Source organism: Pseudomonas sp. SJZ078 (genome assembly GCF_007828255.1).
In the GTDB taxonomy this organism is placed as follows: domain Bacteria; phylum Pseudomonadota; class Gammaproteobacteria; order Pseudomonadales; family Pseudomonadaceae; genus Aquipseudomonas.
Map to the genome: position 1 here is coordinate 56,828 of NZ_VIUG01000018.1, position 57,516 is coordinate 114,343.

50 protein-coding genes (2 of these 50 only partly in view) are annotated in these 57,516 nt (G+C 62.4%); 15 read left to right on the plus strand and 35 right to left on the minus strand.

What is annotated here, in order from left to right; genetic code table 11:
• Positions 1-88: the 3' portion of an EAL domain-containing protein gene (locus FBY02_RS16875; RefSeq protein ID WP_144929410.1), read on the plus strand. It extends 2,486 nt beyond the left edge of the window; the window shows 88 of its 2,574 coding nt (coding positions 2,487-2,574); its start codon lies off the left edge, out of view; it ends in the stop codon at positions 86-88.
• A 143-nt stretch (positions 89-231) separates the two neighbouring features.
• Here the strand turns inward: FBY02_RS16875 and FBY02_RS16880 are convergent, their stop codons facing one another.
• Both FBY02_RS16880 and FBY02_RS16885 read right to left on the minus strand, forming a co-directional pair.
• Positions 232-1,278 (minus strand): class I SAM-dependent methyltransferase, encoded by a 1,047-nt coding sequence (locus tag FBY02_RS16880; RefSeq protein ID WP_144929411.1) that lies wholly within the window; start codon positions 1,276-1,278, stop codon positions 232-234.
• Positions 1,279-1,746: 468 nt separating this feature from the next.
• Positions 1,747-2,754: an NAD(P)-dependent oxidoreductase gene (locus FBY02_RS16885; RefSeq protein WP_144929412.1), complete on the minus strand. Its 1,008-nt coding sequence runs from the start codon at positions 2,752-2,754 to the stop codon at positions 1,747-1,749.
• A 111-nt stretch (positions 2,755-2,865) separates the two neighbouring features.
• On the opposite strand from FBY02_RS16885, the gene FBY02_RS16890 reads away from it, so the two are divergent.
• Positions 2,866-3,477 (plus strand): TetR/AcrR family transcriptional regulator, encoded by a 612-nt coding sequence (locus FBY02_RS16890; RefSeq protein WP_178111948.1) that lies wholly within the window; start codon positions 2,866-2,868, stop codon positions 3,475-3,477.
• A 7-nt stretch (positions 3,478-3,484) separates the two neighbouring features.
• Here the strand turns inward: FBY02_RS16890 and FBY02_RS16895 are convergent, their stop codons facing one another.
• The gene (locus tag FBY02_RS16895; RefSeq protein ID WP_144929413.1) at positions 3,485-3,973 is read right to left on the minus strand and encodes a MarR family winged helix-turn-helix transcriptional regulator; all 489 of its coding nucleotides are present in this window, start codon (positions 3,971-3,973) and stop codon (positions 3,485-3,487) included.
• A gap of 44 nt (positions 3,974-4,017) precedes the next feature.
• Here FBY02_RS16895 and FBY02_RS16900 point away from each other — a divergent pair, with 44 nt between their 5' ends.
• On the plus strand, positions 4,018-5,553 hold the full coding sequence (locus FBY02_RS16900; RefSeq protein ID WP_144929414.1) for an FAD-dependent oxidoreductase: 1,536 nt from the start codon (positions 4,018-4,020) through the stop codon (positions 5,551-5,553).
• Here FBY02_RS16900 and FBY02_RS16905 read toward each other — a convergent pair.
• The 19 genes from FBY02_RS16905 to FBY02_RS16995 form a co-directional block, all read right to left on the minus strand.
• Complete coding sequence (locus tag FBY02_RS16905) at positions 5,550-6,785, minus strand: hypothetical protein (protein ID WP_144929415.1); 1,236 nt, start codon at positions 6,783-6,785, stop codon at positions 5,550-5,552. The genes FBY02_RS16900 and FBY02_RS16905 overlap by 4 nt on opposite strands.
• Positions 6,782-8,311 (minus strand): acyl-CoA dehydrogenase family protein, encoded by a 1,530-nt coding sequence (locus FBY02_RS16910; RefSeq protein WP_144929416.1) that lies wholly within the window; start codon positions 8,309-8,311, stop codon positions 6,782-6,784. The genes FBY02_RS16905 and FBY02_RS16910 overlap by 4 nt, the downstream gene beginning before the upstream one ends.
• A complete protein-coding gene (locus FBY02_RS16915) occupies positions 8,308-9,294 on the minus strand; it encodes an NAD-dependent epimerase/dehydratase family protein (protein WP_144929417.1) in 987 nt (328 codons plus the stop codon). The genes FBY02_RS16910 and FBY02_RS16915 overlap by 4 nt, the downstream gene beginning before the upstream one ends.
• On the minus strand, positions 9,291-10,508 hold the full coding sequence (locus FBY02_RS16920) for a beta-ketoacyl synthase (RefSeq protein WP_144929418.1): 1,218 nt from the start codon (positions 10,506-10,508) through the stop codon (positions 9,291-9,293). The genes FBY02_RS16915 and FBY02_RS16920 overlap by 4 nt, the downstream gene beginning before the upstream one ends.
• A complete protein-coding gene (locus tag FBY02_RS16925; RefSeq protein WP_055134400.1) occupies positions 10,505-10,762 on the minus strand; it encodes an acyl carrier protein in 258 nt (85 codons plus the stop codon). Before FBY02_RS16925 ends, FBY02_RS16920 begins: the two co-directional genes overlap by 4 nt.
• 16 nt (positions 10,763-10,778) lie before the next feature.
• Positions 10,779-11,558, minus strand: a complete 780-nt coding sequence (locus tag FBY02_RS16930; protein WP_144929419.1) for an outer membrane lipoprotein-sorting protein — start codon at positions 11,556-11,558, stop codon at positions 10,779-10,781.
• Positions 11,555-13,915 carry an ABC transporter permease gene (locus FBY02_RS16935; protein ID WP_144929420.1) on the minus strand — a complete coding sequence of 787 codons (2,361 nt, stop codon included), beginning with the start codon at positions 13,913-13,915 and terminating at the stop codon, positions 11,555-11,557. The genes FBY02_RS16930 and FBY02_RS16935 overlap by 4 nt, the downstream gene beginning before the upstream one ends.
• Positions 13,912-14,598, minus strand: coding sequence for an ABC transporter ATP-binding protein (locus FBY02_RS16940; RefSeq protein ID WP_144929421.1), 687 nt, complete (start codon positions 14,596-14,598; stop codon positions 13,912-13,914). The genes FBY02_RS16935 and FBY02_RS16940 overlap by 4 nt, the downstream gene beginning before the upstream one ends.
• An 18-nt stretch (positions 14,599-14,616) precedes the next feature.
• Positions 14,617-15,747 carry a hypothetical protein gene (locus FBY02_RS16945; RefSeq protein ID WP_144929422.1) on the minus strand — a complete coding sequence of 377 codons (1,131 nt, stop codon included), beginning with the start codon at positions 15,745-15,747 and terminating at the stop codon, positions 14,617-14,619.
• On the minus strand, positions 15,744-16,196 hold the full coding sequence (locus FBY02_RS16950; protein WP_144929423.1) for an SRPBCC family protein: 453 nt from the start codon (positions 16,194-16,196) through the stop codon (positions 15,744-15,746). Before FBY02_RS16950 ends, FBY02_RS16945 begins: the two co-directional genes overlap by 4 nt.
• Positions 16,197-16,210: 14 nt before the next feature.
• A complete protein-coding gene (locus tag FBY02_RS16955; RefSeq protein ID WP_218570569.1) occupies positions 16,211-18,823 on the minus strand; it encodes an aminotransferase class III-fold pyridoxal phosphate-dependent enzyme in 2,613 nt (870 codons plus the stop codon).
• Positions 18,820-19,848, minus strand: coding sequence for a fatty acid desaturase (locus FBY02_RS16960; protein ID WP_144929424.1), 1,029 nt, complete (start codon positions 19,846-19,848; stop codon positions 18,820-18,822). Before FBY02_RS16960 ends, FBY02_RS16955 begins: the two co-directional genes overlap by 4 nt.
• Entirely contained in the window at positions 19,845-20,867 is a 1,023-nt protein-coding gene (locus FBY02_RS16965; RefSeq protein ID WP_144929425.1) for a hypothetical protein, read from the minus strand. Before FBY02_RS16965 ends, FBY02_RS16960 begins: the two co-directional genes overlap by 4 nt.
• A 13-nt stretch (positions 20,868-20,880) precedes the next feature.
• Positions 20,881-21,147 (minus strand): acyl carrier protein, encoded by a 267-nt coding sequence (locus FBY02_RS16970; protein ID WP_055129336.1) that lies wholly within the window; start codon positions 21,145-21,147, stop codon positions 20,881-20,883.
• A 43-nt stretch (positions 21,148-21,190) separates the two neighbouring features.
• A complete protein-coding gene (locus FBY02_RS16975) occupies positions 21,191-22,879 on the minus strand; it encodes an AMP-binding protein (protein WP_144929426.1) in 1,689 nt (562 codons plus the stop codon).
• A gap of 229 nt (positions 22,880-23,108) precedes the next feature.
• Entirely contained in the window at positions 23,109-24,563 is a 1,455-nt protein-coding gene (locus tag FBY02_RS16980; protein ID WP_144929427.1) for an amidase, read from the minus strand.
• A 16-nt stretch (positions 24,564-24,579) separates the two neighbouring features.
• Positions 24,580-25,830, minus strand: a complete 1,251-nt coding sequence (locus tag FBY02_RS16985; RefSeq protein ID WP_144929428.1) for an MFS transporter — start codon at positions 25,828-25,830, stop codon at positions 24,580-24,582.
• An 11-nt stretch (positions 25,831-25,841) separates the two neighbouring features.
• Positions 25,842-26,774: a transporter gene (locus tag FBY02_RS16990; protein ID WP_144929429.1), complete on the minus strand. Its 933-nt coding sequence runs from the start codon at positions 26,772-26,774 to the stop codon at positions 25,842-25,844.
• A 71-nt stretch (positions 26,775-26,845) separates the two neighbouring features.
• A complete protein-coding gene (locus tag FBY02_RS16995) occupies positions 26,846-27,838 on the minus strand; it encodes a helix-turn-helix domain-containing protein (RefSeq protein ID WP_144929430.1) in 993 nt (330 codons plus the stop codon).
• A 178-nt stretch (positions 27,839-28,016) separates the two neighbouring features.
• On the opposite strand from FBY02_RS16995, the gene FBY02_RS17000 reads away from it, so the two are divergent.
• Complete coding sequence (locus FBY02_RS17000; protein ID WP_371921426.1) at positions 28,017-29,024, plus strand: GlxA family transcriptional regulator; 1,008 nt, start codon at positions 28,017-28,019, stop codon at positions 29,022-29,024.
• A gap of 46 nt (positions 29,025-29,070) precedes the next feature.
• The gene (locus tag FBY02_RS17005; RefSeq protein WP_144929431.1) at positions 29,071-29,976 is read left to right on the plus strand and encodes a hypothetical protein; all 906 of its coding nucleotides are present in this window, start codon (positions 29,071-29,073) and stop codon (positions 29,974-29,976) included.
• A 12-nt stretch (positions 29,977-29,988) separates the two neighbouring features.
• Here FBY02_RS17005 and FBY02_RS17010 read toward each other — a convergent pair whose 3' ends face one another.
• On the minus strand, positions 29,989-30,927 hold the full coding sequence (locus FBY02_RS17010) for a LysR family transcriptional regulator (protein WP_144929432.1): 939 nt from the start codon (positions 30,925-30,927) through the stop codon (positions 29,989-29,991).
• Between the two features lie 354 nt (positions 30,928-31,281).
• Here FBY02_RS17010 and FBY02_RS17015 point away from each other — a divergent pair, with 354 nt between their 5' ends.
• The 3 genes from FBY02_RS17015 to FBY02_RS17025 all read left to right on the plus strand — a co-directional run bounded on the left by FBY02_RS17015 (position 31,282) and on the right by FBY02_RS17025 (position 33,913).
• The gene (locus FBY02_RS17015) at positions 31,282-31,932 is read left to right on the plus strand and encodes a response regulator transcription factor (protein WP_144929433.1); all 651 of its coding nucleotides are present in this window, start codon (positions 31,282-31,284) and stop codon (positions 31,930-31,932) included.
• Positions 31,933-32,032: 100 nt separating this feature from the next.
• Entirely contained in the window at positions 32,033-32,410 is a 378-nt protein-coding gene (locus FBY02_RS17020) for a response regulator transcription factor (RefSeq protein ID WP_144929434.1), read from the plus strand.
• Positions 32,411-32,710: 300 nt separating this feature from the next.
• Positions 32,711-33,913, plus strand: a complete 1,203-nt coding sequence (locus tag FBY02_RS17025; RefSeq protein ID WP_144929435.1) for an NAD(P)/FAD-dependent oxidoreductase — start codon at positions 32,711-32,713, stop codon at positions 33,911-33,913.
• 177 nt (positions 33,914-34,090) lie between these two features.
• On the opposite strand, the gene FBY02_RS17030 is transcribed toward FBY02_RS17025, so the two are convergent.
• Entirely contained in the window at positions 34,091-34,549 is a 459-nt protein-coding gene (locus FBY02_RS17030; protein WP_144929436.1) for a metallophosphoesterase family protein, read from the minus strand.
• Between the two features lie 106 nt (positions 34,550-34,655).
• Here FBY02_RS17030 and FBY02_RS17035 point away from each other — a divergent pair, with 106 nt between their 5' ends.
• The 3 genes from FBY02_RS17035 (at position 34,656) to FBY02_RS17050 (ending at position 40,397) form a co-directional block, all read left to right on the plus strand.
• On the plus strand, positions 34,656-36,224 hold the full coding sequence (locus tag FBY02_RS17035) for a sensor domain-containing diguanylate cyclase (RefSeq protein ID WP_144929437.1): 1,569 nt from the start codon (positions 34,656-34,658) through the stop codon (positions 36,222-36,224).
• Between the two features lie 120 nt (positions 36,225-36,344).
• Positions 36,345-38,345, plus strand: a complete 2,001-nt coding sequence (locus FBY02_RS17040) for a U32 family peptidase (RefSeq protein ID WP_144929438.1) — start codon at positions 36,345-36,347, stop codon at positions 38,343-38,345.
• A gap of 312 nt (positions 38,346-38,657) precedes the next feature.
• Entirely contained in the window at positions 38,658-40,397 is a 1,740-nt protein-coding gene (locus FBY02_RS17050) for a dipeptidase (protein ID WP_144929440.1), read from the plus strand.
• 105 nt (positions 40,398-40,502) lie between these two features.
• Here FBY02_RS17050 and FBY02_RS17055 read toward each other — a convergent pair whose 3' ends face one another.
• Positions 40,503-40,715 (minus strand): DUF3079 domain-containing protein, encoded by a 213-nt coding sequence (locus tag FBY02_RS17055; RefSeq protein WP_144929441.1) that lies wholly within the window; start codon positions 40,713-40,715, stop codon positions 40,503-40,505.
• A 188-nt stretch (positions 40,716-40,903) separates the two neighbouring features.
• On the opposite strand from FBY02_RS17055, the gene FBY02_RS17060 reads away from it, so the two are divergent.
• Genes FBY02_RS17060 through FBY02_RS17075 form a run of 4 tightly spaced genes read left to right on the plus strand, consistent with a single transcriptional unit; the run spans position 40,904 to position 44,019 of the window.
• Positions 40,904-41,434, plus strand: coding sequence for an iron transporter (locus FBY02_RS17060; RefSeq protein ID WP_144929442.1), 531 nt, complete (start codon positions 40,904-40,906; stop codon positions 41,432-41,434).
• Positions 41,435-41,436: 2 nt separating this feature from the next.
• The gene (locus tag FBY02_RS17065; protein ID WP_144929443.1) at positions 41,437-41,793 is read left to right on the plus strand and encodes a cupredoxin domain-containing protein; all 357 of its coding nucleotides are present in this window, start codon (positions 41,437-41,439) and stop codon (positions 41,791-41,793) included.
• A 22-nt stretch (positions 41,794-41,815) separates the two neighbouring features.
• Positions 41,816-42,670, plus strand: coding sequence for an FTR1 family protein (locus FBY02_RS17070; protein WP_144929444.1), 855 nt, complete (start codon positions 41,816-41,818; stop codon positions 42,668-42,670).
• Entirely contained in the window at positions 42,658-44,019 is a 1,362-nt protein-coding gene (locus FBY02_RS17075; protein ID WP_144929445.1) for a 4Fe-4S binding protein, read from the plus strand. Before FBY02_RS17070 ends, FBY02_RS17075 begins: the two co-directional genes overlap by 13 nt.
• A gap of 151 nt (positions 44,020-44,170) precedes the next feature.
• Here the strand turns inward: FBY02_RS17075 and FBY02_RS17080 are convergent, their stop codons facing one another.
• From FBY02_RS17080 to FBY02_RS17125, 10 genes are all read right to left on the minus strand, one after another.
• Entirely contained in the window at positions 44,171-45,790 is a 1,620-nt protein-coding gene (locus tag FBY02_RS17080; protein WP_144929446.1) for a methyl-accepting chemotaxis protein, read from the minus strand.
• A gap of 110 nt (positions 45,791-45,900) precedes the next feature.
• Entirely contained in the window at positions 45,901-46,596 is a 696-nt protein-coding gene (locus FBY02_RS17085) for an anaerobic ribonucleoside-triphosphate reductase activating protein (protein WP_256662517.1), read from the minus strand.
• Positions 46,593-46,754, minus strand: coding sequence for an anaerobic ribonucleoside-triphosphate reductase (gene nrdD, locus FBY02_RS17090; protein ID WP_144929447.1), 162 nt, complete (start codon positions 46,752-46,754; stop codon positions 46,593-46,595). Before nrdD ends, FBY02_RS17085 begins: the two co-directional genes overlap by 4 nt.
• A 29-nt stretch (positions 46,755-46,783) precedes the next feature.
• Positions 46,784-48,799 (minus strand): ribonucleoside triphosphate reductase, encoded by a 2,016-nt coding sequence (locus tag FBY02_RS17095; RefSeq protein WP_144929448.1) that lies wholly within the window; start codon positions 48,797-48,799, stop codon positions 46,784-46,786.
• A gap of 265 nt (positions 48,800-49,064) precedes the next feature.
• Complete coding sequence (gene moaA, locus FBY02_RS17100) at positions 49,065-50,057, minus strand: GTP 3',8-cyclase MoaA (RefSeq protein WP_144929449.1); 993 nt, start codon at positions 50,055-50,057, stop codon at positions 49,065-49,067.
• A gap of 25 nt (positions 50,058-50,082) precedes the next feature.
• The gene (locus FBY02_RS17105) at positions 50,083-51,027 is read right to left on the minus strand and encodes a peptidylprolyl isomerase (protein ID WP_144929450.1); all 945 of its coding nucleotides are present in this window, start codon (positions 51,025-51,027) and stop codon (positions 50,083-50,085) included.
• 10 nt (positions 51,028-51,037) lie between these two features.
• Positions 51,038-51,718, minus strand: coding sequence for a respiratory nitrate reductase subunit gamma (gene narI, locus FBY02_RS17110; protein ID WP_144929451.1), 681 nt, complete (start codon positions 51,716-51,718; stop codon positions 51,038-51,040).
• Entirely contained in the window at positions 51,711-52,466 is a 756-nt protein-coding gene (gene narJ, locus FBY02_RS17115; protein WP_144929452.1) for a nitrate reductase molybdenum cofactor assembly chaperone, read from the minus strand. Before narJ ends, narI begins: the two co-directional genes overlap by 8 nt.
• A gap of 2 nt (positions 52,467-52,468) precedes the next feature.
• A complete protein-coding gene (narH, locus tag FBY02_RS17120) occupies positions 52,469-54,007 on the minus strand; it encodes a nitrate reductase subunit beta (protein ID WP_144929453.1) in 1,539 nt (512 codons plus the stop codon).
• A 10-nt stretch (positions 54,008-54,017) separates the two neighbouring features.
• Positions 54,018-57,516, minus strand: partial view of a nitrate reductase subunit alpha gene (locus FBY02_RS17125; protein ID WP_144929454.1) — the 3' portion only. 269 nt of this gene lie beyond the right edge of the window; only the last 3,499 of its 3,768 coding nucleotides appear in the window; the start codon falls outside the window, past its right edge; it ends in the stop codon at positions 54,018-54,020.

The window sequence follows — 57,516 nt, forward strand, 5'->3', positions numbered from 1 at the left end:
CTGCGACCATGTCCAGGGCCCTTACTTCGGCTCGGCACTGGCCCGCTCGGAAATGGCCTCGTTCTTCACCACGCCCCGGTGGCTATAAGTAGCTCCAGACAGCCCCGGTGGAAGCGAGCCTGCTCGCGATAGCGCCTGGGCAGTCGAAATCAATGCGGCCTGACCCGATGCCATCGCGAGCAAGCTTTGCTCCCACGGTCTCTCCCCCGTACACGGCCCGTCCCGACACAACTACTTGCGGGCCTCCAGGATCAGGTTGAAGGGTGTTTCCGCTGCCCGGCGCAAGTGTCCGAAACCCGCCTCGGCAAATACCTCCCGCAACCTCGCCTCCCCGGCCTGCGCACCCAGGCCCAGGCCCACTTCCTGAGACAGCGAGTTCGGTGTACAGATGAACGTGGAAGCGGCATAGAACAGTCGTCCGACGGGGGTTATGTTCTCGTCCAGCGTGTCTTTGGCATAGGGCTCGACAAGCAGCACCGTACCGTCTGTCTTCAGCGACTGATAGGCGTGCCGTGCTGCACCGACCGGGTCCCCCATGTCGTGCAGGCAATCGAAATAGCAGATCAGATCGTAATCATCTCCCGGGAAGCTCTTCGCGGTACTTTGGACAAAGCTGACCCGGTCCTCGACGCCGCCCTCTTCGGCACGCTGCGTCGCCGTGGCAATGGAGGGCGCGTGATAATCGAACCCCACAAAGCGCGAGGCAGGAAAGGCCTTGGCCATGACGATAGTCGAAGCGCCATGCCCACAGCCGATGTCTGCCACCTTCGCACCGGCGGTGAGCTTATCGACGACCCCTTCCAGCGCCGGCAACCATTGCGACACCAGATAGGATTTGTACCCAGGCCGGAAAAAGCGTTCGGTACCGTGAAACATGCAGGGATGGTGGTCTCCCCAGGGCAGCCCTCCATCTCCGCGCATGGCCGCCACCAGCTTGTCCTTGTCGTGAAACATGGACGCGATCACCATGACACCGCCCGCCACATACACCGGTGAATCCTCGATGGCCAGCGCCAACGCCTGTTCTTCAGGCAAGACGAACTGGCCCTCGTGGTGCTCCATGTACCCGGATGCCGCATGGGCGCTGAGCCATTCCTGGATCAGCCGTGGATTGCAGCCCGTTCTGGACGCAAGTTCTTCAGAGGTGATCGGCCGGCTATCCGCCATGGCTTTATACAACCCGAGCTCATCGCCAAGGATCATATTGGCGAGCATTGCCGAGGCGCCCATGTCGGACACCAGCTTGCCCATGAACTCGTTAAGTTTTGCCTCGTCCATTACGTACCCTCCTGTAAGAAGGCCACCGTCGATACGGACATGCAGGACCTGAAAACTGTAGCGGTGGTCGGATGGATTGACACGCGGTTGCGCATTGCCGCATCACCGAGTGGGGAAACGCCTGGCGAACGCGGGAGCACGCGCCCGGCTACCCGCGCAATGATCTGCGCGGGGACTGTCAGTCTAATCCGGGAGAAGGGTTCATGGTTTCTGATGCGACACTCGGTGCGTTCGTTCTTCGCAAGCAGACTCACTTCCACAGGGTCTGGTGCTGTACGTAAATGCGGCGTACAGCCCAATCCAGTGTGGGAGCGAACATTCAACTCTTCGTGGCAGACACTCCGCTATCGCGAGCAGGCTCGCTCCCACATTGGATTTGAGGAGTACGCTGCCTTTTGCATACACCACCAGACCCTGTGGGAGCGAGCCTGCTCGCGATAGCGGCGCATCCGGCGCCGCGAGATCGAATCATTCCACCGCTAGCTCGCGCAACACGCCCCCCTCCTGTTCCAGGCGTTGTTGATACGTCGCCGCGTTCAGCAATTGATAGGGGAAATAGAGGCCCGGCGCGGTAGGCGGCTGCCCGTCCAGCCCGAGCAACCGCTCAAGGAGCAACGCGACGCTGAGGCCGGTCAGCGGTGCCGTGCCCGCCGGGTGGACGAGTGCGTGGCGTGTACGCAACGCTTCGCCCTTCTGATCCTCGCCGGCCAGTTCAATGATGATCTCTGTCGACAGGGGGCCACCCTCGCGTCGGGTCGAGCTCAGCCCGATGGCCATGTCGAATTGAACATTGGGCGCGCCCGTGGCGGCGGCCAACCCGACGACGTCGATGGAGGAGAACCCGCCAGCTTCGATGTCCCTGCCATCCACCGCACGGAAGCGGGCCCTGGCCTCTTCTCCTTCCCGCCAGACATACACCCCCTCGCGCCGGGTCATGGCGGCAGGAAGCATCCTGTTCAGGTGTTCGAAGTCAGTCGCGACCGTCGGGCCTCCAGTGTCCTGCTCATCGATCAATGCACTGATCCTGATGTCGTGTACGCGGCTGAAGGCCTCGGCCACCTTCAACGTCGACACCGTCGTGGCGCCGGCCATCCATTCGTATCCGAGGACGATAGGCGCGGCATCGGGCCGGTGCATGTACGTCGCGATTTCCGGTGCGATCTCGAAAATGCCGGACGATATGCTGAGGTGCGGCACGCCACGCCTTTGCGCGTAACGCAGCCCAGCAAGCGCGTGGTCCATGTAAAAAACCACGACACCGCTGACAGCGCGATCACCGAGCCCCAGGTCGTCAGCGCCGGCATCGATCAGCACGCCCTGGGCGTTACCGAGCTTTTCTGCGGCCCGCTGGGCCTTTGCCAGATCGCGGCCACCGATCAGCAGCGGTACGCCGGGATGGGCGGCGCGCAGCGCCTGGGCAGTGTGATGGCCAATGGCGCCAGAACCGCCCATAAACAAGATAGGATCAACAGACATGATATGTTCTCCTTGTGCTGGAAACGAAACCTACCATTAGTAGGAAGAGTCAACCCGAACATACACCCCACTACCTACCATTGGTAGGCTTTTTAACCCTGGAGCGACGAAGTGCAAACCGACATCGAGTCCCCGACCCCGTCTTCTAGCCGCCGACTGTCAAAAGCCGAACGGCGGCGGCAGTTGCTGGACACCGCGTTATTGATCGTGCGCGAGGAAGGCGCCGACCGCTTGACCCTGGGGCATCTTGCGGTGCGCGCGGGCGTGTCAAAACCGGTGGTCTACGATCATTTCGGCACTCGATCGGACCTGCTGATCGAACTTTATAAATGGATCGATACCGAACGGGTCAACGCGTTCCGTGATGCGATGACAGGCACCGAGCGGCCCCTGGAAGAAACCGCGCTGGTGCTCGCCAGTGCCTATATCCAATGCGCGGCAGACAACACCGACGAGTTCTTCGCGGTGGGTGCGGCGCTGGCAGGCAGCAACGAGAAAGCCGTGGTTTTCCAGGAACTGCTGGATAACTGCGTGCAAATGTTCACCCGTGTGCTCAAGCCCCACACCGAGCTGCCCGTGACCGAACTGGAGCGTCGTTGTACCGGCCTGGTCGGTGCGGGAGAAGCACTTGCGGGCGCCTCGATGCGCGGTCGGCATGGCAAGGACGAAGTGACCCAAGCCTTCGCGGCGCTTATCCGCGGCGCTGTACAGGACGCTGATTGAGGCTAGGTCAAGTGTCCACTGACAGTTCCTTCTCCAGGCCATCGGCAAACTTGCGCATCAGTCTGACGAATGTCTCGAACTCTTCCCCGTCCCAATCCTTGAAGACCGCACGCCCCATCCGCTCACGCGCAGCGTCGATGCGATCAGTCATCGCCTTTCCCGCCGGCGCAATGACTGCTTCGCGCACGCGGCGATCGACGGGACTTGCACGACGCGTCACCAGGCCCAGGCTTTCGAGCTTGGCAACTTGACGACTGATGGTGGTGTAGTCGCGTCCTGAACGTTCAGCCAGATCCACCACACCGATTGGCCCCAGTCGCTCAATGCCCACAAGCACGAAGAACAACGCCCGGTCGAGCCGGATGCCGGCCTCCTCGATCATTCTCTCGTCGTTCTGTGGCCGGTTCATTGCACTGACGAGACTGATCATCGCGCCATGCAGCACCTTCAACTGCTCAGAAATATGTGTATCTTGCACCTTTTTCATCGATGGCATAGCATGGCTCCTATTACGTGCATCCTACACATATTGGAGCTGCCATGACAAATCAACCAATGCTCGATGTCTTGATCTGCGGCGCTGGCACAGCCGGCCTTACCCTTGCCATCGAGCTTGCGCGACACGGCGTCTCGTTCCAATTGATCGAGAAACTGGCGACACCGTTTCCAGGCTCGCGGGGCAAGGGTATCCAGCCACGGACACAGGAAATCTTCGAGGACCTTGGCCTCCTCGACCGGATGACGGCGGCCGGTGGGCCCTACCCCCGCCAGCGTGTCTACGGTGACGACGGCAGCTATCTCGATTCGGACATGGCCGAGCAGGCCGACCCAACCCCGGCCGAACCCTATCAACGGCCATTGATGATTGCCCAGTGCGTGACGGAACAGATCATGCGCGAGCGGTTGAACGAGCTGGGCCATCAAGTGGTATTCAACCAGGAATTACTGGGCTTCGAGCAGGATGACAACGGCGTCACCGCGCGTATCGCCGGCCCGGCGGGCGAGGAGCTGCTTCGGGCCCGCTACCTGATTGGTTCGGATGGTGGGCGCAGCTTTGTGAGAAAAACCCTCGGTGTGGATTTTCCCGGCAAGACCCTGGGCGTTCGCGCCATTGTTGCCGATGTCGTGCTGACCGGTCTTGAGCGCGACGCCTGGCACCAGTTCAACGACGGCGACATGGCGCGCATGCTCGCAATTTGTCCGCTCGCCGGTACCGACCTCTTCCAGATCCAGGCGCCGATCCCGCCAGGTGCGCCGGCCGACCTCTCGGCCGAAGGGCTGACCGCCCTCACCGCTGACCGCACGGGACGTGCAGACCTGATCGTCCACTCGGTCTCCTGGGCGTCGGACTACCAAATGAATGCCCGGTTGGCCGTGCACTACCGCGTGGGCCGGGTGCTCCTGGTCGGCGATGCCGCTCACATACACCCACCCACCGGTGGACAGGGGCTGAACACCAGCGTGCAGGATGCCTACAACCTGGGCTGGAAACTGGTGGCCGTATTGAAGGGGGCAAGCGAAGAACTGCTCGATACCTACGAGGTCGAACGTCGCCCAGTAGCCGAGTCGGTGCTCGGCCTTTCGACACGCTTGCTCAATGCCCGGAAACAGGGCGGAATGCGCCGCGGTCGCGAGGTGCACCAACTCGATATCGGCTACCCGGACTCGCCGCTCGCCTGGGAACGGCCCGAACGCCAAGGTGGCATTCGCGCCGGCGATCGCGCCCCGGATGCCACGGTCCAAGGCGCGGCGGGTCAGTCATCACGACTGTTCCAGTTGTTCCAAGGGCCCCACTGGACGCTGCTTGCCCACGAGGCGAAGCTTGAGACACTGGCATCACGACCGGGCCTGCGCGTGTACCACATCGGCCCGAACGGTGATCTCATCGATACCTGGGGACACTGGCGCGATGCCTACGAAGTGACACCAGGCGAATGCGTACTGATCCGTCCGGACGGATATGTCGGTGCGATCTTTATCGCAGACCGGACAGCGGAGCTAGAGGCCTATTTGATCCGCATGGGAGTGCCTCAACTTGAAGAGGCTTCATCGCCACGACTGCGGGTGACAGCCTAAAACGAATAACGCACGGCGTTGACCCACCGGCTTTGCTCGTCGAAATATCCGAAGCTCTGCCGGTTGCCATCGAAGATGTCCAATCCGGTGCGCAACTGCCAATGGGCATCGAGGTCATAACGCATTTCCAGGGCAGCGTACTGCGCGGAATTGCGCAGGTCCTGGGCCAGATAGCCCGTCAGGTAAAGCCGGCCCTGCCACATCTCTCGCCGGATCGCCAGGCTGACGATTTCAGAGCGATCCTGATCGACGGCGTCCTTCACCTCGTCCTTCCAGAGGTTGTAGTACTGCATGCCGAAGAACCAGTCGCCGCTCAGATAATCGACCCCCAACAGCAGCTGTTGCTGGCGGTTTTTTTCAAGTTCCAGCACACCCGTCGGAGCCCTGGAGTAGCGGTACGCGTCGGGAACCAACGCCGCCTCCCCCTTGAACACCACGGGGCCGATCGGCATGGCGAACGAACCGCCGAACAGGGTGCGGCGTTTCAGCGACTCACGATAACTCAGGCCGGCCTGGGACAAGCGCGCGGTATAGCTCTCCTCCGTTTGCCATCCATGCCAGGCATTCAATGAATAGTCGATGCCTTGAAGGTTGCCGCTCCATTTCAGGGCCGGAGTCCAGTCGGCAGGCTTGCGCCAGTCCGGGTCGTCCGCTTCTGTACGGGGAATGCCCGCCAAGGCATTCCCGACGCTGGGCTCGGCGAAGCGGGAGCCGGCATCGGGCAGCAGGTCCTTGCGCGTCTGCGGGATCACCAACAGCTGTAGCGATTGATCCTCGAACACCGAACACTCGCTGTTGAGCATCGCCAGTGGCCGCCGCTGCTGGACATAGTCGCCAAAGTAGCCCTCGCGTCGGTCGAAGGCATGAATCACGTCCAGGACCCTCAGTCGATCGGCACTCCCCCAGACCACTTGTTGTACACCCAATGTATAGGTGCAACGGTCGCCCTGATACTCGGCAAACAACTCACGAGGCTCCACTTCGTGATAGTCGCCGTCGAGTTGGTTTTCCTGCAGCGCCCGGACTTGCACCTTGTATCGCCAGCCCGAATCATCCTGCCAACTGCCGCCCAACAGGGCCGAGTACTCGTTGAGGCCCCATTCACCCTCGCGCGTCAGCGCTTGCCGGGTTTCCAAACGACCATTGATATCCAAGGCCTCCAGCGAGGCGCCCTGGCAGGCACTGCTGAGCAGACTCATCGCCAACCCGGCCTTCAATGCGGTGCGTTTCATAGGCCTTCCCGTGACATGAGCAGAGGATCGATGGTGCTGTCTTCACCGGGTTGGGGCTCATCGCACAGGCCTGCGTTGGCATTGATCCACTCAGCCAGTCCGGGCATTGCCCGCACCGGTGAGCGGACCCGCTCCCAGGTGTGCAGCGCCTGTTCCAGGCGGAAGTCGACCCAACGCCTGGATGGCTCATCCAACGGCTGGGCGTAGAGCATCAGCCAAGCCACGCACTCGCCCAGGCGCAGCGTGCCAGCCGATAGGCGTTCCATCGGGCCCGCGTCGGCCAGCCATTGCCGCAGCCGCTGGGCGGCGATCTTCCCGGGCGCCGTCTGCTCCAGGTAATCCAGCGTCGCGACAGGTTGCTCCTGTACCCGCTGGCCGATAAAGGTTGCCAGCGTTTCCGACGGCCCTTCGAACAGACGGGTAATGCGTGCGTCGCGCCATAACTGGCCAATGGGGTTGTTGTCGCAGTAACCCCGCGCACCGAGCATCTGCAAGGCGGCGTCACTGACTTCACCAAGCATCTCGCTGGCCATCCATTTGACCGCCGCCAGTACCTGCGGCGGCGCCTCGGGCAGGCCTTGATCCAGGCGAAGCGCGAGATCGTCGACCCAACCGCCAATCGCGGTCGCGGCACACAGCGCATCGTCCACGACCCGTTGCGTGTACTGGTGATCCCAAAGCCGATGGCTGCCCAAACTGCGCCGGGTACTGTAGCGCATCATCAATTGCAGGCACCGCCATAGGCCGCCGACACACGTGGCCGCGATACCCAGGCGCCCATAGGCCATGGTGTCGCTGGCCACGGCCATGCCGGCGAACGGACTGCCCAGCACCCGGTCCGGGTCAACCAGCGCGGCGTCGAAATGCAGTTGATTCTGCACCATGCCTTTGAGCCCCAGGGTCAGCGCCTCGCTGCCCTGGCGCATGCCTGGTTGCTCGGCATCCAGACACAGGCCGACGAAACCGCAGTCGCGCCCCTGTTCATCGAGATGCCGGGTGAATACCGAGATCACCCCCGCCCAGGCGGCAGACCCCGACCAGGACTTGCTCCCGTTCACCCGGAACCCCTCCTTCTCCCGCAGGGCCGTCGCCGACAGGCCGAGAGGATTGGAGCCTGCGCCGTGTTCGGTCAAGGCAAACGCGGCGAGTATCCGTCCGCTGGCCAATTGCGGCAAATAGCGCTCTTTGATGGCCGGTGAACCAAAACGCTGGATGGGGCGAATACCCAGCCCGTTGTTGAGCCCCACGAAAAAGGCCAGCGTCAGGTCAATCGCGCCCAACTGACGCTGAACCCGCAGCAGTTCGAAATTCGATAACCCCAACAGGCCACCGTCGCGTTCGGCCACCTGCATGCCCAGCAAGCCTTTGTTGCCCAACGCCAGTACCCAATGCGGGGGCAGGCAACGACGCTCGTCCACCAAGCGGAAATCCAGGCGCCTGGCCCAGTTCCGCAGCCAGGCATTCAACTGCACCACCGCCGGTGTATCGGCCAGGACACCCACCTCGGGCACCATCCTTTCGTTCAACGCTTACGCTCCTGTAGACGGATCAACCAATGGGCCGTCTCATGCACCAGATCTTCCAACGATTGACGGGGAACAAACCCCAATTGCTGCCGGGCCTTTTCGGTTCGGTAATGGACCTGTCGGCCCAACAAGGCCACCACGTCAGCCGAGAGCCGCAGCGGAACCCAACCAATCAGCAGATCCAACGGACGTAGCAAGGCGACGATCCAGGCCAGTGTCCGGGGACGCCAGCGTGGCGCCTTGACGCTCAGCGCGTCCGCCATGCAGCCGAAGAGTTCGCGGTAGCTGATGTTGTGGGCGCTGAGGATGTAGCGCTCACCGCGCTGCCCGCGGTCCATGACGGCTTGCAGCCCCTGCACCAGGTCCCGCGCACCGATAACGGCGATGCCACCAGGTGGAATGAACGGCAGGCGCCGGTACCGGAGGTCGAGCATGACCTTGCCCCAGCCATGCAGCACATCGCAGTGGGAGGCAATGACCGCCGACGGGCAGGCAATCACGATGTCCATGCCTTCGGCGCAGAAACGGCGTACCTGCTCCTCGGCCTCCCGCTTGCTGTGCATATAGGCCAGGCGAAACGCATCGCCGTTATAAGCCATGGTTTCATCCGCTTGCCGGGCCGGGTAACCCACGGCGGCAATGGACGATACGTGCAGGATGCGGCCGACACCGGCAGCGCGGGCGGCCTGCAATAAATTGACCGTCCCTTGCACATTCACCGCGAACATCCGTTGGCGCTCGCTCTCATAGGGCAAGGCCAGGCCGGCGGCGTGATAGATCCTGGTAACGCCACGGAGTGCCGGGGCAAGGCTGGCCGGAACCAGCAGATCGCCCTCACGCCAGTCCAGGCGCTCTCGCAAGCCCGCCAGCGCCGGGGCCGGATCCTTTGGCAGCACCAGCACCGCCACGGTTTCCCCCTGCTCCAGCAACCAACGCACGATATGACTGCCCAGGCACCCACTGGCCCCTGTGACCAGAATCATGGGCACAACCCCGTGGCCAGCGCCAAGGAAACATTGAGCCCTCCAAATGCGAAGGAGTTTTTCAGCCAGGCCTGGACATCCGCTTTACGCGTGCCCTCGGTCACATAATCCAGGTCACATTCCGCATCCGGGCCCAGGTAGTTGAGGGTGCCGGGAATCTGCCCATGCATCGAGCCCATCAGGCCGCCAATCAACTCCACCACACCCGCAGCCCCCATCAGGTGACCGATGGCCGATTTCACCGAGGAGACGCATAGCTGCGATGCGTGACTGCCAAAAACCTGCTTGATCGCCGCGGTCTCGCAACGGTCGTTGAGCAACGTGCCAGTGCCATGAGCGTTGATATAGCCGAACGTCTCGGCGGGTAACCGACTGTCCGCGATGGCCTGGCGCATCGCCTGGGCCGGGCCATCCACGGAGGGCTTGAGCAGGTCGCCGGCGTCGCTGTTGACGCCGTAGCCCAATACCTGGGCCAGGATCGGTGCACCCCGGGCCTGGGCGTGGGCCAGGGTTTCCATGACCAGGACACCGCCGCCCTCACCCAGCACCATGCCCCGGCGACCGAAGGAAAACGGTCGGCAGGTATCCGGGGCCATCGCCCGCAAGGCCTCCCAGGCTTTCCACACCAGTGCGTTGAGACAGGCGTCCGTGCCACCCGCCATGACCAGGTCGGCATCACCGTGGCGCAGGAGGCGATAAGCCTCGCCAATCGCCTGAGTCGAAGACGCGCATGCCGTGCTGATCGTCAGGGCGGGCCCTTTGAAGCCGTACTTGAGGCTCAAGTGGCTGGCGGCGGCGTTCGCCATGACCCGTGGCACGGTCCAGGGCGCCAGGGTGGAGCTGCGGGCCTGGTAGAGATCCAGGTAAGCGTTGTGCAACGACTCGCTGCCGCCCACCGCCGTGCCCATGTAAACCGCACAGCGCGTCGGATCAACCTGTGCCAGGTCGATCGCGGCCATGTCCACGGCCTCGGCGGCGGCCAGCAAGGCGAACTGGCTGGCACGGTCCAACAGCAGCAACTCGTTGGCACTGAACCGGTCGACCAGGGCGTCCTCAGGCGCCGCGCCGGCGTTGCAGGTCGCACCAACCGCCTCGCTCAGACCGGAGACCGGGCCAATGGCGCCACGCCCTTGGGCCAGACCGTCCCATAACGCCTGGCGGCCGACGCCAAACGGCGAAACGCAGCCAACCCCAGTGATGACGACGGCGTTCATGAAACGGCTCGTTGGGTGGACAACTGTTCGGCGAGTATTTCCACCAGGCGATGCACTGAACTGATGTCGGTATGGCTGTAGGCGGAGAGATTGACGCCAAAGCGCTTTTCAATCGCGTAAGTCAGCTTCAACACGTCCAGCGAGTCGAGCCCCAACTCCTCCACGCTCAGTTGGACGTCCATCTCCGTGATGTCCAGTTCCAGGGTGCTGGCCAGTAGATCCAGTACCAATGCTTGCAGCGATTGCGTCGACATAAATGACTACCCGGGATCAGTGTTCAGTGCGCAATGCACGTTGGGTGAACTCAGCATCAGCGACGCCGAGGTTGATGCTGACCTTCTCGACGATCAGGCGCGTGCTCTTGTTCGCAGCCAGGTTGTGCATGGTCTGAGCCGTCGGTCTGCTGAAGCCGTCGACGACTTGCAGGCCCTCGGTCTTGAGCTGTTTGACCAGCACGCCCTGGCGATCGAAATAGTCCACCTGCACCGGGTAGCGACTGGCTTCCTCGAGGTAGTAGACCTTGCGCGAATAACCGGACACGTCCGCCTCTTCGCTTTTTGCCTTCGCCTCGATACGCCGACAGGCCGGCCAGCTCAGGCAAGGCTCGGGAGACGCCAGGCTGGTGAACTGATAGCTGTCCAGCTTGTAGTCTTCAAAATCTTCGTAGGTGAAGTCCGTGCCCATGAACCAATTCTGCTTTTGCGAGCCCGCCAGGCGCCGCAGGCTTTTGGTCGATGGGGTGTAGGACCAGATATCGTTGATGGCCTTGCCACTGTCTTCGATCAGCAGCGCTACGTTCTTTACGGCTGCCGGAGCGGTAAAGCGCACCAGGGTCCCCGTGCGATCGCTCATTCGCTTGTCCAGGCGGCTGAGCTGGCGGGTGAACGTCAAGCGCTCGCCTTCCAACAATTCCATGCGGTAATCGACCCTTTCATCCGCCGCTTTCATGCGGCGATCGGAATCGCGCATGACCGACAGCGCATCGTCGGCATGGGCTGGCCCGATGCACATCATCAACAGGGAAAAAGTAACAGGCAGCTTGTTGTTCATCCGAAGTTCCTGAGCTTGAGAGTGTCAACCGCCGGGATGCGGAATACGTGGCGAATGGCAGGCATCGCCGCAAAGGGAATGATCACCAACGCCGGCAGAATGACTCGCCAGAAATCGCTGAAGGCAGGGTCGGTGTTGATCTTGAACCAGACATCGGTCAGGCGATGGTTGAGGACGGCACCAAGGCCATATCCCAGGGGGATGGCGACAACGCCGGCGACTACGGCAATGCTCAGGGTTTCACAGAGCATGATCAGTGACACGCTGCGGTCGCTGAAACCGAGGATCCGCAGCACGCCGTACTCACCGCGCCGCCCCACGATGCTGAAGTTCATGCTGGTGATGGCGAACAACAGGGCGATGGCGATGCTCATCAGCGCCGAGATATGGATGATCACCCAGATGTGCGAGCTGATTTCGAGAATGGAAGCGACAATGTTCTGCTTGGACGTTACCCGTACCACGCCCGGCAAGGCATAGATCGCGGCGTCGTCCAGGCCGCTGCTTCCCGCGTCGACCAGGTAGGCGCCGGTGAATTGTTCATCGAGGGCCAACATGCGCTGGGCGAAACGTCGAGTGGTGATGATTTCGCCCGGCAGCGCCCCGGAAAACACCCCGACGACCTTGGCTGGATAGAGATTGCCGCGCACCTTGAGGGTCAGCCGGTCGCCCGGACCAACGCCCTGTGCGATAGCGATACGACGCTCGATCACCAAAGCTTCGAGGTCGCCGTCCAACAGCATCCGGCCTTCCATGAGGTTCACGTGACGCACGCCGTCCGCCGGTTCGATACCCAGCAGGCTGGCGTTGTCCAACTGGCCCTGGCCGCTGACCTGGGCGCCGCCCTTGACGAAGGTCGACCAGCGACTGCCAGGCGCCAGGCCATCGAGACGGGCGATGTCCTCGTCCCACCAGGCCACGTCCAGGTCCACCACGCGGCTCCAGTTGTCACGCTCGACGTTGCTGATGGCGGTGCGCTCCATCGACGTCAGGGAAATGTAGAACGCGATGGTGATCGCGATACTCGCTGACATGGCCAGGACCGTCACCAGGCTGATGCGCCAACTGCGCAGCAGATTGCGCAACGAATAGCGGAACCAGAAAGGTCCGCCAATGTGTCGCAGGCAAGCCACCATGCGCAGCGCCAGGGTTTGCTCCTGACCGGCGCCAACGTCACGTAAGGCGTCCATGGGTGTAATACGCAGGATGGAGCGCATAGGCAGGTACATGCCCAAGGCAACGGTACCGCACAGCAACAGACCGGCTCGCCACAGATAAGGTGGCTTGAACAGCAGTTGTGGCTCCGGCATGCCGATGGCTCGCGCATAGTTCAAGCCGAACGCATACATGTCGAACAGCGCGAAGCCACAGCCCAGGACCAGCGCCAGGACGATCAACATCAATGCCGGCAAGCCGTAGGCACAGGCCACCTGTCGACGGCTATACCCCAGGGTCAGGAACATGGCGATCAGCGGCCGCTCTTCCTTGGCCCACTGATACATGAGGAAGAACACCACCAGGGTCGACGACAGCGCAAAAATCAGCACCACCGTGGGCAGGAAGACCTTGAAGGTATTGAGGTCCAGCTCGAGGAACTTCTGGCTGAACTGTTCCTGGCGTGGCAATACATAATCCACCGCCAGGCGAGACTGCGCCCGCTCGGTGATGCGCTGCTTGACCTGCGTAAGCGAGGCGTCCGGCGACAGGCTGAACAACAGGCTGTTGATCGCCGAGAAGCCCAACTGCTGGTGCATCAGCGCCTGGTCGGCAAACAGCACGCACAGCGAACCGTTACTGGGCACATAAACGCTGGGGTTGAGGGGCGCAACCAGGTATTCGGGACTTTCGACAATCCCGATCACCTCCACCGGGTATTCGGCCCGGCCGGCGGTGAAGTTGAAACGATCCCCCACGCCCTTGCCATGGAACTGCGCGCAGTTTCGCTCCAGAGCGATCCCGGTGGTCTCCATGGCATCGGGCAGGCGCCCCTGCAAAACCTTCAAGCGGTTGATCGCCAGGAAGTCCTGCGCGGGCGCACTGACCATCAATCCAGCGACCGGCTGTTCATCGCCAAGAGGCGCCAGCCCGGGCATGAGCAAGCGATGATGAATGGCGGTCACGCCGTCGATGTCATCGAACGCCGGCAGGTTGATCAGGTCATCGGGGGCAAAGATCACCTCCAGCTCCGCCATGGCGGCATTGGACTGGATGTCCTCGACGGTGCTGAACAAACTGTCGATGGCCGAGTAGGCACCCACCAGCACGCCAAAGGTCGAGGCACAGATTAGCGCAATGGTCAGCAACCGATAGCGAATCACCCGAACCGAGCGCAGCACATGCCGCACCAGCATGTTCATGAGTCGGCCCTGTGCAGGTTGCCCGAGCGCATCTCATAGACATGGTCGGCATGCTGCCCCAGCCCGGGGTTGTGCGTAACGATCACCACGGTGATCTGCTTCTCTTCCTGCATCTGGCGCAACAGTTCGAACACCCGCATCCCGGTCTCTTCATCCAGGCTGCCAGTGGGCTCGTCCGCAAGAATCAATTGCGGCTCCTTGATCAGCGCCCTGGCGATCGCCACCCGCTGCTGCTGCCCGCCCGACAGCTTGGAGGGGAATTTCTCGGCATGCTCATGCAGCCCGACCTTACGCAGGTACTCCTCGGCACGCACGTGGTCCCGTGGCGTGACCGAACGGATCGGCTCAAGACCGGTCAACACGTTCTCCTTGACCGTCAACGTCGGGATCAGGTTGTGGAACTGGAAGATGAACCCCACGCGCTCGGCCCGGAACCGGGTCAAGGCCTTGAAGTCCATGCTGTCCAGGCTCGCGTCTCCCACGCGCACCTGGCCCTCGTCGGCTCGATCCAGGCCGCCGAGTATGTTGAGAAGCGTGGTTTTGCCCGATCCGGATATACCCCGGATTACTGTCATGCTGGCACGGGAAATGTCGAGGTTGATGCTGTTGAGCACCAGACTGCGTTCATCGCCGCTGGGGTAGAATTTTTTCAGTCCAGTCAAGGAAATCAAAGGAATATCCATTTCGTCTACAACTCCAGGTCAGAGCGCTGCTTCAGCCAGATCGAGTCCGAAAACACCATAGCGTTTGGTCCGACGCATCCCGAGATTGCGTGCCAGCACGTAGCTGGACGGGTTGCGATCATCGATCCACATGGTGTCCACCCGTTCGAAGCGCGGTTCGGCATAACGGACGATTTCCTCACCGATCAACCGCCCAAGACCGCGTCCCTGTACCGACGGATCGGCACCGATCAAAGCAATGACCGCCCCGTTGACGCTGCGCTTGTAGCGTCCCAACTTGAATAGATCGAACAAACCGAAGTGGCCCTTGAGCTGGCTCAATATCTGGTTCAGATCCGGCAAAATCACAAAGAACGCCACCGCTCGACCGTCGAGCTCGATCAGCTTGATCCCTTCCAGGTCGATGAAGGCTTTCACGCTGTCGATATGAAACTTGAAGCTGGCCTGGGAGATCGGCGCGACTTCGTAGTTTTCGGCAAAGGCGCTGTTGAACAGGCAGCGGATCTCTTCCAGATTGGACTTGAGGTCGGCCCGCGTAGCCGTGCGCACACTGAACTGGCTGCCGGGCAGCACTTTTTCGCTGCGGTTGGCCTTGCGTCGCGCACGATACTGCTCGGCATCGACACCGTAGGTGCTGAAGGTGAACGCCAGGTCGAAGCCTACCTGCTTGAGGGTCTCGGCATACCAGAGCGGGTTATAGGTTTGCAGCAGCGTCGGGGGACGTCCATCCAGGTCCTCCAGCAGCAGCGCGGCGTCCTGGGTCGAAGTGTAGCTGTAAGGCCCCAACAACCTGGATTTGCCCCGAGCCCGGGCCCAATTGGCAACCGCCTCAAACAAGGCACGCGCAACGGCAGGGTCTGGGGTCACCTCAAAGAAGCCGAAGAACACATGCTCGTCGCCGAAACGCTGGTTGTACTCGGCATGGATGCTCACGCTTATCCGGCCTTGCGCCTGTCCCTGTCCGTCCACCGCCAGGAAATGCTCGATCTGCGCTTCGCGAAAGAACGGATTGTGGCGTGGCGACAGGATGCGCTTCATGTCACTGCGCAGGGGCGCCACCCACTTCGGATCGTCGGCGTACAAGCGGAAAGGCAGCTCGATGAACTGCTTCAGGCGCTTGGCGGTGTTCACTACTTCAATCGAGATCATGAGGCATCCAGTAGTTGTTGCATGTTGCGATGACGGGCTTCGAAGATGCGGTCCATGTAGGCATCCACAAACAGCCGCTCCAGCAATGCCCCCCCTATCGCCTTGTAGGTGACCCGATCGGTATAGAGCGTGCCGCCGGCCGCCGCTGCGACCCGATGTTCGTGCCGGAAGGCACTCAACGGCCCCTTGATCATCTCGTCGATGAAGTACTCATTCTCCTTGACCTCGCGAATGGCCACGGTCCAGTTGGCCGGGATGAACCCGAACATCCAGTGCCGGAAGCGGAACTGGCGTCCCTGGGCGATCCGTAGATCGGCGATGTCGATGTTGCCCAACGGAGTGACCCGTTCAGGGAAAATCTTTGGGAAGTTGACTCCCTCCATGCAGAAATCGAAGACCTGCGCACAACTACGCCCTTTGATCAGCGTGGTTTTTTCCAATACCGGCATTCGGGCTTCCTCGGTCAGATAGGTTCGGCGGTGGCAAGATTGAAACGCTCGGCGTAGCGCTGCCAGGCGACAGGGTCCAGGGCTTTGTCGAAACTGCGGAAGCCGGCAAGCTTGAACCCGTGGCGGCTGGACAGCGCCTGGACCAGTTCCAGGTCATCGTTGCTCAGGTCCAGGCCGAGGCTGGTATGCCGGGAGAGGCCTTCCAGGGCGAGCATCATGGTCTCGGCCATGCAGGCGTAAGCCAGGTCGTCGGGGATGCCGTAGCGCGAGCCGAGTCGGGCGTCGCCAGGCATTTCGACAATGCCCCCATCGAGCACCAGCACGTCCGGGCGGCGAATGGCGATGTCCTGGCTGACATTGGCCGGCCTGGAGATGTCGCACAGGATGGCATCGGCGGCGATATCGTCGGCGCTGATGAACCGTTCGGCACTGTTGGTCGCGATCAGCACCAGGTCGGCGTCGACCAGCGACTGCTGGACATCGTTGCTCCAACGCAACGCCGTGTGACGACCGTTTTCCGTCAGGAGCAGCGAGCCGAGGCTGGCACTGTCCTGCCCGTCCAGGCGTTGCGCGATATGCGCCAGCACGCTACCCGGTGCCGCCGTCGCCTGCGCGCTGTAGGCCACAAGCTGGTTGATCACTGACGCGAAACGCGGGGTGTTGAAGCGTGCGCTCTTGGGGTTGCCCACCAGGGTGACCTGGCCGGCCTGCGCCACGATCAACCGGGCGATGGCCGAACCGATGCTGCCCGTTGCACCGACGACGGCGACGCGCATGTCCTGCATCCGTCGCCCGGTCATGCGCACCGCGCGACAGGCGGCTTCCACCGCTGTCAGCAAGGTGTAGCTGTTGCCGGTGGTCAGGGCCACGCCTTTATCCAGCAGGCGCATGCCTCCCCCCGTTACGATCGAGGTGTGCCCGCCCAATCCCACCAGGGTAGCGCCACGCTGCCGCGCCATGTCGATGGCCTGGCCGATCACTGCACACGACTCCTCCACGGGCATCGCGGCAAGCTGGGCCGCCGAACGCGGCACCATGATGAAGTCGCCCGTGACCTTACGGCCCGTGGCAGGCGATGTCAGCGTTACCGTGGAGACGAAGAATGGATCGAGCAGCGGGTTCAAGCGCTGCTCCAACAGATGCAACGACGACTGCGAGTAATGACTGAGGCTTTCATCGAACTCGGCATAGTTCGACAGCTCCAGCGGATGAAGGACGAACGCGAAATGGTTCTCGGCCACCGGCTCGCTGAAGTTCACCGTATGCCTGGCTTGCCCGGCCGGCCCCGCGGGGCTGGGCTCGGCGTCCAGCAGGTGCGCCAGCAGCGTGCCTGTTCGTCCGTCCTCGACCCACTGCAGGGTCCGGGCCAGGGCCTGGATGAACCGTTCGCACTCGGCACGCCCGGCAATCAATGGCGGCTCGACGCGCATCACATTGGCGCCATTGAGTGTCGGCGCCACGCGTATGCCTTCGACGTTGAGCAGGTAACTGGCCAGGACCGGCACCAGGCTTTCCTGTTCGCCCATGATGCCGGTGAAGCCGCCGTGGAACTGCGGATAGTGGCTACGGTCGAGCTGGAACTCGATGCCAATCAGATAACCTGCCCCGCGGACTTCCTTGATGAATGAGGCGTGTCGTGCTGCCAGGGCCTTGAGCTGCTCGAGCAAGTACCGTCCATTCTCACGCACGTTATCCAACAAGCCCTGACGCTCGTGCAGCAGGTCCAGCACTTTCAGGCCGATGCGACAGGCCAGCGTATTGCCGCCGAAGGTGGACGAATGCTTGTTCTGGAAATCCGCACTGTAAGCATTCTCGCTCAGCAGACATGCACCAATGGGCATGACGCCGCCTCCCAGCGCCTTGGCGAGCAGCAAGCAGTCGGCTTGCACACCGGCACTGGCGAACAGGGTTCCGGTACGCCCCAGTCCGGTCTGGACTTCATCGATGATCAGCAACGTGCCACTGCGGTCGCACGCTGCACGGACTTGCCGCAGGTAATCGGCCGGCGGCAGGTTGATGCCGCCCTCCCCCTGGACCGGCTCGACAATGACCGCCGCATAGGCGCCCGGATATTGCTGCAACTGGGCTTCAAGGGCCTGGATATCGCCGTAGTCGACAAAGTCGAAACCCGGCAACGGGGCCTGGAATCCGGCCTGGTATTTGTCCGAGCCGGTGACAGAGAGTGCCCCCAGGGTCTTGCCGTGGAAACTGTGATACGTCGACAGAATGCGCTTGCGCCCGGTCTTGATCAGGCACGCCTTGAGGGCCGCCTCGACCGTCTCTGCCCCGCTGTTCTGGAAGGTCACGCTGCGGTATTGACCCGGCGCGATGGCGAGCAGACGTTGCGCCAGCAAACCGCTTGCGGCGAGGCTCGACGGCTGGACGAAAATCGGTTCCCGGGTGTGCTGGAAACTGGCCAGCTCCGCCAGCAACTCGTCCGGGCTGTGACCGAAAGGCAACGCACCGTAAGCGCCGAGAAAGTCCAGGTAGTCACGGCCTTCTTCATCGTACAGGTAGCAGCCTTCGCCGCGGACGAACGTCTTGTCGAGGCCGACCCGGCGAATCAACTCGCCAATCTCGGGGTTGACGTATTGCTCAAACGGACTCATTTGCTGCCAGCGACTCATGACGGATTCTCGGTGGAGTAAGGCGTGGAAACGGAGGATGGATGGCCGCAGGTCTGCCGATAGAGATCTGCCGCCATGCCTTGGGCCGCCACGATGCGTTCATGGGCAGGCCGCATGGCGTGATAAGGCAACGCCGGAAACAGATGATGAAGGGCGTGATAACGCTGGCTCAGGGGCTCGAACAACTCCAGCCACCGCCCCTGGGCGGCATGGGTCGAGGAATCGCTCAGTTGCCACTGAAGGGAAACCGGCTGACCGCTGGAGGCATAACGATGGGCCAGGCAGGTGCGGAACATGTTGATCCCCAGCACCCCATAGATGACGGCCAGGAACAGGCCGATTCGGGACCAGGGCAACCATTCGCTCCCTGCCATCAGGATCAGCCCCCAGGCGTATACGCTGGTCAGCCCCTCGAGCAGGCGGTTGTATCCCTGCGAAGCGCTGAACCGCGCGGCGCTGTTTCGATAGGCTGCATGCAAGGTGACCGCGCTGTAGCGCTCGATCACCACCCGGCGTAGCGACGGCATACACCATGACAGCGGCCCGACCAGGGCAAATCGCAACAGCAGCAACAATGGCGTCAGGAGCGTGCCCACCAGCAAAGTGAACAGGCTACGGCCAAACTGTCGTTGAAACGGCAGGTACTCCGGATCCTGCCGGGTGCCGTACCGCGTCAGCGTATGGTGGTCCATGTGGCTCAAGTACAGAAACGACGGCAACAGCAATGGAATCCCACAGGCCAGGTTCCACATCAGGTTGAACCCCGGTACTGCTCGCCGAGGCATATGGACCAGTTCGTGGATGAACATGGCCGACCGATACAAAGTGAACACCGCCACCGAATAGAGCACCAGCCAGATCGGAAAATGGCTGGTTTCCAGCAGCGACAAGGCGCTCCAGAACAGCGCGATGCTCATCCCGAAATCCAGGCGATAACGCCACCCATGATGGCGCCGCAAGTCCTCGATCAATGGCCGCAGCGCCGCGATAAACGCTCGCCCCTCCCGCTCGGGCACAGTCTTCATCGACGTTTCCAAATGACACCGTCCAGGTAGAAGTGATGAAGAACGACGATCAGGGGCACCAAGCCAACCGAGGGCATTTCCAGACTCAGGACCAGCAGGCTGGCCAGGCCCAGGGTACTCAGCCAGACCCAGGGCTTGGCCCCCATGCGCCTTACCCAGCCGTGGGCCATCCCCAACGCACCGGAGGGTGTTGGCTGCGCCTGGGTTCTGCGCAAGCCCGCCAGGACCGTCGAGGTGCAGACCAAGTGGTATTGCAAGGCATGGATGCTGGTGCCGATCAGAATCAGTGCATACAGGTCATCCACCAACAGATACGCGGTGTTGTACAACCCCAACGACACCGCCAGCATCACCAGCACAAAGCGGGGCATGCCCTCTCCCTGTCGCCGATGGGCCCACTCGGTCACGATGAACTTCATGGTCATGAGCGCGAATATTCCGTAGGCGAGCCAGGCCCAGTACGGATCGAGCGCCGGTGTCGGGATGGAAATATTGGCGAATGGCAGCGCCTGACCGAACAGCTGGTAGTCACCGAAATGGAATCCGCCATGGGTGATGCGGTACATCAAGGGGGCTGCGAAGCCCGCCAGTACCATGTCGCGAACCGGCTGGGTCGAATGCCGGTACCCGGCCTTCTTCGCATAGAGCGCGGCCACCCCGAAGTGTTGCTTGCACACATGGTAGGGTTGCCAGTACACCCAGATCGCGACCAGCCAAGGCAAGGCGTTCATCGCATACAACCCGACGCAAACCGCCGAGATCACCAGCAGGCTCGCCCAGAAGCGCTTCTTGTGGCGCTGGTATTCAAGCGGCTCGGCGAACAGCCGGACGTGGGTGTGCAGCACATGGGGAATATCCAGGAACAGTGCGAACAGCAACGCACCGATCAGGAATGCCGGGCCCTGCATGATAGCCAGCAGCAGCGCGACGGAAATAAGCGGACCGCCAATCAGGATCGCCAGCGTGTCGGCTCGCGCACTGACGAACCACGCTGCCTTGTCAGAGATGGTATTGGACATGCTTGAAGCCCCTTCAGACCGCGGCAGACAACTCGAATGTGCTGGCGTGTTCGAGCAACTGCGCCAACTCCTGGAGGGTGGTCATGGCGTCGATCAGAGACGCGGAAAAATCCGCCGACAGTTGTCCCCGGAGCTCTGACAGCAGCGTCAACTGCCCCATCGAGTCGAGCCCCAGGTCCAACAGCGTGTCGCTGGCCTTCAATGGATAGCCATTGAGGTGGGCCGGTAGAATGCCTTGGGTCGAGAGGCGGTGGATGGTCTGGCAAATAACATCAAACACAAGTGCTCCTTGCACGTATGCAATCCGTGCTGCTGGGGAAGGATCAGGCGGATACAGCGTCTGTGGTGACCGCTGCGGGCTTCAATTTGCCACTCAGGTACAAGCGACTCAGCGCCTGGCGCTGGATCTTGCCGCTGGTGGTCTTGGGGAAATCGGCGCGACGGATCAACACCAGGTCGTCCACTTGAACGCTGGCATGGCGCGCCACTGTCCGGGCGACTTCGCGACGCAGTTCCTCCAGGTCACGATTGCCCAACGCATTGACGGCGATCACCACCACGACGCTCTCTTTGACATGCCGGCTGTCAATGCAGGAAAACGCCGCGACAGAACCTGCCGCAAGGCCCAGTTCATGCTCCAACGACCATTCGACGATATGCGGGCTGACATTCACTCCCGCACGGGTAATCAGGTCCTTGGTCCGGCCGGTGATGTAGATCTCGGCGTCCAGTATGAAACCCAGGTCACCCGTGTCGTACCAATCGCTGGCCTGCGGGCGCACGGGCTCCATCTTCAAGTACCGGCCAATCACGCTGCTGCCACGAATCTGCAGGCTGCCCAGCAGGCCTTCACTCACCTCAAGGCCGTGTTCGTCCACCACACGCGTTTCGACGTCACCGACCGCGGTGCCATTGCCCAGATAGGCCGCAGCGCCTGGTGCACCTTCCGGTTGCTCGCGGACCACACCGTCGGCATGCAGGCTCTGAGTGTCCAGCCAGCGCACGCGCAACGCCTGGCCTGGCGCATTGAGGGATACGGCCACCACCGCTTCTGCCATGCCGTAAGCTGGTTGCAGTACGCCCGCTTGCAGGCCATAAGCGCTGAAGGCAGTTTCGAACTGATGAAGATGCGCGTGAAAAACCGGTTCGGCACCGACCCATGCGTAGCGCCAATGGGACAGATCCAGATCGCCGTCACGCAAGCGTCCCGCCAGACGGCCAAGCAACGCGAAAGCCGAGGTCGGCGCCGGTGACAGCGTGCCTTTGTAGCGCGACAGCGCATGGAGCCAGGCCAAGGGCTGACGGCTGAATTCGCTGGTGGGCATCAACACCAGGTCGATGGAGCACCACCAGGCCAGGGTCAAGGCAGAAAGCCCCATGTCGTGATGCAGGGGCAACCAGCTCACCATGCGATCCGCCGCTGCGACGGACACGCGTTCGGCGATAGCCTGGCAATTGGCACTGAGCATGGCCTGGGTGATGTATACCGCTTTCGGCGCGCCGGTACTGCCGGAGGTAAACTGCAGGATCGCAAGGCTTTCAGGACGGCTGAGTACTGGCTCATTGACGGGTGTTTCCACAGCCTGCATACGCTCGCTCAGGGCGGCATCCGTCAAGACCCGCTGCGCCCATTCTTGCGCAAGCTGCTGCGCGATGTGCTCAGAGGTAAGGATCAAGGCAGGTTCGAGCAATGCCAGCATCGCCTCTATCCCCGCCCCTTCGCGTTTGCTTTCGTGGGGCAGCAAGGCAATCGCCAACCCCTCGGCCCAGCATGCTAGCACCACGACCAGCACTTCAACGCTGGAAGGCAGGGCGATGGCAACGACCTGTTCAGGTGCCAGGGCACTCTGACGCAATACCCGGCGCGCACAAGCCACCCGGGCAAGCATTTCGGACTGTTTCAAGGAGACAACGCCATCCTGCGCCAGGACCGTGGTCAGACGAGAAGATGGGCAAGAAAGGAATTTTTCTATCAGGCACAGGCGAGCAGGCGCGACTAATCCGTCAGTCATATTTTCAGTCCTTGAAACATTCAGCAAAGATTACTGATTGTAGGACAATGGGTCAATATGGCTCTTTGATATTGATTTGAAATTATTGCGCTGGTTTAGTGCCCTGCGACGGATAACCCCTCTAGAGCGCAGGTTACAGACAGTAGAAAGGGCATAAACCGTTTGAAGAAAGTTGCCGATGCCCGCTCCCTGCAGGGCGAGCATCGCGTTGCCTTTTAGCCAGTCAAGCTCACCAACAAGCATTCACCGCCGGCACCCGCCCCCGCCACGGCCGGGCTCGCTCCAGTTGTCCGGCCAGGGCCAGCAACGTGCCCTCCTCACCAAAGCGCCCGGCGAAATGCGCCCCCATCGGCAAGCCTCTGGCACTCCAGGACAACGGCACCGACATCGCCGGTTGACCGCTGGCATTGAACAAGGCCGTGAAGGGCGAGTAGCTGTGGTAGCGCTCGATCAACTGATCAAGGCTCAGGCACACATCCTGGATGTCCAGCTCGCCAATCGGCGCCGGTTCGCGGGTCAGGACCGGGGTGAGGATCAGGTCGTAATCCTGCATGAACAGCGCCAGTTGCCGGCCCAGGCCGTGTATCCACTCCACAGCGGCCGCGTATTGGGCGCCGCTCACATTCCCTTTGTCCCGCAGGATGATCCGGGTGCGCACTTCCAGCTCTTCGGCCTGGACCGCGAAGCCACGCATCTGGCCCAGCAGATCGACATAATGACGCGTGCTTGCACCGATGATGGTGAACACCTGGTCGAGAAACTCCGGCAACACCACCGGCAGGCTCACCGGCTCGACACGATGCCCCAGGGACTCGCACAAGCGTGCCGCCTCGCCCACCGCCCGCAAGCTCTCAGGCGACGTCGGCCAGGGGCCGAGCTGCTCGACCAGGGCGATGCGCAGCGGCTGTGGATCGCGCTGCACCGCGGTTACGTAAGGCAGTGCCTGCACCGGGGCGGCATAGGGCGCGCCGAGATCCATCCCTGCGGTCGCATCCAGCAACGCCGCGCTGTCACGCACCGACAAGGTGATCGCATGGGGCGTGCCCATCCCCGCCCAGCCCTCCCCCACAATCGGCCCCGAGGGCAACAGGCCACGGCTGGGCTTGAGACCGAACACCCCGCAGCAGGACGCCGGCACCCGCAACGAACCGCCGCCATCGTTGCCATGGGCGAACGGCACCACCCGGGCCGCCACCAACGCCGCCGCACCGCCGCTGGAGCCCCCGGCGCTGTAGTCGGTGTTCCAGGGGTTGCGAGTCGCGCCGAAACGCGTGGACTCGGTGGAGTACGACGTGCCGAACTCCGGCGACGTGCTGGTGCCCATCAACTGGCACCCTGCCCGGCGCAAACGCGTCACCACTTCCGCCTCGAAATCCGCACGAGCGCTTCCAAGAGAACGGGAGCCATTGGTCATCGCCGCACCGTTGACCGGCGAAAACAGGTCCTTGATCAACGTCGGCACGCCGGCCAACGGGCCCTGCCCCATCTCAGGCGTTTGCGCCGCTTCCCGGGCCGCGTCATACAGCCGCTCGGCCACGGCATTGAGTTGCGGCTCGACCCGTTCGAGGCGCTCGATGGCCACCTCGAGCAATTCGCCAGGCCGGACCTCGCCGCGCCGGACCCACTCGGCCAGGCCCATGGCGTCTTCGCGATCCATCAACTGGTGGATGTCTTGCATGCTCATGCTTCGGATTCCTTATTCATGATGATGGGCGTGTACCGATAGGACTGGCCTGGTCGTGACCACGGCTGCGCAGACCGGTAATCAGCCAAAGCAGTGCTACGACAAGGCTGGTGAACGCTAACCATTGGATGGACTGGCGCAGATCCCCGGCCAATCCCCCCACGCCGGCCACTACCAGAGGACTGGCGAATTGACCGAGATAGAGAAATGCCGTGAACCCGCCCAACCCCCGACCACGGGTGCTGGCGGTCAGGGCGTTCATCACCGGTGCCATCACATTGGGCACCAACAACCCGAACCCCAGACCCTGGATGAGTACTGAAACCAGCACCTCGTTGTAACTCTGTGCGCGCGTCAGCAGCCATAGCCCAAGGCTCGCCAGCCCCAGCAGCAATGCATTGCAACCGGCGATGCCGAAGCGGCGACGCAGCATCGGCCACATCAGCGAACCGACCAGCGTCGCCAACAGGCTCAGCCCCGCTGCCATGCCGATCATGGTGCTGGAGGTAATGCCCAGGCTGACCAACAGCATCGGCGCCTGGACCGGTAAAACGAAGGCCAGGACCATGCCGCCAAAAATCATCAGGTTGCCGACCACCAGCGGCAGCACCGCCACTTTGGTCAAGCCTGCCCCGTCGTTTGGCGACCTGGTCGCGCTGCGCCGCGCCAGCGGCGGCTCCCACAACACCTTCATCATTGACGGTACCAGCAATAACGGCAGGAGATAGAGCAGGAACGGCGAGCGCCACGAATGCTCCCCAAGTGCCCCGCCCACCACAAAGAACAGCGCCCCCACCAGCCCGATGGTAACCACCTGCCGATTGACGTAGCGCAAGCGCTCCTCGTCGTGCCAATAGTCGGCAATCAACGTGGCACAACAGGTCATGACCGCCGCTTCGGTACAGCCGAACAACAGCCTCGTCGCCACGATGGCGGGCAGGCTATCGAGCATGGCGGGCAAGGCGCCGAGCACGGCGTAGAGCAACGTGGCAAGCACCAGCAAGGCCTTACGCCCGACGCGATCGGCCAACCATCCGGCCAGAGGTGCGCACAGGGCGATTGCCAGGGCCGGCCCGGTGACCGCCAGCGGCAACAGCAAATCGGCCCGGGGTTCCACGGGGCCGAATTCGGCACCCAAGCGGGGCAGGACGGGAGAAACCATCACCGACCCCATAATGGTCAAACTGCTGCCCAGCATCAGTACCAGGCCCTCACGCAGGCCTGCCTGACGCAACGGAGCCGTTGAAACGCTGCTTGGTTGGTTCATGGCGAGCCCCTTCAGAAACTTTGAGAAATACGCAACGCCGCGGTATAGCCCTCGGCACGGTTGCGGGCGTCAAACTCTTTGTAGACGTGCAGCCACACCGGCGGAATACCGGGCTTGAAGTAACTCACCGCCGGCCCGACGGCCATCACCCGGGCGCGATTGCCGGTCTCCAGTCCTGGCGCATCGTCATCGCTGAACTGGCGGTAGTAGTAGCCGCCCACCCCCACGGTCCAGGGCCCGGCGTGCTGCCCCACGGCGAACTCATGGCGGTACTCGACGCCGTTCTTGTAGTCGGTGACGTTGTTGCGGGTATTCACATCGACCTCGAAGCTGGAAGACACTTCAAAGCCGCTGTCGGAGAGGTAGGTGGCGTTGACGATCGGTGAGAACGTCCAGTGGTTGAGGCCGGGTGAAATCAAGCGATTCTTGTCGTAGTCGCCGGTAGGCGCCTGGATCTGGAACTGAGTGTTGACGAACAGGTTCGGCGACAGGGTCCATTGCAGGATCACCGGCAGGAACTGGACGTCCGCCAGACGAAACGGATCGGCTTCAAGGTCCAGCGGGCCGACAGGTGTCTGCACCTGTACCGAGGCGTCCATCTTGAAGAACGGCACTACGGTGCCGAAGCCATATTTGGCGCCCAACACGGTGTAATCGGTCATGCGCATGTAGGCGACGCCGATGGACAGCACATCCAGAGAGAAATTGTTGTCCACCGAGTTGCCGTGGCGGTCTTTCTGCACGTTGGCGGAGTAAAACGCCGTGCGCAGGCCGACGGTCCCGAAGGGCGTGGCCGGCGGCATCATGCCCGCACCGAAGTCGTAGACCCCGACCGCCGTGGTCGGCGCGCCGTTTTCGGTGCCATGGGCGGCGGCGCAAAGGCCGATCATCCCCAGGGTCAACCACGTAAAGCGCAAGACGTTTGTTTTCTTATTGTGATTCATCGAATGCCCCTTCCGACCATGTGGTGGTGGGGTCATCCTAGGGAGCAGGCGTCATCGGCCGTTATCCGTTTTCAGCACAGATGCGTGCGACGCAAGGTTTGCGAAGGCGTTTCACCGAACAGGACCCGATAGTCACTGGAAAACCGGCTCAAATGCCAGAATCCCCAGCGTGCCGCTACCTCCTGCACGCTCTGGACCTGATCATCATTGCGCAGCTCACGGCGCACGGCATTGAGGCGCAACGCGCGTAAATAAGCCACGGGATTGATGCCCAGGGTTTCCTGGAAGCAATACTGCAATTTGCGCCGGCTGGCACCGATGTGGTTGCACAGGTCAAGGATCGACAGCGGCTCATCAACATGGGCCATGGCGTACTCCCGGGCCCGGTCGACCATGCGCTTGCGCGCCGTAGGGTTGAGCGGGGGCGCCTCGTCCGGCGCGACCAATTCCAGCACCTGCACCATGACGGTGTCGCGCAGGCCCCGACGGATCGACTCATAGCCCAACATCGAGTCGCGTCCCTGGGCGCAGCCTTCGAGTTCATTGAACACCATCGCGACTTCGGCCGGCAGCATCGAATCACCGAGCCGGTAACACTTGGGAAGATCGGTAATCTGGAACCGGCTGCCCTGGCGCTCCAGCATATGTTCCAGCGTCTGCTCATCCAAGGCGAAAGCGAACAGATCGAGGTGCGCAGGCGTACACAACTCGGGCAGGTTTTGCCCGCGTGCAACCAACAGGCTGGGTTCGGCAATCGGGTGTCCGGAGCAGAAGGCCGGACCGTCCGCATTCAGCGGCAAGCTGAAGGTGATGGCGCCTTCCCAAGCCGCGCCCTGCTTGGTCATCGCCTGGTTAGAGCGGTCACGCACCAGCTGCATCCAGTCGGCACGGAACTCGACCAGGTCGCCCTCGAAGCGCCCTGGGGTCAACTGGTCGTAGCAGAGTTGCCAACCGCCCATGTTGCGCGAGTGTTCGTCGATGTCACCGGTGCGAAACCGATTGACCACCGGGGTCGGAAACCCACTTGCCGGAACCGTCGACTGCACTCTGTTGTTGTTATTCATTGACCCGACCTTCATCGATTCCTGGGCTTACGGATCAAACATCAGGCAAGTTCCATTCCGCCTCCCAGGCAAGCCGTGCAATTGTGCCGAAAACGGATAATTGGCCAGGAATGGATTCGCTGCCAGTGTATAAAGCAGAATGAATCGACCTCTGAACATCCACGCCACCATGAACGAAATGCCCCGTGACATCGACCTTGCCAGCCGGTCGATCACCCAACCACGCACGCTGGTCTTCCTGGCCTACCCGCAAATGGGCCTTCTGGACCTGACCGGCGCCCAGACGGTGTTCTGGGCGGCGACCAAAGCCATGGCCGAACGCGGCCTGCCCGGCTACGCCATGCATACCGCCAGCCTCCCGGGCGGGTTGATGCGAACCGCCGAAGGCCTGGTCGTGCAGACCTGCCGCCTGCGCCAGTTCGAAGACATTCTGATCGACACGCTGATCGTCCCCGGCGCGCCCGACATCCGCCAGGCGATGATCGATTGCGTCGATCTGGTCGACTGGCTGCGCCATGCTTCAGTCAGGGCCCGACGCACCGCATCGGTGTGCAGCGGCACGTTCCTGATGGCCCAGGCCGGCTTGCTGAACGGACGCCGTGCCGCGACGCACTGGGCCATGTGCGACATGCTGAAAAGCGGTTTCCCGATGGTGGAAGTGGACCTGGATGCGATTTTCATCCAGCAGGGTCACGTGTGGACCTCGGCAGGGGTCAGCGCCGGCATCGACATGGCCCTGGCGCTGGTGGAAGCCGACTGCGGCCGCGAGGTCGCCCTGCAAGTGGCCCGGGAGCTGGTGGTGTTTCTCAAGCGCCCCGGTGGCCAGGCGCAATTCAGCCAGCTGCTGCAATTGCAAACCCAGGACAGCGCCGGCTTCGACGAGCTGCACCTCTGGATTGCCGAGCACCTGGGCGACGACCTGACCATCGAACGGCTGGCCCGCCAGGCGCGAATGAGCCCGCGTAACTTCTCCCGGGTCTACAAGCGCCAGACCGGCCGGACTCCGGCCAAAGCCATCGAGTTGTTTCGCCTGGAAGCCGCGCGAAGGCTGCTGGAAGATTCCCAACGCAACATCGATCAGATCGCCCGCTCGTGCGGTTTCGGTGACGAAGAACGAATGCGCCTTACCTTCCAGCGCCACCTCTCGATTTCACCCCGGGATTACCGCAAGCGCTTTTCCCGCTGACCGGGCTGAGGCTCCCAACGATTACCTAACGAGCATGACTTCGTCCATGAGCGACTTCTCCTACACACAGTACATGCGTTTCTGGACCCCGGACCCAGCCATCGGCCCGCGTGAACAGGCGCCGATGCACCCCCAGGAGCTGGCCTGGGCCCATGATTATGCGGCTCACCACCGTTTCAACTGGCTCATGGTGCTGGTGCCGCCGCTGTGCTTCGGCCCCCTGTTGCCCCCCATCGCATTATTCCTGGGGCTGATGCTCTATCAAGCACTGTTCGCCCCTGGCCTCGACCTGGATCCCATCATCGATGAGTCCCTGGGATGGCTGGCGGTCGCGATAGTGCTTTTCACCACGGCCTGGGCGCTGCGCAATTTCCTGCGGGACAAACACGACCCGACCAAACGCTACTGGCAGTCCATGCCGGATCAGGGTGTGGTCGAGCTTGAGCGCCATACCCTGGTCTCAGGTTTCTGCCTGTGGGCCAACGACTATGACCCCGACTGCAACAGCCTCATGCTCTGGGTCAACGATAAAATCGAGCGCGTGCAAGACAGCGGCGTATCGCAGTGGGTCCTGGCCAGAACCAAGGAGGGACACTGGCTGGTGCTCAAGGAGCAATTCCCCGGCAACTTCACCTACGCTCGGATTGGACAAACGCCTGCGCCGGCCAAGCAGCTTCAACCACGGGAGCAACTGGCGATTGCCTTTGCCCCCGGCACCCAGTTGCCCCTGGGCCGGCGTTTCGACGGCGCACCGATACCCTTGATCGACACGGCGTACTGGCTGTCTGGCGATGAACTCAAGCGCCTTGCCGAGGCCGCCCATCACTGGACCTTTTTTCCACCGGACCGCTACGCGGTGATCAACGAGCAGGATGCCGAATGGGTGCAGCGCCTGGTGGCGAAGGCGCAAGCCAACGTCGACCCCGAGGGATACGCCTCGAAAGACGATTAGCCGGCCCGCAGCTCAAGCGACCTTCCTGGCGTCCTGGTGCTCGGCGTGCTCGGCCACGAACGCGCTACAACGGGCACGCAACCAGCACTCCCCCGGATCATTGTGAGAAGCACCACCCCAGACCATCGACAGCGCGTGCTCGGGCAAACGGATCGGCGCCGGCTCGGCCCTGAGGCCAGTGGCCGTCGCCATGGCCTGGGCGACATAGTCCGGCACGATGGCGATCATGTCGCTATTGGCCAACAACACGGGCAAGGCGCTGAACTGTGGCACGGTCAACACCACCCGGCGTTGGCGCCCGATCAGGTTCAAGGCGCGATCAGAGTCATCGATGACATTGCCCATGGACGACACCACCGCGTGGGGTCGCTGGCAGAACTCGTCCAGGGACAATTCCCCAGGCTTCGAGTCGGCCCGCAGCAGCATCGGCCGAATCCGCCGCAAGTCCTTGCGCCGGGCATTGGCCGGCAATTCCAGGGTGTGGCTGATGCCCAGGGTGATTTCCCCGCTGATCAGCAACTGGGACATCTGCCATTGATCAGCCCGGCGCACCACCAGTGTCGTGCCCGGCGCCTCGACCCGCAGGCGGCGCAACAGATCCGGCAGCAACGCATATTCAACGTCATCGGACAGTCCGACATGAAAGGTCGCTTCACTGGTGCCCGGATCGAACGCCTGGCAGCGACTCAGGGCAGCGGCAATGCCATCCAGTGCAGGGCTCAGGTTGGAAAATATTTCCTGGGCCCGTGACGTCGGCTCCATCAAGCGGCCCGAACGAATGAACAAGGGGTCATCGAACATCAGTCGTAAGCGGGCCAGCGCACTGCTGATCGTCGGTTGACCAAGAAACAGCTTTTCACCGACACGGCTGACATTGCGCTCATGCATCAGGGTTTCGAAGACAACCAGCAGGTTGATGTCAGCACGACGCAGGTCATTTCTGTTCATCATAGTAGCCGTCCCAGGCACCAGGCCATTGATTCAGGAGTTGACAGGATCATCGCCGGCCCTTTCATCGAGACGCACCGGCGACGGTATGCCTGGCAGGTTATTCCCGCGGCCGCGCGCTTGTCTGTTGTACCTAGGGACAACCCATTCAACCTTTAGGCAAGCTCATCGATACTTCGGTATGCAGCGCTTCAGGACCGTGGCGCAATTTCAGGGTTTTATGTCCTACCTGGCGGCAAGCGGCACTTTTAAGATGCAACGATTCCCATGACCGTAGGATCCGAGCGCAGCCCAAGGCACTTCGTGCAGGTTCGCCCCGCCCCTACTCACTTGCACATGATTCGTTTCGGAAAGCCGATGACGCCTACCCACTCCGCCTGCCAGGCCATCAACGACGAGCCGCTCGTCTATATCGTCGACGACGATCAACCGCTGCGCGAAGCCCTCGGCGGCCTGTTGCGCTCCATTGGCCTGCAGGTCGCACTGTTCGGCTCGGTGACGGAGTTCATGCAATACCCTCGCCCCGACCAGCCCAGTTGCCTGGTGCTCGACGTGCGGCTGCGCGGCACCAGCGGCCTGGACTTCCAGCAGCAACTGGCGACGACCGATACCCATCTGCCGATCGTGTTCATGACCGGCTACGGCGACATCGCCATGACGGTCAAGGCCATGAAAGCCGGCGCGGTGGATTTCCTGAGCAAACCCTTCCGGGAGCAGGACCTGATCGATGCAGTGTCCGCCGCCCTGCAGCGGGATCGATTGCGCCGTGAGTCCGACCGTAGCCGTCGGGCGCTCCAGGACTGTTACGCCAGCCTCACGGCCCGGGAACAACAGGTCATGGCCCTGGCCGTGTCGGGATTGATGAACAAACAGATCGCCGGGGAAATCGGTTTGAGTGAAATCACGGTCAAGATCCACCGGGGCCAGGCCATGCGCAAAATGCGTGCGCGCTCATTCGCCGATCTGGTGCGCATGGCCCAGGCGCTGGACATGCATCGCGGCGGGTGAACGTTCATACCCAGGTATAACTTGGCGGGGTGACAGGACAAGGTATCTTGCAGGGAAGACGGGGCCTTTATGGCGACCTGACATCACCTTCGGTATCTAAATGTCCAATACCGCGATTATTTCAGTGGTCGATGACGATGAGTCCGTTCGAATCGCCTTGGATGGTCTCCTGCGTTCCAGCGGTTACACCGTTCGAACCTATGCCAACGCGTTGGATTTCCTGTCCTCCAGCGGCCCCGAACAGACCGCCTGCCTGATCTCCGATATCACGATGCCCGGCATGAGCGGCATCCAGATGTATAACGAGCTGGCCGGCCAGGGCATTCACATCCCGGTCATTTTCATCACCGGCCATCCCGCCCCGACGCCCCGGGTCAAGGCCGGCGCAGCGGAACCGGTGGCATTCTTTCCCAAGCCGTTTCACTGCGCTGAATTGATTGCCAGCATCGAATCGGTACTCAATCGACCAATCGACTGAATGGCCACCGCCATCGCGGGCAAGCCCGGCTCCCACAGGTTCCGCGTGGTTCACAAAAGCAGTGTCCAACCGCCAATCCTCTCACCCATTGCTCTAACACCTTCGTATAGATCCTTCATACGCAGACATGCCGCCGCTGACCTTATGTAGAAGTGTCGGCCGCCGAACCGACGCATACCATTTCCTACAGCGAACCGAAGCTGAATGCATGAAGCCACGCACGTTCGGGTACTTCGCGACACGGTCACGCTGAAACAGTTGAACAATTCAACGTATCGATTTTGTCTTCGGGAGCACATCATGAAACAGCATATTCTGGTAATTGGCGCAGGTTTCGGTGGGGTATGGAGCGCCTTGAGCGCGGCCCGCCTGTTGGACCAGCATGATCGCAACGATGTGCAGATTACCGTCCTGGCGCCCCAGGCGGAGCTGCGCATCCGGCCGCGTTTCTACGAGCCGGACGTCCATACGATGACGGCTCCGCTGGACGGGTTGTTCAACGCGGTCGGAGTGAATTTCGTGCAGGGCTCGGCACAGGGCGTCGACGCCGATCTCAAGCAGGTGAGCTATCGCGACGCCTCCGGGACCCACGGCACGCTGGGCTATGATCGGCTGGTGCTCGCCGCCGGCAGCCAGTTGATGCGCGCTGACTTCAAGGGCGTGGTCGAGCATGCTTTCGACGTCGATGAGATCGAGCAGGCAACCCGTCTCGAAGCCCACATCAAGTCCCTTGGCAATTTGCCGGACAGCCCTGCCCGCAACACCGTGGTAGTGGCCGGCGGCGGCTTTACCGGGATAGAAACCGCAACCGAAATGCCCGCCCGCCTGCGCGCCGCCCTGGGCGAACATGCCAACATCCGGGTCATCGTCGTCGACCGCGCACCAGAGATCGGTGCCTCCCTGGGCGAGGGCATCCGCCCTTCCCTGATCGAAGCGTCGGCTCACCTGGGCATCGAATGGATCCTCAACGCCTCGGTCGAATCGGTGGATGCTGGCGGCGTCACCCTGTCGAACGGCCAGCGCATCGAATCCAGCACGGTGGTCTGGACCGTGGGTTTCCGTGCCAGTCCGTTGACCGAACACGTACCCGGCACCCGTGATCGCCAAGGCCGCTTGCACGTCGACGGCAACCTGAAGGTGCTGGGCCAGGACCACATCTTCGCCGCCGGTGACGTGGCTTACGCCGCCACCGACACCGTGGGCAACTATGCGGCGATGTCCTGCCAGCACGCCATCGCCCTGGGCCGCTACGCCGGCAACAACGTCGCCGCCGACCTGCTGGGCGTGGCACCGATGCCCTACAGCCAGCCCAAGTACGTGACCTGCCTGGACCTGGGCGCCTGGGGTGCGGTGTATACCGAAGGGTGGGATCGCCAGCTCAAACTGGTAGGCCAGGAGGCCAAGACCCTCAAGACCCAGATCAACTCGATATGGATCTACCCGCCCGCCGCCGACCGCGCCGTAGCCCTGGCAGCAGCCGACCCGTCGATTCCGGTGGCGTGATTTCACTTCGCTGATCCCGGCCAGATCCCTCCTTTCTGAGCCGGTTTTTCCCAGACACCCGCCATGGATGGTTCGGCGGGTGTTTTTTCTTCGATCGCCCAGCCTGCACCAGGCATTCGTTATGAACGCGGATTGGGTCGGAGCGAGCCTGCTCGCGATCCGGGATCCCCCATCTCGTCACTCCAGCAACGCCACAATCCGCGGTTCGATCGAACCCGCACTCACCTCAAGCAACCCCAGCGTCACCGGCAGCTTGAAACGCCGCCGGCCAGCGCTGCCGGGGTTCAGGTACAAACGCTCGCCACGCCATTCGATACGCGGTTTGTGAGAGTGCCCCGTGATGACCACCTTCACAGCCGAGTCGAGTGAAGCCGGCACGTCGGCGATGTCATGCACCAGAAAGACCTGCCAACCACACAGATCGAACTGCAGGCTATCGGCTAACGGCCCGGCCCAGTCCGCCCCGAGGTCGTTGTTGCCGCGCACCACATGCAGCGGCGCAATGGACGCCAGTTGTTCGAGGATCCCGGGGTTGCCAATATCACCACCATGTATGATCCGCTCGCACCCCGTCAGCGCGGCAAGCGCTTCAGGACGGAGTAAGCCGTGGGTATCGGAAATGACGCCAACTTTCATGTGATTTCCCGCCGAATCTGCGTCGTCGCAATGGCTAACGTGCTGGAATTGAATAAGATAGGCTGCGCAGCCATAGTGCGCAGACTTGTCGTAAAAGGAAATGTTAATGCTCGGACGCAAACGGCCGGAGCCAAAGAGCGAAAGCCCTGTCGAGGATTTCGACCCCCAGCCTGCGCGGCCAGGTGCGGCATTGAGGCTTACCGTCAGTTTCATGCTGGTGGTGGTGATCGCCTTTCTGTCCGTGGAGGGCTGGAGAACATGGCGTGACTACCGTGCGGCGTTTTCGGCCGCCCGTGATTCGGTGACGAACCTGGCGCGGGCGACGGCTCAGCACGCCGAAGACACCATCCGCCAGGTGGACGTGGTGACCGCCGCGCTCAGCGAGCGGGTGGAAGGCGACGGGCTCAAGAACATCGACATCCCGCGCATCCATAAACTGCTGGTGCAGCAATCAGCCATCATGCCGCAGTTGCATGGGCTGTTTATCTACGGACCCGATGGGCAATGGGTGGTCACCGACAAGGAAACGATCCCGGAACCGGCGAACAACGCGGACCGTGACTATTTCCAGTATCACCGCACCCACACGGATAGAAACGTGCGCATTGGCGAGGTCATCAGGAGCCGCTCCACCAATGATCTGATCATTCCCATCTCTCGACGCCTGAACAACCCCGACGGTTCATTCGCCGGCGTGCTGCTTGGAACGGTCAAGGTCGCCTACTTCGTGGACTACTACGGCGACTTCAAGATCGACGACAAAGGCGCCCTGGTCCTGGCCATGCGCAACGGTACCGTCCTGGTACGGCGCCCCTTCGTCGAGACGGTGATCGGCAAGAGCCTGGTCAATAGCGTGATTTTCAAGAACTTCCTGCCGACGTCGAACCAGGGCATCGCCGAAGCCCGCGCCGTAATCGACGCCACCGAACGCCTGTATGGCTACCGCGCGCTGACCACCTATCCGTTGGTGGTGGAAGCCGGCCTGTCCCGGGACTCCATCACCGCACCCTGGCGCCGCGACCTGCTCAAGACCGGCTTCGTGCTGGTTTTCCTGATCGTCACCCTGGTCGGCTTCGGGCTCATCGTGCTGAGCCAACTGCGCTACCGGATGACCATGGAAAAGCAGATCCGTCATGCACACCAGAGCATGCGGGACATGGCGTTGACCGACAGCCTGACCGGGCTGGGCAACCGCCGGAAGCTGGACCTGGCCTTGGCCGATGAGCTGCGCCTGGCCAAGCGCCAGGGCTCGTCCCTGGCGCTGATCATGCTCGATGTCGATTACTTCAAGCGCTTCAACGACAAATACGGGCATGCCGCAGGCGATGAGTGCCTGCGGGCCATTGCCGGGGCGATCCGGGGCGCGGTCAATCGGCCGAGCGACCTGGCGGTGAGGTACGGCGGCGAAGAGTTCACCGTCCTGCTGCCCAATACCGACAGCACCGGTGCCTCCAAGATAGCCCAGGACATTCTCGACGCCATCAGAGCGCTGGACATCGAACATGGCGATCATCCATTGGGCATCGTCACGGCCAGCGCCGGCATCACCACCAGCCAGCCGGGCACGGTGGACGTGACGCCTGCCATGTTGATCAAGGCCGCCGACGCCTTTCTGTACCTGGCCAAGAACACCGGGCGAAACCGCTGGTGCAGTGCCAACGCAACGTCGGGTTGAGCCGGTAAAGGACCGCCGTGCATCGGTCCGGATCGCGCAAATCCAAGTCCACAGGTGCCGGCAAGGCGCCTGGCGGCTACAATGGTCGCTTCGACCGTGACCAGCCTGACTAAAAAACACATGTCCTTGCCCAAACATCATCTGGAATTACTCAGCCCTGCCCGCGACGTGACCATCGCCCGCGAGGCCATCCTGCATGGCGCCGACGCCGTGTACATCGGTGGCCCGAGTTTCGGCGCGCGTCACAACGCCTGCAATGAGGTGGGCGATATCGCCCGGCTGGTGGAGTTCGCCCATCGCTACCACGCCCGGGTATTCACCACGATCAACACCATCCTGCACGACAATGAGCTGGAGCCGGCCCGCCAGCTGATCCATCAGCTCTACGATGCGGGTGTCGACGCATTGATCGTCCAGGACCTGGGAGTGATGGAGCTGGACATTCCGCCGATCGAGTTGCATGCCAGTACCCAGACCGACATTCGTACCCTGGCCCGGGCCAAGTTCCTCGATCAGGCCGGCTTTTCGCAGTTGGTGCTGGCCCGCGAGCTGAACCTGCAGGAAATCCGCGCCATCGCCGACGAAACCGATGCCGCCATCGAGTTCTTCATCCACGGCGCGCTGTGCGTGGCGTTCTCCGGCCAGTGCAACATCTCCCACGCCCAGAACGGTCGCAGCGCCAACCGTGGCGACTGCTCCCAGGCCTGTCGCCTGCCTTACACCCTCAAGGACGACCAGGGTCGGGTCGTCGCCTATGAAAAGCACCTGCTGTCGATGAAGGACAACAACCAGAGCGCCAACATCCGCGCCCTGGTGGAGGCCGGTGTGCGCTCATTCAAGATCGAAGGGCGCTACAAGGACATGGGCTATGTGAAGAACATCACCGCCTACTATCGCCAGCGCCTGGACGACGTCCTCGAAGACCGTCCGGACCTGGCCCGGGCATCCAGCGGCCGTACCGCGCACTTCTTCGTGCCCGACCCGGACAAGACCTTCCACCGGGGCAGCACCGACTACTTCGTCAGCGAGCGCAAGATCGACATCGGCGCCTTCGACTCGCCGACCTTCACTGGCGTGCCGGTGGGCGTGGTGGAAAAAGTCGGCAAGCGCGACCTGCAGGTCGTGACCTTCGACCCGCTGTCCAACGGCGACGGCCTCAATGTGCTGGTCAAGCGTGAGGTGGTGGGCTTCCGGGCCAACATCGCCGAGCCCAAAGGCGAATTCGAAGAAGACGGCCAGAAACGCTACCGCTACCGCGTCGAGCCGAACGAGATGCCGGCCGGCATGTACCAGTTGCGCCCCAACCACCCGTTGAGCCGCAACCTGGACCATAACTGGCAGCAGGCGCTGCTGAAAACCTCATCCGAGCGCCGTGTCGGCCTGGCCTGGGTCGCGTGCCTGCGCGAAGAGCGCCTGCAACTGACGGCCACCAGCGAGGAAGGCATCAGCGCCAGCATCGGCCTGGACGGACCGTTCGGCGTAGCCAACAAGCCGGAACAGGCCCTGGAGCAATTGCACGACCTGCTCGGCCAACTGGGCACCACCGAATACCACGCCACCGCCATCGAGCTGGATGCACCCCAGGCATTCTTCATTCCCAACTCGCAGCTCAAGGCGTTGCGTCGCGAAGCCATCGAAGCCCTGACCGCCGCCCGCATCGAAGCGCACCCCCGCGGTAGCCGCAAGGCCGAGACCAGCCCGCCGCCGGTGTATCCAGAGTCGCACCTGTCGTTCCTGGCCAACGTCTATAACCAGAAGGCCCGGGATTTCTATCATCGCCATGGGGTCAAGCTGATCGACGCGGCGTTCGAGGCTCACGAAGAAACCGGTGAAGTGCCGGTGATGATCACCAAGCACTGCCTGCGTTTCTCGTTCAACCTCTGTCCCAAGCAGGCCAAGGGCGTCACCGGCGTGCGCACCAAGGTCGCACCGATGCAGCTTATCCACGGCGATGAAGTGCTGACGCTGAAGTTCGACTGCAAACCCTGCGAGATGCACGTGGTCGGCAAGATCAAGGGCCACATCCTCGACCTGCCATTGCCGGGCAGCACGGCGCAGCCGGTGGTCGGGTACATCAGCCCTGAAGACCTGCTCAAGACCATTCCACGCGCACCGCATTAAGCAATGCCGCAATGGCCTGTGGGAGCGGGCTTGCTCGCGAAAGCGGTGTCTCTGTCACACAGATACAGGATGTGCCGCCTTCGCGGGCAAGCCCGCTCCCACAGGGTTCGGTGATGTATGCAGAGGCTGCATACACCCGTCCACCTGGACCGCCGGCTGCATTGTTTTTCATTTGTGCGCCGTTTTTGCTTGAGTGTGCGACAAATCCTACTTCGTGGACTCCCCGCCCGCTGATCTGCAGTGTTAGGTTGCGTAGTTGTTTCACCAATGAAACATCTTCCTTCAACTCCCTGCAAAGGAATGCCCCCAGCAATGGACTTCTCGCTCAAGCACCTGGCTGTGACCACCCTGCTGCTGTCCAGCTTCGCAACACTCTGCGCGCCAGCACTTGCCAACATCACCGCGCAGCAGAGCGCGACGCTCGTCAAGACACTCGCTGACACATCGGCCACGGACTTCAGGCAGTTCCTGGGTAGCGTGGCCAAGAGCGACGTTGCCAAAACCGCGAACCTGGGTCCGGCCATCAACGCCTTCCAGGACAACAAAACCCTGTCGGCTGAACAACAGAACGAAATCCATCGCCTGCTGGGTATCTATGCGCGGGTGAAATACGGCGCCGCGGCCACCGAAACCCTGAAAGAACTGGTGGCGATCCCGACCTTCCGCAAGGACGGCGTGGCCCAGTACGAGAATCCGGAATTCCTCAAGATCGCCGACAAGATCAAAAGCCTCGCCCAGGGCTTCGACTTGAACTTCCGCAACATCGACAACCGTGTCTATGAAATTTCCCTGCCAGGCAGTGGCGACGAAGTCGTGGGCATCCACGCCCACGCCGATGTGGTCCCGGTGACGCCGGAAAACTGGGTGCTGAAGGATGGCACACGGCTCGACCCGTTCAAAGTCACCCTGGTGGGCGACCGTATGTACGGCCGAGGCACCGAGGACGACAAGAACGGTATCGTCGTGGCGCTCTATGCCATGAAGATCATCAAGGAAGAGAAACTGCCGCTGGCGCGGAATTTCAAGCTGCTGGTGGACACCACCGAGGAAACCACCGGTGACGCGATTCCCTACTACTTCGAACACAACCCGACGCCGAATTACAACCTGGCGTTGGATGGCGGCTACCCTGTCGTGATTGCCGAGAAAGGCTATGGCACGGTCATGGCGAACTTTGCCCGCCGTCCTGCGCAAGGCAAGGGCGCCGAAATCACTGGGTTGACCGGTGGCCTGGCAACCAATCAGATTCCATCGACATCGGTGGCCACCTTTGTCGCTGACAAGCCTGCCGAACTGGCCGCCAGCCTGCTCAAGGCCGGTACCGATTATGCCAAGCGCAATGGCGGCAACTTCGAGGTCGCCAGCCAGGTCGTCGGCAAGGACGTCCAACTGACCTTCACCGGTGTTTCCGCTCACTCGTCAGAACCCGAGTCCGGCGTCAACCCGGTAGCGCGGATGCTCGACTTCATCAACGGCCTCGACGGCAAGGTCGCACTCAAGCACAACCACATCACCGACGCCGCCCGCTACGCCGCCGACAACTGGGGCCTGGACTACCTGGGCAAACAATTGGGGATTGGCTTCTCCGACGCGTTCATGGGCCCGCTGACAGCCTCTCTGACCTTTGTCGGCATGGATGACAAGACCTTCAAGCTCGCCGTCAACCTGCGCGTTCCGGTCGGCAAGTCCACCGAAGCGCTCAAGACCGAGATCGCCGACAAACTCGCGGCCTGGAGCAAGAAGTCCCACGTGGCGGTGGCCTTCGACTATTCCATCGACGAACCGATGTACCGCAACCCCGAGGGCGAATGGGTCAAGGCGCTGCTGGCCGTGGCCACCGAGAACCTGGGCATGGAGCACAAATACGGCACCTCCGCAGGCGCCACGTCGGTCCACGACCTGCCCAACGGCGTGCAGTTCGGCCTGGCAATGCCCAATGTCAAGTACACCGGTCATAACGACAACGAGTTCAAGACAGTCGAGCAGTTCATGCTGGACTTGCAGATCGTGACCGAAATGATGGGACGGATCGGGCAGATGCCGAAGCTCTGAGTACACCTGCCGGCCTGTTGGTTCCAGGCTGGCAGGTTTAATGTGGCGAGGGGATTTATCCCCTCGCCACAGGTTTGGTCTATTCCTTCAGACAGGTGCTTTGGTCTATTTCTCCAGATTGGCGCTTTGGTCTGTAATGTCAGTCAACTCCAACCCCCAATCCCCATGCAGGTACCAGTCCTCCCCAATCATCTCGGCCGGGTGCATGGTCCGGTCGGCGCCGTTGCCACAGGCCAGGGCGTTCGATGCGCAGTAGCGGTCGCAGCCCCAGCAGATGCGTTCAGGATGCTTGGGACTAAGGGGAAAGGGCTTGGCCATGGGAACCCCGCTGACAGATGGGTGTAGCTGTACCCTAACGCGTCGGGCCTGGATCGCCCTTGATTTCGATCAAAAACCCCCTCGCCATTTCCTTCGCAGAATCACGCGGGAAATTGACAATAATCATTATTATTCGCAGCGAAGCTCCCTAGACTCCGGCCAACTCTCATGTCGTCCAGGAAGTCATCATGCGCACGTTCGCTCCCCTGTCTCTCGCCCTCCTCGTTCTCACGCCGCTGGCCCAGGCCAAGGAATACCCCATCGGCGAACCGCAACTGTGCCCGGGACTGGAAGTCGGCGCGGTGTACCTGCAACCGATTGAAATGGCCCCGGCCGGCATGATGCGCGCCACCGCCGATTCCGACATTCACCTGGAAGCCGATATCCGCGCCACGGCGGACAACCCGCAAGGCTTCCAGGAAGGCAGTTTCGTGCCTTACCTCAACGTGGCGTTCCAGCTGAAAAAACAGGGCAACGACACCGAGCTCAAGGGTGATTTCCACGCCATGGTCGCCAATGACGGACCGCACTATGGCGACAACGTGAAACTGCTCGGTCCCGGCAAATATCAACTGACCTTCACCGTCCTGCCCCCGGGCGGCCATGGCTCCCTCGGTCGTCATACCGACAAGGAGACCGGCGTCGCGCCGTGGTTCGAACGATGTGAGTTGCACTACGAATTCGTCTACGCCGGGATCGGCAAGAAGGGCGGATATTGACGATGGACCGTCGAACCCGCGGGCAGCCCGCGAGGCATGGACGCCTGGCCTGGCTGGTGCTGGCGAGCCTGCTGCCGTCGCTGGCCCAGGCCGAGTTGCCGACCTATGAACTGAGCATCCGCGACGGACACTTCACCCCGCCGCTGTTGGAAGTACCGGCCGGGCAGCGTTTCAAGATCGTGCTGAAGAACATCGGCCAGGGTCCGGCGGAGTTCGAGAGCACGCCATTGCGAGTGGAAAAAGTGCTGTCGCCCGGAGTCACCACCTTCGTCGTGATTCATCCGCTGCGTCCGGGGCACTATCCATTTTTCGATGAATTCAATCCGCAACTGCCCGAGGGCGGCATCCTGGCCCAGTGATCGGCCGACAGGAGGCGTTTGCATGACTCAATCGATGTTTATTGTCTGGCGCGAAAGCGTCGAGGCCTTGTTGGTGCTCGGGATTCTCCAGGCCTGGGTCAGCCGGCAGCGACAGACCCGGCCGCTACTGCGCTACGTCTGGAGCGGCGCGGCCCTGGGCCTGTTGCTTTCGGCGGGGCTGGCGGGGCTGATCCTGCTGGCCGGCGAAGCCATGAGCGGCGCGGCCAACGAGTGGTTCCAGGCCTCGTTGGCGCTGGTTGCCAGTGTGCTGATCGTGCAGATGGTGGGCTGGATGCATCGCAACGCCGGGACGCTCAAGCAGGCGCTGACCCGTCACGCCGATCAGCGCCTGGACCGCCAGGGTGGCCTGGGCCTGCTGGTCCTGGCGCTGTTGGCCGTGAGCCGCGAAGGCAGTGAAACCGTGGTCTTCCTGTATGGCGCCGGGGCTCGCCTGCACGGGACGCAACTGGGCCTGTTCGCCGTTGGCGCACTGGCTGGGCTGGTGCTGGCGCTGCTGACCGTTTCCTTGCTGCACAGCGGTCGACGGTTCATCGCATGGCCGCGTTTCTTTGCCATCAGCGAGACGATTGTGTTGCTGTTGGGAGCGGCGTTGCTGGTCAGCGGCATCGAGCGGGTCGCCGGGCAGTTGCTTGCGATGGACTGGCCCGAGGCAGTGTATCGCGGCATCGGCGATGCCCTGTGGGACAGCAGCGCGATTCTGGATGACGGCCATGGGTTCGGTGGTTTCCTCGCCGATTTCGCCGGGTATCGGGCGAGTCCCAGCGCGCTGACATTGCTGGTGTGGGTCGGCTATTGGCTGGCCGTCGTCGGCTCGCTGCGGCCACGCAAGATGGAAACCCTGCCATGCCCGACCTGAACGCCTGGCTCCAGCGCCTGGGCGACGGCATGCGCCGCCACGGCGCGACCATCCGCGCCGTGCAATGGGCAGTGGTGCTGTTTTATGGGGTGTTGCTGGTGGTCCCTGCGTTCCTGCCCTTGCCGGACAGCCAGGCGCGCCTGCTCGACAACCTCACGTTGCTGGCTCAATTTCTGTTCTGGGGCCTCTGGTGGCCCTTCGTGTTGCTGTCGATCGTGCTGTTCGGTCGGCTCTGGTGTGGCGTGCTGTGCCCCGAGGGCGCCTTGAGCGAATGGGCCAGCCGATATGGCAAAGGCCTGGGCATACCGCGAGGCCTGCGCTGGGCCGGTTGGCCGACCCTGGCCTTCTGTTTGACCACGATCTATGGCCAACTCATCAGCGTTTATGACTATGCTCAGGCTGCGCTGTTGATCCTCGGCGGCTCGACCGTCGCGGCGGTGCTCGTCGGCCTGCTGTTCGCCCGGGGTAAACGGGTATGGTGCCGCTACCTGTGCCCGGTCAGCGGCGTCTTCGCCCTGCTCGCCCGCCTGGCACCGGTGCATTTTCAGGTGGACGAACAACGCTGGCTGGAAAACCCGGCGCCCAGTCGACCAGCGCCCAACTGCGCGCCGCTGCTGGACATTCGTCGCATGCGCAGCGCCGCCGACTGCCATGCCTGCGGTCGTTGCAGCGGCCAACGCGACGCCGTGCGCCTGATCGCCCGTTCCAGCAACCAGGAAATCCTTGATTCGACACCGGACAGCGTCTCGCCGTGGGACGTGCGCTTGCTGTTGTTCGGCGTCATCGGCTTGGCCATGGGAGCTTTCCAGTGGACTATCAGCCCGTGGTTCATCGCCTTGAAGCAGAATCTGGCCCAATGGCTGATAACCCATGACCTGTTTTGGCCCCTCCAGGACAACGCGCCCTGGTGGCTGTTGACGCACTATCCGCAGCTCAATGACAGTTTCAGCTGGCTCGATGGTTTTTGCATCCTCGCCTACCTGGGCATGAGCGCCTTGCTGCTGGGTGGTTCGTTGACGCTGCTGATACGCCTGGCGGCGAAAATGTCGGGAGATGCCGCACACTATTGGCCCTTAGCCATCACCCTGACGCCTCTTGGTGGTGCAGGGCTGTTTCTCGGCTTGTCGGCCACCACGGTAAAACTGTTGCACTATGAAGGATTGTCGCTCGAATGGGTGCAGCCGGCGCGGGCCGCGCTTTTACTGGCAGCGATGGCCTGGAGCCTGTGGCTGGGTTGGAAACGCCTGGAGCAGATGCCCCCGGTTCGACGATTACCGACCACGGCATGCCTGGCATTGGCCTGCGGCCTGGTGGGATACGGCTGGTGGTTGCAGTTCTGGGGGTGGTGATCTTGCGAGGTGTTCCTAACACCTGGGTAGAACTGGATCCTGTGGGAGCGGGCTTGCTCGCGAATGCAGTGTGTCAGTGATGCATAGGTAACTGAAAGACCGCTTTCGCGAGCAAGCCCGCTCCCACAGAAAGTTCGTAATGCCCGCCCCGCTACACCTTGAACCGCGCCACCGTCTCATGCAGCGAGCCGGCCATCTGTGCCAGGTCCTGGCCGGCGGTATCGGTGTGCCTTGCCCCCAGAAGCACCTGTTCCGACAGGTTGCGAATGCCCACCAGGTTGCGGTCAACTTCCCGGGCCACCAGGGCCTGTTGTTCCGTGGCGCTGGCGATCATCAGGTTGCGCTCGTTGATCTGCGATATCGAGCGGGCGATTTCATCCAGGGCGTCGCCGGAACGCTGGGCGACTTGCAAGGTGTCCAGTACCCGCTCGCTGCTGCTTTGCATGGCCGTCACAGCATGTCCGCTGTCCTGGCGGATGTTGCCGATCATGTCCTCGATTTCCCGGGTCGAATCCTGGGTGCGATGGGCCAGTGCACGGACTTCGTCAGCCACCACCGCAAAGCCGCGTCCGGCATCGCCGGCCCGGGCGGCTTCGATGGCGGCGTTCAGGGCCAGGAGGTTGGTCTGCTCGGCAATGCCGCGGATCACGTCCAGTACGGTGCTGATACCCTCGACCCGCCCCGCCAGTTGCTGGATGCGCGCCGAGGTGTCCGTCACGCCGTCCGCCAGCGCCGAGATGCAGGCGACCGTCTGCTGGACCTGCTCACGTCCACGCTGGGCGGTCTGCTCGGAAACCCGCGAGGCTTCGCTGGTACTCACGGCGTTGCGCGCCACCTCGTCCACCGCCGCTGTCATCTGGTTCACCGCCGCCGCAGCCTGCTCGATCTCCATGCCTTGCAACTGCAACGTGCTGTTGGTCTGGCTGCTGACCGCACTCAGCTCTTCGGATGAACTGGCTACCCGATCCACCGAGGCCGCAATGTGCCGAACCATGGTGTTCAGATTCTGCTGCATGTCGTGCATGTTGCTCATCACACTGTCGTTGGCGCCGACGCCCACCGGTACGCGGATCGTCAGATCGCCCTGGGCGATGTGGCTCAGCACCCGCGCGGCATCATCGGGCTCGCCGCCCAACGGACGGGTCACGCTGCGGGTCACCAGTATCGCCACGGTACTCACCACGGCCAGGCACGCCAGGACCAACATCAACATGTTGCGCCGCGCATCGCTGTAGCGCGCCTGGGCCAGTTGCTCACGCTCGGCAAAGAGCCTGCCCTGCATCGCCATCAAACCTTCCAGGCTCTTGTACACCTCAAGCTCCGCCGGGATCACACCCTGCCTGAGTTGCGTCATCGCCTCATTCGTGGCGCCCTGGCGGATCAGCGCCTGCACCTGGACGAATGCCGCCACATAGGCCTCTCGACGCTTCTTCAGTTCGGCAAAAGCCGCCTTGCCTTCGGGCTGAAACAACAGCGGCTCCAACGTCGCAAAAGCCTGGGTGATGCGTTGCCGCGTGGCATCGATGGATTGCTGCACCTGCGCATTGTTCTTGTCGATCAGCAAGTCCCGGGTGTTCCTGGCGTTATCGCGCACGCCTGTGGCGATCACCATGATCGGGTCAATCTTCGGCCAATCCTGCCGGACGATCTGCTCGGCCTGGTCGCGCAACACAGCCAGGTCGTGCAAGGCGTACAACGCCAGGGCGATCAAGGCCAGCGGCGCGATGGCAAAGCCGATCACGATGCGTTGGGCGGTGGTGAGTCTGGTCATATCAAATGCTCCCTGTTCAACTACCTGCCGATCCGGCAGCGCATTTGAGAACCTTGGAAAAGAGTGGCCCGGGTCATCCCGAGCCGCGGTGTCGTTCGTCCCGACAAGGCTTAGCTGCGCAACACGAACGAGGGAAACAGCTCCCGCAGAGCGGCCCACAGTTCGGGTTGCAAGGCGTATGCCGAAACGCTGGAGAGGTGCGGGTCGAGCATCCGGGCCGTGCGCACCAGTTGCACGGCGAACCGGCTGACACCGTGTTCGCTCAAGCGCCGGGCCAGGGTCAGCAGCCGCTCGGGGTCGAACAGATGCCAATGCACCGTGGTGCGACACTCGTAATCCACGCCGCTGGCCAGCAGATGGTCGAGGCTGCGCCAGTTGGCCATGCCGCTGCCTTCGACCCGGGTCACGTCCAGGGCATCTTCGGCCAGGGCCTTGACGTCGAAGCCCACCCAGTCGACTTGCCCGACCACCTTGGCGAATGCCGCCGGCTTGATGCCGGCGCTGTGCAGGCCGATGCGAAAGCCCATCTGTCGCACCTCCTCCATGGCCGAGCCCAGGCCGTCCTGCAAGGTCGGTTCACCGCCGCTGAACACCACTGCGTCGAGCAGGTCCTGACGGCGTTGCAGGAACGCCAGCACCCGGCACCACTCCACTTCCTCGCTGCCACGGGGCGGGATCAGTTGCGGGTTATGGCAATAACGGCAACGCCAGGCGCAACCCTGGCAAAACAGCACGCAGGCCAATTGGCCCGGATAATCGAGGGTGGTCAGGGGCACCATGCCCCCGACCCGCAGCACTCGACTCATGGACGCCCGGCCGCGCGTTCGGTGAAATGCACCCGTTCGCGGTGCTCGGACTGCTTACCCGGGTTGAACGCCGCCACCGGGCGGTGATACCCCATTACCCGGGTCCAGACTTCACAGCGTTGGCGCTGGGCCTGCGGAAGGTTGCGCGATTCATTCATGGTGAAACTCCTTGCGGTGGATGATCGGATCAGTGGACGCAGCGTGCCTGTTGCTGTTGCAGCAACAACGCCTCGTCGCATTTGGGACAGAACTCGTGTTCACCGGCCAGGTAGCCGTGTACCGGACAGATGGAAAACGTCGGCGTGACCGTCAGGTACGGCAGCCGGAACCGCCCCAGGGCCTTGCGCACCAGTTGCTTGCAGGCCTGGGTGGAAGAGATCTGCTCGGCCATGTACAGGTGCAACACGGTGCCGCCGGTGTATTTGCATTGCAGTTCGTCCTGCAGCTCCAGGGCCTCGAACGGGTCCTGGGTAAAGCCCACCGGCAATTGCGAAGAGTTGGTGTAGTACGGTGCGACCGGGCTGCCGGCCTGCAGGATATCGGGGTAGCGCTTGAGGTCTTCCTTGGCGAAGCGGTAGGTGGTGCCTTCGGCAGGCGTGGCTTCCAGGTTGTAGAGATGGCCGGTTTCCTCCTGGAAGCGCAGCAGCGTCGCCCGCACATGATCCAGCAACCGCAGCGCGAACTCGCGTCCCTGCTCGGTGTGAAGCCCCTGTTGGTCATCGGTGAAGTTGCGCAGCATTTCGTGCAGGCCATTCACGCCGATGGTGGAGAAGTGATTGCGCAAGGTGCCCAGGTAGCGCTTGGTGTAGGGATACAGGCCGGCGTCCATGTGGTGCTGGATCACCTTGCGCTTGACCTCCAGGCTCTCCTTCGCCAGTTCCATCAGGGCATCGAGGCGTTGCAACAGCGCGCTGGTGTTGCCCTTGTACAGGTAGCCCAGCCGGGCGCAGTTGATCGTCACCACCCCCAGCGAGCCGGTCTGTTCCGCCGAACCGAACAAACCGCCGCCGCGCTTGAGCAGCTCGCGCACGTCCAGTTGCAGGCGGCAGCACATTGATCGCACCTGGTTGGGTTGCATGTCCGAGTTGAGGAAATTCTGGAAGTACGGCAAGCCGTAGCGGGCCGTCATTTCGAACAGGCGGTCGGCGTTGTCGCTGTCCCAGGGGAAGTCATGGGTGATGTTGTAGGTCGGGATCGGGAAGGTGAACACCCGCCCTTTCGCATCGCCGGCCTGCATCACCTCGATGTAGGCACGGTTGATCAGCTCCATTTCCGCTTGCAGCTCACCGTAGGCAAATGGCATCTCTTCGCCGCCGATCACCGGGATCTGTTCGCGCAGGTCCTGCGGGCAGACCCAGTCGAACGTCAGGTTGGTAAACGGCGTTTGCGTACCCCAGCGCGAGGGTACGTTGAGGTTGTAGATGAACTCCTGCAACGACTGGCGGACCTCGTCGTAGCTGAGCCGGTCCTTGCGCACGTAGGGCGCCAGGTAGGTGTCGAACGAGCTGAAGGCCTGGGCCCCGGCCCATTCGTTCTGCAGGGTGCCAAGGAAATTCACCATCTGCCCCAGGGCGCTGCTCAGATGCTTGGGCGGCCCGGCCTCGACCCGCCCCGGCACACCGTTGAGACCTTCGTGCAACAGCGTGCGCAGGGACCAGCCGGCACAGTAGCCGGCGAGCATGTCCAGATCATGGACATGCAGGTCGGCCTCGCGGTGCGCCTCGCCGATGGCCTGGCTGTAGACCTCATCGAGCCAGTAGTTGGCGGTGACCTTGCCCGACACATTGAGGATCAGCCCGCCCAGGGAATAGCCCTGGTTGGCGTTGGCCTGCACGCGCCAGTCTTCGCGGTCGAGGTATTCGTTCATCGACGTGGCGACTTCCACCAGGGTGCGACGATCACGACGCAGGCGTCCGTGTTGCTCGCGGTAAACAATGTAGGCGCGCATGGAAAGGAAGAAACCGGCGTCCATCAACACCCGCTCGACCCGATCCTGGATCTGCTCGACGTTCAATCGCGACTGCCCTTCCAACCGGGCCAGCACGGCGTTGAGCAGCGCTTCGGCTTCAGCCTCGGCGTACTCGCCGGTGGCCTTGCCGGCGGCGATCAGCGCCTGGCGGATCTTGTCCGCATCAAAAGCGACCACACTGCCGTCGCGCTTGTGCAGGCGGTTGCATCCTACCGAAATCAACGTGCTTTGCATTTGGGCTCCAGACACTACATATAGATACATTTAGCTATTAAGACACAATATGCAGTGATGTTAGGCCCGATAGGTTTAATTGGAATTGATTGATGTCAAGAATTGGGGATGGTCTGAAAGCTAACTCATCAACACCGTCATTCCGTGTGGGAGCGGGCTTGCTCGCGAAGGCGTCAGATCAGTCAACATCTTCAGCGACTGACCCACCGCCTTCGCGAGCAAGCCCGCTCCCACAGGGTGTCTTTGGTGTCTGCCAGGTAAATGCCTAACCCCCACTCATGTTCATGAACCGCACAATCTGCACCTCCCCTCCAGGATTGAAGTCATGGCGCAGCGGTTTGCCACGCAGGGCTTGTTGCACCGCCTGGATCACTGGCTGATCCTCCAGCGGATAGCGCCGCAGCAGGCCACGCAGGTCGAGGGAGCTCTCTTGTCCAAGGCACAGCAGCAAGCGCCCCTCAACGGTCATGCGCACCCGGTTGCAACTGGCGCAGAAGTTGTGGGTGTTCGGTGAAATGAAGCCGATCCGCGTGCCGGAGTGACGCTCCAGGCGCACATAGCGCGCCGGCCCGCCGCTGCTCTCGGCGCTGTCGAGCAACCTGTGATGACGGGCAATCACAGCCCGGACTTCATCGCTGGAGCAGAACGACTCCCCCCGGGAACGCCCCACCTCCCCCAACGGCATTTCCTCGATGAAGCTGATGTCGATGCGCTGCTCGATGGCGTACTGCACCAACGCCGGCACCTCATCGAAATTGCGTCCTTTCATCACCACGCAGTTGAGCTTGATCCGCTCGAATCCGGCCGTCTTTGCCGCTTCGATGCCGGCCAGCACCTGGTCGAGGTTGCCGTTGCGGGTGATGGCCCGAAAACGCTCGCCGTCAAGGCTGTCGAGGCTGATGTTCATGCGCTTGACGCCGGCATCGACCAGCGGCTTGGCCAGACGCCCGAGCTGCGAGCCGTTGCTGGTCATCACCAGCTCCCGCAGCCCGGGCAATGCCGCGATGTCGCGGCACAACCCGACGATGCCCGGGCGGATCAGTGGCTCGCCGCCGGTCAGGCGGATCTTCTTCACCCCCAGCCCGACGAACAGCCGCGCCAACCGCTGGAGCTCTTCCAGGGTCAATACCTGCTGACGCGGCAGGAAGGTCATGTGCTTCGCCATGCAATACACACAACGAAAATCACAACGATCGGTCACCGACATCCGTAGATAATCGATCTGGCGCCCAAATCCATCCTGCAGCGAAGCGTTCATGAATGCCCCCTGTTCGAGTCGATGCTCACTGCACCAGCGGCGAGTCGGCGCCCTGAAGATGAATACCGCGAATGTCCGCCGCACCAATCAGGGTTTGCAGGTACTGCACCAACGCTTTCTGCCAGACGCCCTGCTGCAGCTGGGTGCGGATCGCCGTCGCCACCGCCTCGTAAGGCAACGGCTGGCCGTCGATGCGTTGGTCAATGCTAATCACGTGCCAGCCGTAGCGACTCTCCAGGGGTTTGCCCCACAGTCCCGCCGGCAAGGCAAACAACTGGCGCTCCAGCTCGGGCACGGTCTGGCCCTTGCTGATCTGCCCCAGCGACCCGCCCTGCTCCTTGGACGGACAGGCCGAATACGTTTGGGCCAGCTCGGCGAAAGTGCCCGGAGCCTGGTCCAGTCGTTCCAGCAGCAACTCGGCCTGGACATACGCGAGGCTGCGCCCCTCGGCGTCGTCCGGTGCGCATTCGAGCAGGATGTGCCGCACCGCCAGCAACGGTGCGCTGTGAAAGCGCGCGCGGTTGCTTTCGTAGTAGCGCAGGCAGGTTGCCTCGTCGCATTGCGGCACCTGTACTTCGCGCTCGAGCAGCAACCGCGTCGCCGCCTCCTCTTCGTTTTCACCGGCACCGACCTGCAGGGACAAGCCCAGCTCAGCGATGCGCTGCTGGAGCAATTCCCGAATCACCAGGGCCCGCGCGGCCTGGTAAACCGCATCCTCGCGACTCTGCGCCGGGTGATATTGCAGCTCCTGGGCCATCGCCTGCGGGGTGATCGACACCCCGTTGACGCTGAGGATCGGCCATTCCTGTTCACTGCTGGCAATCAACTGCGGCGGCGCCTCATCAACCACCACCGGCTCGAACTGCACCGCCCCGACGGGCGCTACATCCGCCACGGGCGCCGCCTTTGCCGACGAACCACAGCCGCCACTGCCGCCGTTACCGCCACCACATCCGCATCCACTGGCCATGATCGCCTCCTCAGAATTTCTGCCGAACGATTTGATAACGCCGTCCCAGGTACCAGACCGGCGCGCTGACGATATGCACCAGGCGGGTGAACGGGAACAGCACGAACAGGGTCAGGCCCAGCAGCACGTGAAGCTTGTAGACCAGGCCCACCGGCGCCATCGACGTAGCGGCTTCCACCGGACGCAACAGCACCGTGTTCTGCGCCCAGTCGGCCAGCATCACCATCACCGAACCGTCCATGTGGGCGGTGGAGGCAACGATGGTCATCAACCCCAGCACCAGTTGTACCAACAGCAACACCAACGCCAGGATGTCCGAGGTATTGGACGTAGCGCGCACCCGCGGATCGCTCAGGCGCCGGTTCAGCAGCATCAGCAAGCCGATCAGGCCCAGTACGCCGAAAAAGCCGCCGGAAACCATCGCCAATAGCTGCTTGTTCTCGGTGCTCAGCACATGGTGGTAGACCGCCGACGGCGTCAGCAGGCCAACAAAGTGCCCCACCAACACGAACAGCACGCCGACGTGGAACAGGTTGCTCGCCACACGCATGCCGCGCTGGTTCAGCATCTGGCTGGAACCGGCCTTCCAGGTGTACTGGGACAGGTCGAAACGCGCCCAGCTGCCGAGCAGACAAATCGCCAGGGCGACATAGGGGTAGACCCCGAACAACAACAGATCCCACTTAGACATTGCCCACCTCCCCGGCCGGCGCAGCGGCCCGCCCTTCATGCTGAAAATCCACCCAGTGCAACGGCACCGCACTTTCTTCCCGAGCCCTGCCCGGCGCGCTCGGCAGCGAACTGCAACGGTCCTGCTGTTCGGCCTTCATGAAATCCACCGCCTCCTCCTCCCAGACCCGGTCCAGGGCTTCCAGGGAGTCGTCCCGTGGCTCGGCCTTCACTTGCTCGCGCAGCTCGGCGACCGCGCCCTGGGGTTCGGCCCCGGCGATCTGCAGCAAGGCCCGGAAGCAACTGGCGTAGGCGCTTTCCCGCTCATCCAGGCGCGCGGAGAGCAAAGCCAGCAGGTGCGCGACATCCGCGAGGCCCTCGCGGGCCTCGAGGTCTTCGCGGGTGGAGAGAAATTCCAGGTACAACGGAATGTAGTCGGGCAGCTCCTTGACGCCGATGGCGAAACCGGCCGCCTCGTACTGGGCCATCATGTCCACCATGGCCTGGCCGCGGTCGCGGGACTCGCCATGGACATGTTCGAACAGCAACAGCGACAGTGAACGCCCTCGGCCAAACAACGCGCCGTAGTGCTCCTGGCCGTCCATCAGGTCCTTGGCGCAGATCACCTCCAGCAACTCGAACAGCCCGGCGCGCTGGTTGGGACTGATTTCCCGCGCCTGGAGAATCGCTTGCTCCAGCTCGTCACGACCGGCCACCAGGGTCTCGGTCGGGTAGTCGAGCAACAAAGAAATCACCTTGAGAATGCGCATGCTCAGTCCTCCCACAACTGTACGGTCTTGATCACGTCACGCCGGTTGGCCTTCTTGCCGCCGAACATGTTGGTGTCGGAACTGCCGCTGCAACCGCTGCCAAAGCTGAAGCCGCACCCGGAGCGCTCGGCGAACGCGTCGCTCATGGCGTCTTCGCGGTGAGCACTCGGCACGACGAAACGGTCTTCGTAGTTGGCGATGGCCAGGTAGCGGTACATCTCGTCGACCTGGTTCAGGCTCAGGCCGACATCGGCCAGCACTTGCAGGTCTTTCACGCCATCCACCTGTTCGGAACGCTTGTAGGCACGCATTGCCAGCAGGCGCTTGAGGGCCAGCTTGACGGGCTTCTCATCGCCGGCGGTCAGCAGGTTGGCCAGGTAGCGCAACGGGATGCGCAGGCTGTCGACGTCCGGGATCACCCCGTTCATGCCCACGGTGCCGGCTGCGGCGGCGTTCTGGATCGGCGACAGTGGCGGCACGTACCAGACCATCGGCAAGGTGCGGTATTCCGGGTGCAGCGGCAGCGCGAGTTTCCAGTCCACGGCCATCTTGTAGACCGGCGAGCGCTGTGCCGAGTCGATCACCGACTGCGGCACGCCATCGGCCAGGGCCTGACGAATCACCGCCGGGTCGTTCGGGTCGAGGAAGATCTCCAGTTGCTTCTCGTACAGGTCCTGTTCGTTGGCGGTGCTCGCCACTTCGCTGATACGGTCGGCGTCATACAGCAGCACGCCGAGGTAGCGGATCCGGCCGACGCAGGTTTCCGCACAGACCGTTGGCATCCCGGCTTCGATGCGCGGGTAGCAGAAGATGCATTTTTCCGACTTGCCGCTCTTCCAGTTGAAGTAGATCTTCTTGTACGGGCAGCCGCTGATGCACATGCGCCAGCCGCGGCATTTTTCCTGGTCGATCAGGACGATGCCGTCCTCTTCACGCTTGTAGATCGCGCCGCTCGGGCACGACGCCGCGCACGCCGGGTTCAGGCAGTGCTCGCACAGGCGCGGCAGGTACATCATGAAAGTGTTTTCGTACTCGCCGTAGATGTCCGCCTGGATCTTGTCGAAGTTCTTGTCCTTGCGCCGCTTGGCGAATTCGGTGCCGAGGATTTCCTCCCAGTTCGGCCCCCACTCGATCTTCTCCATGCGCTTGCCGGAGACCAGCGAGCGCGGCCGCGCGGTGGGCTGGTGTTCCCCCAGGGGCGCGGTATGCAGGTGCTGGTAGTCGAAGTCGAACGGTTCGTAGTAGTCGTCCAGGCCTGGCAGGTCCGGGTTGGCGAAGATGTTCGCCAGCACGCGGAACTTGCCGCCGATGCGCGGGTTGATCGAGCCGTCGGCATTGCGGATCCAGCCGCCCTTCCACTTGTCCTGGTTTTCCCATTCCTTGGGATAGCCGATGCCGGGCTTGGTCTCGACGTTGTTGAACCAGGCGTATTCCATGCCTTCACGGCTGGTCCAGACGTTCTTGCAGGTGATCGAACAGGTGTGGCAACCGATGCATTTGTCCAGGTTCAGGACCATGCCGATCTGTGAACGAATCTTCATTTCAATCTCCTCAATCCAGCTCAGTCGGCAGGGAACGCGGCAGCTCATCGCCGCTGGAACCGTCGAGCCAGTCGACCTTGGCCATCTTGCGCACCACGACGAATTCGTCGCGGTTGCAGCCGACCGTGCCGTAATAGTTGAAGCCGTAGGCCTGCTGGGCGTAGCCACCGATCATGTGGGTGGGCTTGAGCACCACGCGGGTCACCGAGTTGTGGTGGCCGCCACGGGTCTTGGTGGTTTCCGAACCTGGCACGTTCACGATCCGTTCCTGGGCGTGGTACATCATCACCATGCCCTCCTTGACCCGCTGGCTGACCACCGCGCGGGCAGTCAACGCGCCGTTGGCGTTGAAGCATTCGACCCAGTCGTTGTCCTCGATACCGGCGCGCCGGGCGTCGATCTCGGAGAGCCAGATGATCGGCCCGCCACGGCTCAAGGTGAGCATCAGCAGGTTGTCGGTGTAGGTACTGTGGATGCCCCATTTCTGGTGCGGGGTGATCCAGTTGAGGACGATCTCGGTATGGCCATTGGTGCGCTTGCCCTTGACCGCCTCGATGGTGCGGGTGTTGACCGGCGGCCGATAGCTCATCAGTTGCTCGCCGAACGCCTGCATCCACGGGTGATCCTGGTAGAACTGCTGGCGGCCGGTGATGGTGCGCCATGGGATCGACTCATGAACGTTGGTGTAGCCGGCGTTGTAGCTCACGTGATCGTCTTCCAGGCCGGACCAGGTCGGGCTGGAAATGATCTTGCGCGGCTGGGCCTGGATGTCGCGGAAGCGGATCGCCTCGTGCTCCTTGGAGACGGCCAGGTGGCTGTGGTCGATGCCGGTGAACTCCGACAGCGCCGCCCAGGCCTTGACCGCTACGTGGCCGTTGGTTTCCGGGGCCAGGGACAGGATCACTTCGGCGGCGTCGATGGCGCTGTCGATTTTTGGCCGGCCCTGGCTGATGCCCGCATCCACTTCGTGGTGGTTCAGCTCGCCGAGGAATTTCACTTCGGCCTCGGTGTTCCAGTTGATGCCCTTGCCGCCGTTGCCGAGTTTTTCCAGCAACGGCCCCAGGGAGGTGAACTGCTTGTAGATGTTCGGGTAGTCGCGCTCCACCACTTGCAGGTTCGGTGCGTTCTTGCCCGGCTGCGGCGCCTCGCCGGCGGTTTTCCAGTCAGTGCCGCCAAACGGCTGGGCCAGCTCGCCGACGCTGTCGTGCATCAACGGTACGGTGACCAGGTCCTTCTCGACACCCAGGTGTCCGACCGCCATGGCCGAGAACGCCTTGGCGATGCCCTTGTAGATTTCCCAGTCCGAACGCGACTCCCAGGCCGGGTCGATGGCCGCCGACAACGGATGGATGAACGGGTGCATGTCCGAGGTGTTCATGTCGTCTTTTTCGTACCAGGTGGCGGTCGGCAAGACGATGTCGGAGTACACGCAGGTCGAAGACATGCGGAAGTCCAGGGTGGTCACCAGGTCGAGTTTGCCGATGGCGCCCTCGTCGACCCATTCGGCCTCGGTCGGCTTGCAGTCACCAACCTGGCCGATGTCTTCGTTCATCACACCGTTCCTGGTGCCGAGCAGGTACTTGAGCATGTACTCGTGGCCCTTGCCCGAAGAACCCAACAAGTTGGAGCGCCAGATGAACATATTGCGCGGGAAGTTCACCGGATTGTCGGGCTGTTCACAGGCAAAGCGCAGCGACCCGTCCTGCCAGGACTTGACCACGTAGTCCTTGGGTTCCATGCCCGCGGCAGCGGCATCGCGACAGATGTGCAGCGGGTTGGTGTTGAGCTGCGGCGCGCTGGGCAACCAGCCGGCACGTTCGGCGCGGATGTTGTAGTCCAGGGCGTGCTCGGGGAACTGCGACTTGTCCGCCAGGGGCGAGAGCACGTCGTGCATGCTCATCTTCTCGTGGCGCCATTGGGAGCTGTGGCCGTAGAAGAAACTGGTGCCGTTCATCTGCCGCGCAGGACGGTTCCAGTCCAGGCCGAAGGCCAGGGGCAGCCAGCCGCACTGCGGGCGGAGTTTTTCCTGGCCGACGTAATGGGCCCAGCCACCGCCGGTCTGGCCGATGCAACCGCAGAGCATGAGCATGTTGATCAGCCCGCGGTAGTTCATGTCCATGTGGTACCAGTGGTTCATCGCCGCGCCGACGATGATCATCGAGCGGCCACGGGTCTTGTCGGCGTTGTCGGCGAATTCACGGGCGATCTGGATCGCCTTCTCGCGGCTGACGCCGGTGATCTGCTCCTGCCAGGCCGGTGTGCCGGGCACCGAGGCGTCGTCGTAATCCTTGGCGACGTTGGCTCCACCCAGGCCACGGTCGATGGCCAGGTTGGCCGCCGACAGGTCGAACACGGTGGCGACTTTCGCCACGCTGCCGTCGGCCAGCACCACGCTGTGCACCGGCACCCGGCGGAACTGCACCGCGTCACCGGCCACGTGCTGGAAGTGTTCCTGGGTTTTGCCGGCGAAGTACGGAAAGGCCACTTCGGCCACGTCGCCGCCGATCAGGCTCAGCTTGAGGTCGATCTCACGCCCCTCGCCGCCTTCGCGAGGCAGAATGTTCCACTTGCCCTTCTCACCCCAGCGATAACCGATGGAGCCCTGGGGCGAGACCAATTCGCCGGTCGCATCGAGGGCGATGGTTTTCCACTCGGGGTTGTTGTCCTGACCGAGGTTAGCGGTGAGGTCGCTGGCCCGCAGGAAGCGGTCCGGCTGGTAACCCGCGCCCGGCGCCGTGCCAAGCATCGGTTTGAGCATCACCAGCACCGGCAGGTCGGTGTAGCGCTTGGCATAGTCGGTGAAATAGGCGCTGGGCTTGTCCAGGTGAAATTCCTTGAAGATCACATGGTTGAAGGCCTGGGCCAGTGCCGCGTCGGTGCCCTGCTTGGGGTTGAGCCACAGGTCGGTGAGCTTGGCGACTTCCGAATAGTCCGGGGTGATTGCCACGGTCTTGGTGCCCTTGTAGCGCACCTCGGTAAAGAAGTGCGCGTCGGGGGTACGGGTCTGCGGGACGTTGGAGCCCCAGGCGATGATGTAGTTGGAGTTGTACCAGTCGGCCGATTCCGGCACGTCGGTCTGCTCGCCCCAGACCATTGGCGAGGCTGGCGGCAAGTCGCAGTACCAGTCGTAGAAACTCAGGCACACGCCACCGATCAGCGACAGGTAGCGAGCGCCGGCGGCGTAGCTGACCATCGACATGGCGGGAATCGGCGAGAAGCCCACCACCCGATCAGGGCCGTGTCGCTTGACGGTATAAACGTTGGCGGCGGCAATGATCTCGTTGACTTCTTCCCAGTTGGAACGGATGAAGCCGCCCATGCCGCGCTTGCTCTTGTACGAGTCGGCCTTGGCCTTGTTCTCGACAATGCTGGCCCAGGCCTCCACCGGCGGCAGGGTCTGCCGGGCTTCACGCCACAGCTTGAGCAATGGCTGGCGCACCTTCGGGTACTTGAGCCGGTTGGCGCTGTAGATGTACCAGCTGTAGCTGGCGCCGCGAGGGCAGCCGCGT

Bases quoted from the DNA above. Each gene is read 5' to 3' on its own strand.
- FBY02_RS16880 (WP_144929411.1), bottom strand. From the start codon at position 1,278: ATGGACGAGGCAAAACTTAACGAGTTCATGGGCAAGCTGGTGTCCGAC.
- FBY02_RS16885 (WP_144929412.1), bottom strand. From the start codon at position 2,754: ATGTCTGTTGATCCTATCTTGTTTATGGGCGGTTCTGGCGCCATTGGC.
- FBY02_RS16895 (WP_144929413.1), bottom strand. From the start codon at position 3,973: ATGCCATCGATGAAAAAGGTGCAAGATACACATATTTCTGAGCAGTTG.
- FBY02_RS16900 (WP_144929414.1), top strand. From the start codon at position 4,018: ATGACAAATCAACCAATGCTCGATGTCTTGATCTGCGGCGCTGGCACA.
- FBY02_RS16905 (WP_144929415.1), bottom strand. From the start codon at position 6,785: ATGAAACGCACCGCATTGAAGGCCGGGTTGGCGATGAGTCTGCTCAGC.
- FBY02_RS16915 (WP_144929417.1), bottom strand. From the start codon at position 9,294: ATGATTCTGGTCACAGGGGCCAGTGGGTGCCTGGGCAGTCATATCGTG.
- FBY02_RS16920 (WP_144929418.1), bottom strand. From the start codon at position 10,508: ATGAACGCCGTCGTCATCACTGGGGTTGGCTGCGTTTCGCCGTTTGGC.
- FBY02_RS16925 (WP_055134400.1), bottom strand. From the start codon at position 10,762: ATGTCGACGCAATCGCTGCAAGCATTGGTACTGGATCTACTGGCCAGC.
- FBY02_RS16930 (WP_144929419.1), bottom strand. From the start codon at position 11,558: ATGAACAACAAGCTGCCTGTTACTTTTTCCCTGTTGATGATGTGCATC.
- FBY02_RS16935 (WP_144929420.1), bottom strand. From the start codon at position 13,915: ATGAACATGCTGGTGCGGCATGTGCTGCGCTCGGTTCGGGTGATTCGC.
- FBY02_RS16940 (WP_144929421.1), bottom strand. From the start codon at position 14,598: ATGGATATTCCTTTGATTTCCTTGACTGGACTGAAAAAATTCTACCCC.
- FBY02_RS16945 (WP_144929422.1), bottom strand. From the start codon at position 15,747: ATGATCTCGATTGAAGTAGTGAACACCGCCAAGCGCCTGAAGCAGTTC.
- FBY02_RS16950 (WP_144929423.1), bottom strand. From the start codon at position 16,196: ATGCCGGTATTGGAAAAAACCACGCTGATCAAAGGGCGTAGTTGTGCG.
- FBY02_RS16955 (WP_218570569.1), bottom strand. From the start codon at position 18,823: ATGAGTCGCTGGCAGCAAATGAGTCCGTTTGAGCAATACGTCAACCCC.
- FBY02_RS16960 (WP_144929424.1), bottom strand. From the start codon at position 19,848: ATGAAGACTGTGCCCGAGCGGGAGGGGCGAGCGTTTATCGCGGCGCTG.
- FBY02_RS16965 (WP_144929425.1), bottom strand. From the start codon at position 20,867: ATGTCCAATACCATCTCTGACAAGGCAGCGTGGTTCGTCAGTGCGCGA.
- FBY02_RS16975 (WP_144929426.1), bottom strand. From the start codon at position 22,879: ATGACTGACGGATTAGTCGCGCCTGCTCGCCTGTGCCTGATAGAAAAA.
- FBY02_RS16980 (WP_144929427.1), bottom strand. From the start codon at position 24,563: ATGAGCATGCAAGACATCCACCAGTTGATGGATCGCGAAGACGCCATG.
- FBY02_RS16985 (WP_144929428.1), bottom strand. From the start codon at position 25,830: ATGAACCAACCAAGCAGCGTTTCAACGGCTCCGTTGCGTCAGGCAGGC.
- FBY02_RS16990 (WP_144929429.1), bottom strand. From the start codon at position 26,774: ATGAATCACAATAAGAAAACAAACGTCTTGCGCTTTACGTGGTTGACC.
- FBY02_RS16995 (WP_144929430.1), bottom strand. From the start codon at position 27,838: ATGAATAACAACAACAGAGTGCAGTCGACGGTTCCGGCAAGTGGGTTT.
- FBY02_RS17000 (WP_371921426.1), top strand. From the start codon at position 28,017: ATGCCCCGTGACATCGACCTTGCCAGCCGGTCGATCACCCAACCACGC.
- FBY02_RS17005 (WP_144929431.1), top strand. From the start codon at position 29,071: ATGAGCGACTTCTCCTACACACAGTACATGCGTTTCTGGACCCCGGAC.
- FBY02_RS17010 (WP_144929432.1), bottom strand. From the start codon at position 30,927: ATGATGAACAGAAATGACCTGCGTCGTGCTGACATCAACCTGCTGGTT.
- FBY02_RS17015 (WP_144929433.1), top strand. From the start codon at position 31,282: ATGACGCCTACCCACTCCGCCTGCCAGGCCATCAACGACGAGCCGCTC.
- FBY02_RS17020 (WP_144929434.1), top strand. From the start codon at position 32,033: ATGTCCAATACCGCGATTATTTCAGTGGTCGATGACGATGAGTCCGTT.
- FBY02_RS17025 (WP_144929435.1), top strand. From the start codon at position 32,711: ATGAAACAGCATATTCTGGTAATTGGCGCAGGTTTCGGTGGGGTATGG.
- FBY02_RS17030 (WP_144929436.1), bottom strand. From the start codon at position 34,549: ATGAAAGTTGGCGTCATTTCCGATACCCACGGCTTACTCCGTCCTGAA.
- FBY02_RS17035 (WP_144929437.1), top strand. From the start codon at position 34,656: ATGCTCGGACGCAAACGGCCGGAGCCAAAGAGCGAAAGCCCTGTCGAG.
- FBY02_RS17040 (WP_144929438.1), top strand. From the start codon at position 36,345: ATGTCCTTGCCCAAACATCATCTGGAATTACTCAGCCCTGCCCGCGAC.
- FBY02_RS17050 (WP_144929440.1), top strand. From the start codon at position 38,658: ATGGACTTCTCGCTCAAGCACCTGGCTGTGACCACCCTGCTGCTGTCC.
- FBY02_RS17055 (WP_144929441.1), bottom strand. From the start codon at position 40,715: ATGGCCAAGCCCTTTCCCCTTAGTCCCAAGCATCCTGAACGCATCTGC.
- FBY02_RS17060 (WP_144929442.1), top strand. From the start codon at position 40,904: ATGCGCACGTTCGCTCCCCTGTCTCTCGCCCTCCTCGTTCTCACGCCG.
- FBY02_RS17065 (WP_144929443.1), top strand. From the start codon at position 41,437: ATGGACCGTCGAACCCGCGGGCAGCCCGCGAGGCATGGACGCCTGGCC.
- FBY02_RS17070 (WP_144929444.1), top strand. From the start codon at position 41,816: ATGACTCAATCGATGTTTATTGTCTGGCGCGAAAGCGTCGAGGCCTTG.
- FBY02_RS17075 (WP_144929445.1), top strand. From the start codon at position 42,658: ATGCCCGACCTGAACGCCTGGCTCCAGCGCCTGGGCGACGGCATGCGC.
- FBY02_RS17080 (WP_144929446.1), bottom strand. From the start codon at position 45,790: ATGACCAGACTCACCACCGCCCAACGCATCGTGATCGGCTTTGCCATC.
- FBY02_RS17085 (WP_256662517.1), bottom strand. From the start codon at position 46,596: ATGAGTCGAGTGCTGCGGGTCGGGGGCATGGTGCCCCTGACCACCCTC.
- nrdD (WP_144929447.1), bottom strand. From the start codon at position 46,754: ATGAATGAATCGCGCAACCTTCCGCAGGCCCAGCGCCAACGCTGTGAA.
- FBY02_RS17095 (WP_144929448.1), bottom strand. From the start codon at position 48,799: ATGCAAAGCACGTTGATTTCGGTAGGATGCAACCGCCTGCACAAGCGC.
- moaA (WP_144929449.1), bottom strand. From the start codon at position 50,057: ATGAACGCTTCGCTGCAGGATGGATTTGGGCGCCAGATCGATTATCTA.
- FBY02_RS17105 (WP_144929450.1), bottom strand. From the start codon at position 51,027: ATGGCCAGTGGATGCGGATGTGGTGGCGGTAACGGCGGCAGTGGCGGC.
- narI (WP_144929451.1), bottom strand. From the start codon at position 51,718: ATGTCTAAGTGGGATCTGTTGTTGTTCGGGGTCTACCCCTATGTCGCC.
- narJ (WP_144929452.1), bottom strand. From the start codon at position 52,466: ATGCGCATTCTCAAGGTGATTTCTTTGTTGCTCGACTACCCGACCGAG.
- narH (WP_144929453.1), bottom strand. From the start codon at position 54,007: ATGAAGATTCGTTCACAGATCGGCATGGTCCTGAACCTGGACAAATGC.